The organism is Pseudomonas sp. GW821-FHT07F01, assembly GCF_059418825.1.
The window spans coordinates 1-55,646 of the sequence record NZ_JBWKQO010000010.1; the positions used below are offsets into that span (position 1 = coordinate 1).

General features: G+C 63.4%; 57 protein-coding genes (1 of these 57 running past the window's edge). 45 read left to right on the forward strand and 12 right to left on the reverse strand.

The genetic code is table 11. From position 1 onward, the window contains the following. Positions 1-196: 196 nt before the first annotated feature. Positions 197-829, reverse strand: coding sequence for a LysE family translocator (locus tag AC07R1_RS29980; RefSeq protein ID WP_015634690.1), 633 nt, complete (start codon positions 827-829; stop codon positions 197-199). Positions 830-870: 41 nt separating this feature from the next. After that, positions 871-1,497, reverse strand: a complete 627-nt coding sequence (locus AC07R1_RS29985) for an alanyl-tRNA editing protein (protein ID WP_015634691.1) — start codon at positions 1,495-1,497, stop codon at positions 871-873. A gap of 89 nt (positions 1,498-1,586) precedes the next feature. On the opposite strand from AC07R1_RS29985, the gene AC07R1_RS29990 reads away from it, so the two are divergent. Beyond that, entirely contained in the window at positions 1,587-2,540 is a 954-nt protein-coding gene (locus AC07R1_RS29990; protein WP_495111225.1) for a LysR family transcriptional regulator, read from the forward strand. Positions 2,541-2,646: 106 nt separating this feature from the next. On the opposite strand, the gene AC07R1_RS29995 is transcribed toward AC07R1_RS29990, so the two are convergent. Then, complete coding sequence (locus tag AC07R1_RS29995; RefSeq protein WP_011060092.1) at positions 2,647-3,054, reverse strand: PA2817 family protein; 408 nt, start codon at positions 3,052-3,054, stop codon at positions 2,647-2,649. Positions 3,055-3,140: 86 nt separating this feature from the next. After that, positions 3,141-5,588: an acyl-CoA dehydrogenase gene (locus AC07R1_RS30000; RefSeq protein WP_495111226.1), complete on the reverse strand. Its 2,448-nt coding sequence runs from the start codon at positions 5,586-5,588 to the stop codon at positions 3,141-3,143. 214 nt (positions 5,589-5,802) lie between these two features. Between AC07R1_RS30000 and AC07R1_RS30005 the strand changes: the two genes are divergently transcribed. The 4 genes from AC07R1_RS30005 to AC07R1_RS30020 all read left to right on the forward strand — a co-directional run bounded on the left by AC07R1_RS30005 (position 5,803) and on the right by AC07R1_RS30020 (position 8,969). Next, positions 5,803-6,462 (forward strand): transglutaminase-like domain-containing protein, encoded by a 660-nt coding sequence (locus AC07R1_RS30005; protein ID WP_011060094.1) that lies wholly within the window; start codon positions 5,803-5,805, stop codon positions 6,460-6,462. A 42-nt stretch (positions 6,463-6,504) separates the two neighbouring features. After that, a complete protein-coding gene (locus AC07R1_RS30010) occupies positions 6,505-7,128 on the forward strand; it encodes a glutathione S-transferase family protein (RefSeq protein WP_011060095.1) in 624 nt (207 codons plus the stop codon). A 132-nt stretch (positions 7,129-7,260) separates the two neighbouring features. Continuing rightward, positions 7,261-8,193: an ABC transporter ATP-binding protein gene (locus AC07R1_RS30015; protein ID WP_011060096.1), complete on the forward strand. Its 933-nt coding sequence runs from the start codon at positions 7,261-7,263 to the stop codon at positions 8,191-8,193. After that, positions 8,190-8,969 (forward strand): ABC transporter permease, encoded by a 780-nt coding sequence (locus tag AC07R1_RS30020; protein ID WP_011060097.1) that lies wholly within the window; start codon positions 8,190-8,192, stop codon positions 8,967-8,969. The genes AC07R1_RS30015 and AC07R1_RS30020 overlap by 4 nt, the downstream gene beginning before the upstream one ends. A 53-nt stretch (positions 8,970-9,022) precedes the next feature. On the opposite strand, the gene AC07R1_RS30025 is transcribed toward AC07R1_RS30020, so the two are convergent. Beyond that, positions 9,023-9,538: a DUF2062 domain-containing protein gene (locus AC07R1_RS30025; RefSeq protein WP_015634695.1), complete on the reverse strand. Its 516-nt coding sequence runs from the start codon at positions 9,536-9,538 to the stop codon at positions 9,023-9,025. Between the two features lie 139 nt (positions 9,539-9,677). On the opposite strand from AC07R1_RS30025, the gene AC07R1_RS30030 reads away from it, so the two are divergent. From AC07R1_RS30030 to AC07R1_RS30085, 12 genes are all read left to right on the forward strand, one after another. Continuing rightward, positions 9,678-11,909, forward strand: coding sequence for a DNA internalization-related competence protein ComEC/Rec2 (locus tag AC07R1_RS30030; protein ID WP_495111227.1), 2,232 nt, complete (start codon positions 9,678-9,680; stop codon positions 11,907-11,909). Between the two features lie 102 nt (positions 11,910-12,011). Beyond that, complete coding sequence (locus AC07R1_RS30035; RefSeq protein ID WP_011060100.1) at positions 12,012-12,647, forward strand: MotA/TolQ/ExbB proton channel family protein; 636 nt, start codon at positions 12,012-12,014, stop codon at positions 12,645-12,647. Next, the gene (locus AC07R1_RS30040) at positions 12,644-13,072 is read left to right on the forward strand and encodes an ExbD/TolR family protein (RefSeq protein ID WP_495111228.1); all 429 of its coding nucleotides are present in this window, start codon (positions 12,644-12,646) and stop codon (positions 13,070-13,072) included. Before AC07R1_RS30035 ends, AC07R1_RS30040 begins: the two co-directional genes overlap by 4 nt. Then, positions 13,072-14,082: a tetraacyldisaccharide 4'-kinase gene (lpxK, locus tag AC07R1_RS30045; protein WP_495111229.1), complete on the forward strand. Its 1,011-nt coding sequence runs from the start codon at positions 13,072-13,074 to the stop codon at positions 14,080-14,082. Before AC07R1_RS30040 ends, lpxK begins: the two co-directional genes overlap by 1 nt. A gap of 24 nt (positions 14,083-14,106) precedes the next feature. Continuing rightward, a complete protein-coding gene (locus tag AC07R1_RS30050) occupies positions 14,107-14,292 on the forward strand; it encodes a Trm112 family protein (RefSeq protein WP_011060103.1) in 186 nt (61 codons plus the stop codon). Then, complete coding sequence (gene kdsB, locus AC07R1_RS30055; protein WP_011060104.1) at positions 14,289-15,053, forward strand: 3-deoxy-manno-octulosonate cytidylyltransferase; 765 nt, start codon at positions 14,289-14,291, stop codon at positions 15,051-15,053. The genes AC07R1_RS30050 and kdsB overlap by 4 nt, the downstream gene beginning before the upstream one ends. Next, the gene (locus AC07R1_RS30060) at positions 15,053-15,517 is read left to right on the forward strand and encodes a low molecular weight protein-tyrosine-phosphatase (protein WP_041116777.1); all 465 of its coding nucleotides are present in this window, start codon (positions 15,053-15,055) and stop codon (positions 15,515-15,517) included. The genes kdsB and AC07R1_RS30060 overlap by 1 nt, the downstream gene beginning before the upstream one ends. Further along, positions 15,514-16,533: a UDP-N-acetylmuramate dehydrogenase gene (gene murB, locus AC07R1_RS30065; protein ID WP_404674015.1), complete on the forward strand. Its 1,020-nt coding sequence runs from the start codon at positions 15,514-15,516 to the stop codon at positions 16,531-16,533. The genes AC07R1_RS30060 and murB overlap by 4 nt, the downstream gene beginning before the upstream one ends. A gap of 242 nt (positions 16,534-16,775) precedes the next feature. Beyond that, positions 16,776-17,246 carry a (2Fe-2S)-binding protein gene (locus AC07R1_RS30070; RefSeq protein WP_011060107.1) on the forward strand — a complete coding sequence of 157 codons (471 nt, stop codon included), beginning with the start codon at positions 16,776-16,778 and terminating at the stop codon, positions 17,244-17,246. Then, positions 17,243-19,558 carry a xanthine dehydrogenase family protein molybdopterin-binding subunit gene (locus AC07R1_RS30075; protein WP_072451642.1) on the forward strand — a complete coding sequence of 772 codons (2,316 nt, stop codon included), beginning with the start codon at positions 17,243-17,245 and terminating at the stop codon, positions 19,556-19,558. Before AC07R1_RS30070 ends, AC07R1_RS30075 begins: the two co-directional genes overlap by 4 nt. Beyond that, complete coding sequence (locus AC07R1_RS30080; protein WP_019092974.1) at positions 19,558-20,553, forward strand: XdhC family protein; 996 nt, start codon at positions 19,558-19,560, stop codon at positions 20,551-20,553. Before AC07R1_RS30075 ends, AC07R1_RS30080 begins: the two co-directional genes overlap by 1 nt. After that, on the forward strand, positions 20,550-21,161 hold the full coding sequence (locus AC07R1_RS30085) for a nucleotidyltransferase family protein (protein WP_065363417.1): 612 nt from the start codon (positions 20,550-20,552) through the stop codon (positions 21,159-21,161). The genes AC07R1_RS30080 and AC07R1_RS30085 overlap by 4 nt, the downstream gene beginning before the upstream one ends. Positions 21,162-21,211: 50 nt before the next feature. Here AC07R1_RS30085 and rne read toward each other — a convergent pair whose 3' ends face one another. Continuing rightward, positions 21,212-24,430: a ribonuclease E gene (gene rne / locus AC07R1_RS30090; RefSeq protein WP_495111230.1), complete on the reverse strand. Its 3,219-nt coding sequence runs from the start codon at positions 24,428-24,430 to the stop codon at positions 21,212-21,214. Positions 24,431-25,144: 714 nt separating this feature from the next. On the opposite strand from rne, the gene rluC reads away from it, so the two are divergent. Genes rluC through sppA form a run of 3 tightly spaced genes read left to right on the forward strand, consistent with a single transcriptional unit; the run spans position 25,145 to position 27,764 of the window. Next, positions 25,145-26,101 (forward strand): 23S rRNA pseudouridine(955/2504/2580) synthase RluC, encoded by a 957-nt coding sequence (gene rluC / locus AC07R1_RS30095; protein WP_011060111.1) that lies wholly within the window; start codon positions 25,145-25,147, stop codon positions 26,099-26,101. Then, on the forward strand, positions 26,091-26,753 hold the full coding sequence (locus AC07R1_RS30100; RefSeq protein WP_047284721.1) for an HAD-IA family hydrolase: 663 nt from the start codon (positions 26,091-26,093) through the stop codon (positions 26,751-26,753). The genes rluC and AC07R1_RS30100 overlap by 11 nt, the downstream gene beginning before the upstream one ends. 21 nt (positions 26,754-26,774) lie before the next feature. Further along, the gene (sppA, locus tag AC07R1_RS30105; protein WP_495111231.1) at positions 26,775-27,764 is read left to right on the forward strand and encodes a signal peptide peptidase SppA; all 990 of its coding nucleotides are present in this window, start codon (positions 26,775-26,777) and stop codon (positions 27,762-27,764) included. Between the two features lie 53 nt (positions 27,765-27,817). Here the strand turns inward: sppA and AC07R1_RS30110 are convergent, their stop codons facing one another. Continuing rightward, the gene (locus tag AC07R1_RS30110; RefSeq protein ID WP_220223915.1) at positions 27,818-28,396 is read right to left on the reverse strand and encodes a Maf family protein; all 579 of its coding nucleotides are present in this window, start codon (positions 28,394-28,396) and stop codon (positions 27,818-27,820) included. Positions 28,397-28,501: 105 nt separating this feature from the next. Between AC07R1_RS30110 and AC07R1_RS30115 the strand changes: the two genes are divergently transcribed. The 20 genes from AC07R1_RS30115 (at position 28,502) to AC07R1_RS30210 (ending at position 46,515) form a co-directional block, all read left to right on the forward strand. Further along, positions 28,502-29,029, forward strand: coding sequence for a YceD family protein (locus AC07R1_RS30115; protein ID WP_011060115.1), 528 nt, complete (start codon positions 28,502-28,504; stop codon positions 29,027-29,029). 13 nt (positions 29,030-29,042) lie between these two features. After that, positions 29,043-29,225 carry a 50S ribosomal protein L32 gene (rpmF, locus tag AC07R1_RS30120; protein WP_003179396.1) on the forward strand — a complete coding sequence of 61 codons (183 nt, stop codon included), beginning with the start codon at positions 29,043-29,045 and terminating at the stop codon, positions 29,223-29,225. A 3-nt stretch (positions 29,226-29,228) separates the two neighbouring features. Next, a complete protein-coding gene (gene plsX, locus AC07R1_RS30125; protein WP_495111232.1) occupies positions 29,229-30,239 on the forward strand; it encodes a phosphate acyltransferase PlsX in 1,011 nt (336 codons plus the stop codon). 126 nt (positions 30,240-30,365) lie between these two features. Then, positions 30,366-31,304, forward strand: coding sequence for an ACP S-malonyltransferase (gene fabD, locus AC07R1_RS30130; protein ID WP_011060117.1), 939 nt, complete (start codon positions 30,366-30,368; stop codon positions 31,302-31,304). 16 nt (positions 31,305-31,320) lie between these two features. Further along, positions 31,321-32,061: a 3-oxoacyl-ACP reductase FabG gene (fabG, locus tag AC07R1_RS30135; protein ID WP_011060118.1), complete on the forward strand. Its 741-nt coding sequence runs from the start codon at positions 31,321-31,323 to the stop codon at positions 32,059-32,061. Between the two features lie 196 nt (positions 32,062-32,257). Continuing rightward, positions 32,258-32,494, forward strand: coding sequence for an acyl carrier protein (acpP, locus tag AC07R1_RS30140; protein WP_003175607.1), 237 nt, complete (start codon positions 32,258-32,260; stop codon positions 32,492-32,494). Positions 32,495-32,604: 110 nt separating this feature from the next. After that, positions 32,605-33,849 carry a beta-ketoacyl-ACP synthase II gene (gene fabF, locus AC07R1_RS30145; protein ID WP_011060119.1) on the forward strand — a complete coding sequence of 415 codons (1,245 nt, stop codon included), beginning with the start codon at positions 32,605-32,607 and terminating at the stop codon, positions 33,847-33,849. Then, positions 33,849-34,664, forward strand: coding sequence for an aminodeoxychorismate lyase (gene pabC, locus AC07R1_RS30150; protein WP_019092971.1), 816 nt, complete (start codon positions 33,849-33,851; stop codon positions 34,662-34,664). Before fabF ends, pabC begins: the two co-directional genes overlap by 1 nt. A gap of 3 nt (positions 34,665-34,667) precedes the next feature. Further along, positions 34,668-35,867, forward strand: coding sequence for an endolytic transglycosylase MltG (gene mltG, locus AC07R1_RS30155; protein ID WP_495111233.1), 1,200 nt, complete (start codon positions 34,668-34,670; stop codon positions 35,865-35,867). A gap of 19 nt (positions 35,868-35,886) precedes the next feature. After that, positions 35,887-36,519: a dTMP kinase gene (gene tmk / locus AC07R1_RS30160; protein ID WP_011060122.1), complete on the forward strand. Its 633-nt coding sequence runs from the start codon at positions 35,887-35,889 to the stop codon at positions 36,517-36,519. Further along, positions 36,512-37,498 (forward strand): DNA polymerase III subunit delta', encoded by a 987-nt coding sequence (locus tag AC07R1_RS30165; RefSeq protein WP_495111234.1) that lies wholly within the window; start codon positions 36,512-36,514, stop codon positions 37,496-37,498. Before tmk ends, AC07R1_RS30165 begins: the two co-directional genes overlap by 8 nt. An 84-nt stretch (positions 37,499-37,582) precedes the next feature. Further along, entirely contained in the window at positions 37,583-38,368 is a 786-nt protein-coding gene (locus AC07R1_RS30170) for a TatD family hydrolase (protein ID WP_495111235.1), read from the forward strand. An 811-nt stretch (positions 38,369-39,179) separates the two neighbouring features. Further along, the gene (locus AC07R1_RS30175; protein ID WP_011060125.1) at positions 39,180-39,818 is read left to right on the forward strand and encodes a TetR/AcrR family transcriptional regulator; all 639 of its coding nucleotides are present in this window, start codon (positions 39,180-39,182) and stop codon (positions 39,816-39,818) included. Positions 39,819-39,957: 139 nt separating this feature from the next. Beyond that, a complete protein-coding gene (locus tag AC07R1_RS30180; protein ID WP_011060126.1) occupies positions 39,958-40,926 on the forward strand; it encodes a GTP 3',8-cyclase MoaA in 969 nt (322 codons plus the stop codon). 100 nt (positions 40,927-41,026) lie between these two features. Then, positions 41,027-41,629, forward strand: a complete 603-nt coding sequence (locus AC07R1_RS30185) for a DUF4823 domain-containing protein (protein WP_011060127.1) — start codon at positions 41,027-41,029, stop codon at positions 41,627-41,629. A gap of 22 nt (positions 41,630-41,651) precedes the next feature. Beyond that, a complete protein-coding gene (locus AC07R1_RS30190) occupies positions 41,652-42,215 on the forward strand; it encodes a DUF1285 domain-containing protein (RefSeq protein WP_495111236.1) in 564 nt (187 codons plus the stop codon). Positions 42,216-42,285: 70 nt separating this feature from the next. Then, the gene (locus AC07R1_RS30195; RefSeq protein WP_011060129.1) at positions 42,286-42,999 is read left to right on the forward strand and encodes a GntR family transcriptional regulator; all 714 of its coding nucleotides are present in this window, start codon (positions 42,286-42,288) and stop codon (positions 42,997-42,999) included. Continuing rightward, positions 42,996-43,994 carry an ADP-ribosylglycohydrolase family protein gene (locus AC07R1_RS30200; protein ID WP_011060130.1) on the forward strand — a complete coding sequence of 333 codons (999 nt, stop codon included), beginning with the start codon at positions 42,996-42,998 and terminating at the stop codon, positions 43,992-43,994. The genes AC07R1_RS30195 and AC07R1_RS30200 overlap by 4 nt, the downstream gene beginning before the upstream one ends. 141 nt (positions 43,995-44,135) lie before the next feature. Then, positions 44,136-45,602, forward strand: coding sequence for a purine-cytosine permease family protein (locus tag AC07R1_RS30205; RefSeq protein ID WP_041116809.1), 1,467 nt, complete (start codon positions 44,136-44,138; stop codon positions 45,600-45,602). Beyond that, complete coding sequence (locus AC07R1_RS30210; protein ID WP_015634716.1) at positions 45,595-46,515, forward strand: PfkB family carbohydrate kinase; 921 nt, start codon at positions 45,595-45,597, stop codon at positions 46,513-46,515. Before AC07R1_RS30205 ends, AC07R1_RS30210 begins: the two co-directional genes overlap by 8 nt. A gap of 26 nt (positions 46,516-46,541) precedes the next feature. On the opposite strand, the gene AC07R1_RS30215 is transcribed toward AC07R1_RS30210, so the two are convergent. The 3 genes from AC07R1_RS30215 to AC07R1_RS30225 form a co-directional block, all read right to left on the reverse strand. Further along, positions 46,542-46,922: a Rho termination factor N-terminal domain-containing protein gene (locus AC07R1_RS30215; RefSeq protein WP_019094643.1), complete on the reverse strand. Its 381-nt coding sequence runs from the start codon at positions 46,920-46,922 to the stop codon at positions 46,542-46,544. Between the two features lie 53 nt (positions 46,923-46,975). Then, positions 46,976-47,302, reverse strand: a complete 327-nt coding sequence (locus tag AC07R1_RS30220) for a hypothetical protein (RefSeq protein WP_495111237.1) — start codon at positions 47,300-47,302, stop codon at positions 46,976-46,978. An 84-nt stretch (positions 47,303-47,386) separates the two neighbouring features. Then, positions 47,387-48,604 carry an MFS transporter gene (locus AC07R1_RS30225; RefSeq protein ID WP_011060135.1) on the reverse strand — a complete coding sequence of 406 codons (1,218 nt, stop codon included), beginning with the start codon at positions 48,602-48,604 and terminating at the stop codon, positions 47,387-47,389. A 213-nt stretch (positions 48,605-48,817) separates the two neighbouring features. On the opposite strand from AC07R1_RS30225, the gene AC07R1_RS30230 reads away from it, so the two are divergent. Continuing rightward, on the forward strand, positions 48,818-49,297 hold the full coding sequence (locus AC07R1_RS30230; protein ID WP_011060136.1) for a GNAT family N-acetyltransferase: 480 nt from the start codon (positions 48,818-48,820) through the stop codon (positions 49,295-49,297). 92 nt (positions 49,298-49,389) lie between these two features. On the opposite strand, the gene AC07R1_RS30235 is transcribed toward AC07R1_RS30230, so the two are convergent. Continuing rightward, the gene (locus tag AC07R1_RS30235; RefSeq protein ID WP_495111238.1) at positions 49,390-50,442 is read right to left on the reverse strand and encodes an NAD(P)-dependent alcohol dehydrogenase; all 1,053 of its coding nucleotides are present in this window, start codon (positions 50,440-50,442) and stop codon (positions 49,390-49,392) included. Between the two features lie 180 nt (positions 50,443-50,622). Between AC07R1_RS30235 and AC07R1_RS30240 the strand changes: the two genes are divergently transcribed. Then, positions 50,623-51,513 (forward strand): AraC family transcriptional regulator, encoded by an 891-nt coding sequence (locus AC07R1_RS30240; protein ID WP_495111239.1) that lies wholly within the window; start codon positions 50,623-50,625, stop codon positions 51,511-51,513. A gap of 136 nt (positions 51,514-51,649) precedes the next feature. On the opposite strand, the gene AC07R1_RS30245 is transcribed toward AC07R1_RS30240, so the two are convergent. Next, positions 51,650-53,314: an electron transfer flavoprotein-ubiquinone oxidoreductase gene (locus AC07R1_RS30245; RefSeq protein ID WP_011060139.1), complete on the reverse strand. Its 1,665-nt coding sequence runs from the start codon at positions 53,312-53,314 to the stop codon at positions 51,650-51,652. Between the two features lie 548 nt (positions 53,315-53,862). Here AC07R1_RS30245 and AC07R1_RS30250 point away from each other — a divergent pair. The 3 genes from AC07R1_RS30250 to AC07R1_RS30260 form a co-directional block, all read left to right on the forward strand. Next, on the forward strand, positions 53,863-54,612 hold the full coding sequence (locus tag AC07R1_RS30250) for an electron transfer flavoprotein subunit beta/FixA family protein (RefSeq protein ID WP_015634720.1): 750 nt from the start codon (positions 53,863-53,865) through the stop codon (positions 54,610-54,612). A 2-nt stretch (positions 54,613-54,614) separates the two neighbouring features. Then, complete coding sequence (locus AC07R1_RS30255) at positions 54,615-55,544, forward strand: electron transfer flavoprotein subunit alpha/FixB family protein (protein WP_248766342.1); 930 nt, start codon at positions 54,615-54,617, stop codon at positions 55,542-55,544. An 81-nt stretch (positions 55,545-55,625) separates the two neighbouring features. Further along, positions 55,626-55,646 carry the 5' end (the start) of a substrate-binding periplasmic protein gene (locus tag AC07R1_RS30260; RefSeq protein WP_011060142.1) on the forward strand. It continues 804 nt past the right edge of the window, so 21 of the gene's 825 nt are visible here — the first part of the coding sequence; its start codon is at positions 55,626-55,628; its stop codon lies off the right edge, out of view.

The window sequence follows — 55,646 nt, forward strand, 5'->3', positions numbered from 1 at the left end:
CGGGAATAGCTCAGTTGGTAGAGCACGACCTTGCCAAGGTCGGGGTCGCGAGTTCGAGTCTCGTTTCCCGCTCCAAATTCACAAGAACGCCGCTCATTGAGCGGCGTTTTTGTTTGCCTGCGATTCAACACTGCAGCCAGTGCCCAGAAAAAAGGCCCGCCAGTACACCTGCGCGGGCCTTTGTCGTTTGCCTTGCCTACAGCGACAGCAGCAACCGCCCGGCGAACAGCAGCAGGATCAGCCCCATGCAGCGCTCGAACCAGTGCCCCAGGCGCATGAACAGCAAGCGCACCCGAGAGCTGGAGAAGAACAGCGCGACGATCACGAACCACAGCGCATTCACCAGGCACATCCAGGCGCCATATAGGGCCTGGATGCTCAGTGGGGTGGTGGCGCTGACCAGGGTGGTGAAGATCGCCAGGAAAAACAGGGTCGCCTTGGGGTTGGTGGCATTGGTCAGAAACCCCGTGGTAAAGGCTCGCAGCAAGGTCTGTTGGGGCTCATCGGTGGGCGCCTCGCCGGGAAGGCTGGTCTTGGCCTTGCTGCGCAGCAAACTGATACCCAAGTACAGAATGTAGGCGCCGCCCAGCAGCTTGGCCGCGCTCAGCAACCAGGGCGTAGCGTGCATCAGGGCGCCCACCCCCAGCAGGGTGTAGAGCACGTGCACCGAGATGCCGGCGCCGATGCCTAGGGCGGTACAGACCCCTGTCATGCGGCCAAAGCGCACGCTCTGGCGGATGGTCACGGCAAAATCCGGCCCGGGAGCGACCACCGCGAGAAAGTGAACCAGGGCCAGGGCGAGGAACTCGCCAAGATAGTTGGACAGCATGCGGACTCCGCAAAGCAGGATGATTGAGTGGCAGGCCGTTTTCAGTCGAGGCTGTAGCTGACCGAAAGGGTGCCTTTCTTGAGTGAGACCGCGGTGATGAGCACCGCGCCCAGTTGCTGCAGGTGGCTGACGTGGGTGCCGCCGCAACCATAGGCCGGCAGTTGGCCAAAGCTGATCTGGCGCGAACCGTCCGCCATTGTGCTATGCCGTTCCAGGTCGGCCTCTATCCACTGCGCAATCGCGTCCTGCACGCTGGCGCCGTCGATCTCCCGGGGCTGCTCTGCCGGTTTGAACGACACCCGGCCTTCACCTGGCCAGTGATGGGCCTTGATCGGTATCCAGCCCTGGCTTTGCACGAAGTGGCCGATCAGGTGCCCGGCGGAGTGCATGCGGCTGTTGAACAGGCGCGCGGCCTCATCGACCCGGGCCTCGAAAATGCCCGGCTCCAGCGGCTGGTCCAGGTAATGCACGATCTGCTCGCCTTCCTGGGCCACCCGCAGAACGGCGGCCTGGCCGATCCAGCCGGTATCGCTGGGCTGGCCGCCACCCTGGGGGTGGAAGGGCGTGGCGTTGAGGGTGACCGCGAATTGCTGTTCGTGGGGGATGCAGCTCAGGACCTCGACGGAGGTCAGTAACTGGTCATTGTCGTAATACAGGCGCCGCGTCATTTCTCTAACCCTGGAATTCAGTGTTTTTTTATTATGCTGCCTGGGCGATTGCGTGATAATCCGTTCGAAACTCAATGGACTATTGCGTCATGAGCATAAATCTACCCCTGCCTTTGCTGGCAGAAATGGCCATTTTCGTCAGGGTCGTGGAGACCGGCAGCTTCTCCGAGGCGGCACGCCAGCTGGGCTCCTCGCCTTCGGCGGTCAGCCGCAGCATCTCGCGCCTGGAAAAGGCCCTGGCCACCCGGTTGTTGCAGCGCACCACACGCAAGTTGCGCTTGAGCGACGGTGGCGAAGAGGTGTTCAAGCGTTGCAGTGAAATGGTCAGTGCGGCCCGTTCGGTGATGGAGGTCAGCGGCCAGTTCACCCACGAAGCCGAAGGCGTGGTGCGGGTCAGCGTGCCCAAGGCGGTGGGGCGTTTCGTGGTGCACCCGCACATGCCGGAGTTTCTGCGGCGCTATCCCCAGGTCGATGTGGAACTGCTGCATGAGGACCGCGATGTCGACCTGATCGACGACAACGTCGACCTGGCGATCCGCATCACCGATCGCCCGCCGCCCGGGTTGATCGGTCGCCAGCTGTTGCGCATCGATCACCTGCTCTGCGCCACCTCGCAGTACCTGGCCGAGCACGGTACGCCGGCCCATCCCCAGGACCTGCGCCAGCACAGTTGCATCTACCTGGGCGAGACCCCCAGCGATGCGCGCTGGAAGTTCACCCAGGGCAGCAAGGCGGTCACGGTGGGGGTGCGCGGGCGCTATGCGGCCAACCACACCGGGGTGCGCCTGGATGCGGTGCTGCAACACCTGGGGATCGGCAGCCTGCCGTACTTCACCGCGCGCCATGCCCTGGAGCAGGGGCTGATCGTCCAGGTGCTGCCGGAGTGGACCTTCCTGGCCTCCTACCACGGCGGTGCCTGGCTGCTGCATTCACCGACCCGTTACCTGCCGCCCAAGTTGCGGGTTTTCATCGACTACCTGGTGGAGTGCCTGGCCAAGGAGCCGACCCTCAACCGCCCGGGCAAAGCGGAACGCCCGCTGTAGGAGCTGGCTTGCCAGCGAATTCTCTGACAGGCCGGCGCTAAAAGGCGCCCATGAAAAAGGCCCGCCGGGCGAACCGTGCGGGCCTTGGCTGCGCCGGGTGCAGTGATCAGTGCTTGCTGTCCTGGGCAGAAAGCGCCAGCAGCTGCTTTTCCTGGTTCCAGTCGAAGGGCTCGTCGTTCTGCTCGGCTTCGAAACGGCGCTCTTCCAGGGCCTGGTACAGGTCGATTTCTTCATCGGGCATGTAGTGCAGGCAGTCACCGGCGAAGAACCACAGCAGGTCACGAGGCACCAGGTGGGCGATCTGCGGGTAGCGCTGCATGATCTGGCACAGCAGGTCCTGGCCCAAGTACTGGCTTTCGATCGGGTCGATCGGCAGCGAGGCGCGCAGTTCGTCGAAGCGCTCGAGGAACAGCGCGTGGCTTTCCTCGGGCACCTGTTCGGCTTCACCTACGGCGACCAGGATGCTGCGCAGGTGGTCCAGCAGGACGAGATGATCGGCGACGATGTTGGACATGACAGGGTCCTCAAGAGCAAAACGGGCGCGGGAGTATATAGCTCCCGCGCCCGGTTTCATAATCGACCTGCCCCGAAGGCGGCCGTCTAGCGGGTCTTGCCTTCGCTCAGGGTCAGCTCCTCCTTGGCAAAATCATCCACATCGATGACCTTGCGCCGCGCCGCCTCGGCCTCGTGCAGGCTCTGGGCCTCGGCGGCCTGCAGCACGCCGGCTTCCAGCGCCGCGTCGATGGCCGATTCGCCGGCAGCCGGTTTGACCTGGCCGCTTTTCAGCGCTTCGTGGAGCTTCTTGTGCAACGGGTGCACGGCGCTCAGCAGGGTGCTGGCATGTTGCAGGGCGCCCACCGGGTCGTCCTTGGATTGCGGGCGGTAGCAGCCGGCAAGCACCGCTTCCAGGGCCGGATCGCCCTGGGCACGACCGATGATCGCCGCCACTTCGGCATCCAGCTGGTCCGATGGCCCGGTATGGCGACGGCCGAAGGGGAACACCAGCACCCGCAGCACGCAACCGAACACCCGGTTGGGGAAGTTGCTGAGCAACTCGTCCAGGGCCCGTTCGGAATGCCCGAGGCTCTCTTCCATGGCCCAGGCGAGCAGGGGGCGCAGGTATTCCGGGGAGTCCAGGTCGTGGTAGCGCTTGAGCGCTGCCGACGCCAGGTACAGGTGGCTGAGCACATCCCCCAGGCGGGCGGAAAGGCGCTCGCGGCGTTTGAGTTCGCCCCCCAGCAGCATCATCGAGAAGTCCGCCAGCAGGGCGAAGGCCGCGGCCTGGCGGTTCAGGGCACGGAAATAGCCCTGGCTGACCTTGTCTCCCGGAACGTGTTCGAAGTGGCCCAGGCCGAGGTTCAGCACCAGGGTGCTGGCGGCGTTGCTCACGGCGAAACCTATGTGCTTGAGCAGCATGGCGTCGAACTCCTGCAGCGCCTGGTCGTGGTCTTCGCGACCGGCCAGGGCCATTTCCTTGAGCACGAACGGATGGCAGCGGATTGCCCCCTGGCCGAAGATCATCAGGTTGCGCGAAAGGATGTTGGCGCCTTCCACGGTGATGAAGATCGGCGCTCCTTGCCAGCTGCGGCCCAGGTAGTTGTTGGGGCCCATGATGATGCCCTTGCCGCCGTGCACGTCCATGGCGTGGCTGATGCACTCGCGGCCGCGCTCGGTGAGGTGGTACTTGAGGATCGCCGACAGCACCGAGGGTTTTTCCCCCAGGTCCACGGCGTTGGCAGTGAGCATGCGTGCACTGTCCATCAGCCAGGCATTGCCGCCGAGGCGGGCCAGAGCCTCCTGGATGCCCTCGAAGGCGGCGAGGGGCACGTTGAACTGCTCCCGCACCTGGGCGTACTGGCCGGTCACCAGGCTGGTGAATTTGGCGGCGCCGGTGCCCACCGCGGGCAGGGAGATCGAACGGCCCACGGACAGGCAATTCATCAGCATCATCCAGCCCTTGCCGAGCATTTCCTGGCCGCCGATGAGGAAGTCCAGGGGAATGAACACGTCCTTGCCGGAGTTTGGGCCGTTCATGAAGGCCGCGCCCAGGGGCAGGTGGCGGCGGCCGATATCCACCCCGGGGGTGTCGGTGGGGATCAGTGCCAGGCTGATGCCCAGGTCTTCCTGGTCGCCCAGCAGGTGGTCCGGGTCGTGGGCCTTGAAGGCCAGGCCCAGCAGGGTGGCCACCGGGCCCAGGGTGATGTAGCGCTTTTCCCAGTTCAGGCGCAGGCCCAGGGTTTCTTCACCCTGCCATTGGCCTTTGCAGATGATCCCGGTGTCGGGCATGGCCCCTGCATCGGAGCCGGCCAGGGGGCCGGTGAGGGCGAAGCAGGGAATGTCGTCGCCCCGGGCCAGCCGCGGCAGGTAGTGATTGCGCTGTTCGTCGGTGCCGTAGTGCAGCAGCAGTTCGGCCGGGCCCAGGGAGTTGGGCACCATCACGGTGGAGGCCAGGTCGCCGCTGCGGGTGGCCAGCTTCATGGCCACCTGGGAGTGGGCGTAGGCCGAGAAGCCCTTGCCGCCGAACTCCTTGGGAATGATCAGGGCAAAGAAACCGTGCTCCTTGATGTGGGCCCAGGCTTCGGCCGGCAGGTCCATGTGCTGGCCGATCTGCCAGTCGCTGACCATGGCGCACAGCTCCTCGGTCGGGCCGTCGATGAACGCCTGCTCTTCTTCGGTCAACTGGGCCTTGGGGTAGGCCAGCAAGGTATTCCAGTCGGGGCGGCCACTGAACAGCTCGCCGTCCCACCAGACGGTGCCGGCATCGATGGCATCGCGCTCGGTCTGGGACATCGGCGGCAGAACCTTCTGGAACCAGCTGAACAGCGGCGCACTGAAATACTTGCGCCGCAGATCGGGCAGCAGCAGAGGGGCGGCGACCGCTGCCAGCAGCACCCAGAAAATCAGCAGCAGCCAGCCGGGGGCGCGGCTAAAGGCGCCCATGGCCAAGAGGTAGATGGCGACCACGCCCAGGGCGGGCAGGGGGGCGGTACGGCGATGGGCCAGGTAGGCCACTGCGAGCACCAGAACCAGTATCCACAACAACAGCATATTCAATCCTCCGTGAAACCAGGGGTGAAATCACCCTCAGAGCGTAGTCGGCCTTCGACAGCGCGGGTGAGCAGGGCAGTGCGGGTGCAGCGCAAGTCTGTATCTTGCGGGCCGGGCCCGGTTGATCGTGGGGGCCATGATCTTTGGCCGATACGTCGTTATCACTGGGGCGGACGCCTCGATAGACTCAGGCTTCCTCTCGGAGGTCATGCCCATGCACGAGTACCTGCGTCCCAGCCGCTTCATCGATAGTGACCACCCGGCGGTGGTGGAGTTCGCCGAAACTCATCGCGGTGCCAGCCGCGATCCCCGACAGCAGGCCGTCAGCCTCTATTACGCGGTGCGCGAGGCCGTACGCTACAACTTCTACAGTTTCAGCCGTGATCCCCAGACCTTGCGCGGCAGCCATGCCCTGGCCACCGGCGAGAGCTATTGCGTGCCCAAGGCCACCTTGCTCGCCGGTTGTGCCCGGCATTGCGGGATACCGGCGCGCATCGGCCTGGCCGATGTGCGCAATCACCTGTCCACACCCAGGCTGCTGGAGCTGCTGCGCAGCGATGTGTTCGCCATGCACGGCTACACCGAGTTCTATCTGCAGGGTCGTTGGGTCAAGGCCACGCCGGCGTTCAACCGGCAATTGTGTGAAATGTTCGATGTGGCGCCGCTGGATTTCGACGGCCTGGAGGACAGCGTTTTCCAGCCTTTCAATCGCCAGGGCGAACAGTCGATGGAGTACCTGGTGGACCACGGGCAGTTTGCCGACGTGCCGCAGGAGCTGTTTTTCGGCCACCTGGAAAAATGCTACCCGCACCTGTTCGACGCGCAGCAGCCGCAAGTGCTGGCAGACCTGCGCGGCGATTTGAGTCGCGGCTGATCAGGCGTAGACTGCCCCGGCATTCATTACTGAGGGATGGTCATGCTGAAGATCTGGGGTCGCAAGAACTCGTCGAATGTCAGGAAGGCACTCTGGTGCGCGCAGGAACTGGGGCTCGCCTATGAGTCCCTGGACGCCGGCGGCGCCTTTGGGGTGGTGGACACCCCGGCGTACCGGGCGCTGAACCCCAATGGCCGGATTCCACTGATTGAAGACGGCGACTTCGTGCTCTGGGAGTCCAATACCATCGTGCGCTACCTGGCTGCGCGCTACGCCGCCGATAGCCACTGGTACCCGGCCGACGTGCAACTGCGGGCCAGCGCCGAGAAGTGGATGGACTGGACCACCTCGACCTTCGCTGAACCCTTCCGGCATCTGTTCTGGGGCGTATTGCGCACCCCGGCCGAGCAGCAGGACTGGGCGCAGATCAACGCCGCCAAGGCCACGTGTGCCGAGCTGCTGGCGCGGGTCGATCAGGCCCTGGGCGAGCAGCCTTACCTGTCCGGGCAGGAGATCGGCGTGGGCGACATTCCTCTCGGCAGTTTCATCTACGCTTGGTTCGAGATGCCCATCGAGCGTCCTTCCATGCCCCATCTGCAAGCCTGGTATGAGCGCTTGAAACAGCGCCCGGCCTATCGCCAGGCCGTGATGACCGCGTTGACTTAATACCCACTATCGATACGGGTGACTGTACTTGCACGACGCAGGCACGCAACATGGCGGGCGTCCGGCGTCGTTGCAATCGGCTCGGGCCGCCCTTACTTATAAAATTCCCCCTTCTTGGTGCATGAATCCGATATGAGTTCCGCTCTGTCCATCCGGCAGCTAACCAAAACCTACGGCAACGGTTTCCAGGCCCTGAGTGGTATCGATCTGGATGTCGCCGAAGGTGACTTTTTCGCCCTGCTCGGCCCTAACGGGGCCGGCAAATCCACCACCATCGGCATTCTCTCGACCCTGGTGAACAAGACCAGCGGTACGGTGAGCGTCTTCGGCCACGACCTGGATCGTGAGCCGGCGGCGCTCAAGCGTTGCATCGGCGTGGTGCCGCAGGAATTCAACTTCAACCAGTTCGAGAAAACCTTCGACATCGTCGTGACCCAGGCCGGCTACTACGGCATTCCGGCGAAGATCGCCAAGCAGCGCGCCGAGCAGTACCTGACCCAGCTCGGCCTGTGGGACAAGCGCGATGTGCCTTCGCGTTCCCTGTCCGGTGGCATGAAGCGGCGCCTGATGATCGCCCGCGCGCTGGTGCATGAACCGCGCCTGTTGATCCTTGACGAACCTACCGCCGGGGTCGATATCGAGCTGCGCCGTTCCATGTGGAGCTTTCTTACCGAGCTCAACCAGAAAGGCATCACCATCATCCTCACCACCCACTACCTGGAAGAGGCTGAGCAGCTGTGCCGCAACATCGGCATCATCGACCACGGCACCATCGTCGAGAACACCAGCATGCGCCAGTTGCTCAGCCAGCTGCATGTGGAGACTTTCCTCCTCGACCTGAAGAACGACCTGAGCGTGGCGCCGCAACTGGCCGGCTATCCGACCCGGCTGGTGGACAGCCATACCCTGGAGGTCCAGGTGGACAAGGCCGTGGGCATCACCGCGCTGTTCGGCCAACTGGCCCTGCAGAACATCGAGGTGCTGAGCCTGCGTAACAAAACCAACCGTCTTGAGGAGTTGTTCGTGTCCCTGGTGGAGAAGAATCTGTCGAAGGTGGCGGTATGAGTTCGGAGTTCAAACCCAACCTGGTGGCGCTCAACACCATTGTCTATCGCGAAGTCCGGCGCTTCACCCGGATCTGGCCGCAGACCCTGCTGCCCCCGGCCATCACCATGGTCCTGTACTTCGTCATCTTCGGTAACCTGATCGGCCGGCAGATCGGCGACATGGGTGGTTTCACCTACATGGAGTACATCGTCCCGGGGCTGATCATGATGTCGGTGATCACCAACTCCTACGGCAACGTGGTATCGAGCTTCTTCGGCAGCAAGTTCCAGCGCTCCATCGAGGAGTTGATGGTCTCGCCGTTGTCGCCCCATACCATTCTCATCGGCTACACCTTGGGCGGGGTGCTGCGGGGGCTGATGGTGGGGGTCATCGTGACGCTGCTGTCGCTGTTCTTCACCACGCTGCAGGTGCACCACCTGGGCATCACGGTGCTGGTGGTAGTGCTGACCGCGACCATCTTCTCGCTGCTGGGCTTCATCAACGCAGTCTTTGCACGCAACTTCGACGATATCTCGATCATCCCGACCTTCGTGCTGACGCCCCTGACCTACCTGGGCGGGGTGTTCTACTCGATCAACCTGCTGCCGCCGTTCTGGCAGACGGTGTCCCTGGCCAACCCGGTGCTGCACATGGTCAACGCCTTCCGTTTCGGCATCCTCGGGGTGTCGGACATCAAGATCAGCATCGCCATTACCTTCATGCTGGTGGCCACCCTGGTGCTGTATATCGGTTGCGCACGGCTGCTGGTGAGCGGGCGCGGCATGCGTCAGTAAATGCCTTTAGTGCGTCATGCAAGCGGCCTCCCTCGGGAGGCCGTTTTCGTTGGTCACTGCCGTTGCTGCTTGCGCCTGGACCATTGGCGCGCGACCCACCAGCGCCAATAGAGCATGGTCAGGCAATAGGCAGTGGCCCCCAGCACCAGCCCGGCCACCACCGAGCCGAGGAGGAAGGGTTGCCACAGGGTTGCCAGCTGGCTGCTGATCCACTCCCAGGTCAGCTCGTCGGGCAGGGTGCGCGGCGGCACGTTCATCAGCCAGGCCCCCAGTTGGTAGGTGCAGAAGAACACCGGCGGCATGGTGATGGGGTTGGTCAACCAGACCAGGCTGACACTGATGGGCATATTGCCGCGCAGCCAGATGGCCAGTACCGCAGCCAGCAACATCTGCATTGGAATGGGAATAAAGGCGGCGAACAGGCCCACGGCCATGGCCCGGGCCACCGAGTGTCGATTGAGGTGCCAGAGGTTGGCGTCATGCAGCAGGGTGCCGAGAAAGCGTAAGGACTTGTGTTCCCGGATGCTGGTCGGATCTGGCATGTAACGTTTGAATAAGCGCCGGGGCATAAGGCTTCTCGGTCGGGTCAGGCGACGATTATGACCGGATTCTAGTCGGCGAAAATTCAGACATTGTGACAAATGATAAAGCCGCGCTGCCCATCCTCGACTAAGCCAAGAGTATGAACTCCCAAGGAGGGGCGGGCGGATGCGTAGCGCAATGCTGGCGCTGGCTGCGGGGCTGCTGGCGCTGGGTTTCATGCCGGCCTTGCCCCCAGGCTGGCTGCTGCTGTGTATGGCGATACTGGCCTTGATGCTGTTGCCGTTTCGTACACATCCAGTGGCATTTTTCCTGTTCGGTTTCACCTGGGCCTGTGTCTCCGCGCAGTCGGCCCTTGATGATCGCCTGGCGCCGCGCCTGGAGTCACAGACCCGCTGGCTGGAGGGGCGGGTGAGCGGCCTGCCGGAGCAGGCGGGCGGCGTGGTGCGTTTCGAGCTGGAAGATGCCCAGGCCCGCCGTGAGCGGCTGCCCCGGCGCATGCGGCTGGCCTGGCGTGAGGGCCCGGCGCTCAAGAGTGGCGAGCGCTGGCGGCTGGCGGTCAAGCTTCGCCAGCCGATGGGATTGTTGAATCCCCAGGGCTTCGATTACCAGGCCTGGCTGCTGGCGCGCCGTATCGGCGCCACCGGCACGGTCAAGGCCGGGCAGTTACTGGCACCGGCCCCGAAGGCCTGGCGGCAAGGATTGCGCCAGCGCTTGCTAGAGGTCGAGGCACAGGGGCGCGGTGCGGGGCTGGCGGCGCTGGTGATGGGCGACGGTTCCGGCCTGACGCGGCAAGACTGGCAGCTGTTGCAGGACACCGGCACCGTCCACCTGATGGTGATTTCCGGGCAGCACATCAGCCTGCTGGCTGGGGTGATCTATTTCGCGGTGGCCGGGCTGGCCCGCCATGGTCTCTGGCCCGAGCGCTTGCCGTGGTTGCCCTGGGCCTGTGCCCTGGCCTGGCTCGGCGCCCTGGGCTACGGCCTGCTGGCGGGGTTCGATGTGCCAGTGCAGCGCGCCTGTGTGATGGTCGCCCTGGTACTGCTCTGGCGCATGCGCTTTCGCCATCTGCGGGCCGGCTGGCCCCTGCTGCTGGCGTTGAATGCGGTGTTGCTGGCCGAGCCGCTGGCCAGCTTGCAGGCGGGGTTCTGGCTGTCCTTTGCCGCAGTGGCAATCCTGATCTTGATCTTTGCCGGGCGCCTGGGGGCGTGGAGCTGGTGGCAGGGCTGGACCCGGGCCCAATGGTTGATCGCCATTGGCCTGCTGCCGCCGTTGCTGGCTCTGGGGCTGCCTATCAGCCTCAGCGGGCCGCTGGCCAATTTGCTGGCGGTGCCCTGGATCAGCTTTCTGGTGTTGCCGCCGGCTTTGCTCGGCAGCCTGCTGCTGCCGGTGCCTCATGTGGGTGAGGGCCTGTTGTGGCTGGTCGGTGGATTGCTGGACGGGTTGTTCCGCTTGCTCGGATTGATTGCCGGTGGGTGGCCGGCCTGGGTGCCGCCGCAGATCCCTCTGTGGCTATGGGGCATGAATGCTCTGGGCTGCCTGTTGCTGCTGTTGCCCAGGGGCGTGCCCATGCGGGTTCTGGGTTGGCCGCTGTTGCTCCTGGCGGTCTGGCCACCCCTGGCGCGCGTGCCCGAAGGTGAGGTGGAGGTCTGGCAGCTGGATGTGGGGCAGGGCCTGTCATTCATCCTGCGTACCCGTGATCACGCCCTGCTGTATGACGCTGGCGCGCGGGTCGCCGAATTCGACCTGGGAGAGCGAGTGGTAGTGCCGACCCTGCACAGGCTCGGCATCCGGCGGCTGGACCTGATGCTGCTCAGCCATGCCGACAACGACCATGCCGGTGGCGCCCAGGCGGTGCAGCGCGCAATGCCCGTGGGCGAGGTCCGCGGAGGCCAGCCCGAAGCCTTGCCCGCGGGCCTGCAGGCAAGGCCTTGCGACAGTGGGCTGAGCTGGGTGTGGAATGGCGTGCGCTTTCGCCAGTGGCAATGGGCGGCGGCGACCGACGGCAATCAGGCTTCGTGCGTGCTCCAGGTCGAGGCTGCCGGCGAGCGCCTGCTGCTCACCGGGGACATCGACGCCCGTGCCGAGCGAGCCTTGCTCGACAGCCCGCTGGCGGTGCGGACCCACTGGCTGCAGGCACCCCATCACGGCAGCCGCACCTCTTCATCCATGGCCTTGCTGCAACGGCTGGCCCCCGACGCGGTGCTGATTTCCCGTGGGCGGGGCAATGCCTTCGGCCACCCCCATCCTCAAGTGCTGGCACGCTATCGGCGCCTGGACATGGCAATTTATGACAGTGCCGAACAGGGCGCTCTGAGGCTGCAACTGGGGGCCTTCGGGGCGGCGCATGGGCTTCGCGAGCAGCGGCGATTCTGGCGTGAGCCGCCCGCAATGCCTTAAATAACCGTGGGTTATTAAAGCCTGTGAGCATGCGACATCACGGTCTTCGGTGCGTCCGGCCCCTATGTTAGAGTGGCGCACTTTTTCGAGGGGGCTGTCACTGTGTGGGAATTGGTCAAATCCGGCGGCTGGATGATGTTGCCGATCATTCTGAGTTCCATTGCTGCCGTGGGCATCATTGCCGAGCGTCTGTGGACCCTGCGGGCCAGCCGTGTCACCCCGCCCCACCTGCTGGGGCAGGTCTGGCGCTGGATCAAGGACAAGCAGCTGAACAAGGAAAAGCTTAAGGAACTGCGCGCCGATTCGCCCCTGGGCGAGATTCTGGCGGCGGGCCTGGCCAACTCCAAGCATGGCCGCGAGATCATGAAGGAATGCATCGAAGAGGCTGCCGCCCGGGTCATCCATGAGCTGGAACGCTACCTCAACGCCCTCGGCACCATTGCCGCCATGGCACCGCTGCTGGGGCTGCTGGGCACCGTGCTGGGCATGATCGACATCTTCAGTTCGTTCATGGGCTCGGGCATGACCACCAACGCGCACATCCTCGCAGGCGGTATTTCCAAAGCCCTGATCACCACCGCCGCCGGCCTGATGGTGGGCATTCCCTCGGTGTTCTTCCACCGCTTCCTGCAACGCCGGGTCGATGAACTGGTGGTGGGCATGGAGCAGGAAGCGATCAAGCTGGTGGAAGTGATCCAGGGCGACCGCGATGTCGACCTGGCTGAGGGCAAAGCGTGAAATTCCGTCGCAAACCCCGGGAAACCGTGGACATCAATCTCGCGTCGTTGATCGACGTGGTGTTCATCCTGCTGCTGTTTTTCGTCGTCACCACCACCTTTACCCGGGAGACCCAACTGCGGGTCGATCTGCCGGAAGCGGTCAGCGGCTCGCCGGCCGAAGACCAGCAGGTCAAGCAAGTGGATATCGCCATCAGCGCCGACGGCGTGTTTTCGGTGAACAACCAGGTCTTGCCCAAAAATGACCTGGAGACCTTGATCGAGGCCCTGCAGAAGGAGTCGGCGGGCGACACCAACCTGCCGCTGTCCATCAGCGCCGACGGCAAGACCCAGCATCAAGCGGTGATCACTGCCATGGATGCAGCCGGCAAGCTCGGTTTCAGCCACCTGCGCATGACCACCGTCGAGGCGGACCCGGCACCCTGATGGCACTTTCCGATCGCCTGCTCAATGCCTGGTACAACGGCCACCCCGCGCTGAAACTGCTGCGCCCCCTGGAATGCCTGTATCGCCGAGTGGTGACGGGCAAGCGCCAGCGCTTTCTTGCCGGTGAGGGGGCGATCTATCAACCACCTGTGCCGCTGATCGTGGTGGGCAACATCACCGTCGGCGGCACCGGCAAGACGCCGTTGATCCTGTGGCTGGTGGAGCACTGCCAGCGCCTCGGGTTGCGGGTCGGGGTGGTCAGCCGCGGCTACGGGGCCAAGCCGGCGCAACTGCCCTGGCGCGTCAGCGCCGAAGATTGCGCCGCGGTGGCCGGTGATGAGCCGCTGCTGATCGTCCAGCGCTGCGGCGTGCCGCTGATGATCGACCCGGATCGCGGCCGCGCGGTACAGGCCCTGCTGGCCGCCGAGCCGCTGGACCTGATCCTCTCCGACGACGGCCTGCAGCACTACCGCCTGGCCCGTGACCTGGAGCTGGTACTGATCGATGCCGCCCGCGGCCTGGGCAACCGCCGCTGTCTGCCTGCCGGGCCGCTGCGCGAGCCGGCGGAGCGTTTGCAGAGCGTCGACGCGGTGCTCTACAACGGCGCAGTTGATGACCGTGACGAGGGGTTCGCCTTTCATCTCAAGCCCTCGATGCTGGTCAACCTGCGCAGTGGCGAGCGCCGTGCGCTGGAGCATTTCGCCCCCGGCCAGGCGCTGCATGCGGTGGCGGGCATCGGCAATCCCCAGCGTTTCTTCAACACCCTTGAAACGCTACACTGGCGGCCTGTTCCCCATGCATTTGCCGATCACGCTCAATACAGTGCGCAGGCCTTGACCTTCACCCCGTCATTGCCGCTGGTCATGACCGAGAAAGATGCGGTCAAGTGCCGGGCTTTCGCGGCAGACGACTGGTGGTACCTGGCGGTCGATGCCCAGCCTTCGCCGGCCTTCGTCGCCTGGTTCGACACCCAGTTGATGCGCCTGCTGCCTGATCGTCTGCTGCCTTAATTCGCTTTTATCCAGGGAATCCTCATGGACACCAAACTGCTCGACATCCTCGCCTGCCCGATCTGCAAAGGCCCCCTCAAACTCAGCGCCGACAAGACCGAGCTGATCAGCAAGGGCGCGGGCCTTGCCTATCCGATTCGCGATGGCATCCCGGTGATGCTGGAAAGCGAGGCGCGCACCCTGACCACCGAAGAGCGCCTGGACAAATGAGCAGCGCCTTCACCGTTGTCATCCCGGCGCGCTACGCCTCCACTCGCCTGCCAGGCAAGCCGCTGCAACTGATCGCCGGCAAGCCGATGATCCAGTGGGTCTGGGAACAGGCGCGCAAGAGCAGCGCCGAGCGGGTCGTGGTGGCCACCGATGATCAGCGCATCGTCGAGGCCTGCCAGGGCTTTGGCGCCGAGGCGCTGCTGACTCGGGAAGATCACAACTCCGGCACCGACCGGCTGGCGGAAGTCGCCGCCCAGCTGGGCCTGGCCGCGGATGCGATCGTGGTCAACGTACAAGGCGACGAGCCGTTGATCCCGCCGTCGGTGATCGATCAGGTAGCGGCCAACCTGGCAGCCCACACCGAAGCGCGCATGGCCACCCTGGCCGAGCCGATCGAGGACGTGCAGACCCTGTTCAACCCCAATGTGGTCAAGGTGGTCAGCGACCTCAACGGCCTGGCCCTGACCTTCAGTCGCGCCACCTTGCCCTGGGCCCGGGATGCCTTTGCCCAGAGTCGTGAGCAACTGCCCGAAGGCGTGCCTTATCGCCGTCACATCGGCATCTATGCCTACCGCGCCGGCTTTCTTCACGACTTCGTCAGTTGGGGCCCGTGCTGGCTGGAAAACACCGAATCCCTGGAGCAACTGCGTGCCCTGTGGCATGGCGTGCGGATCCACGTGGCCGACGCCCTGGAAGCACCGCCTACCGGCGTCGATACCGCCGAAGACCTTGAGCGCGTTCGGCGCCTGCTGGAGGCCTGATGCGGGTTCTGTTCGTCTGCCTGGGCAATATCTGCCGCTCGCCCACCGCCGAAGGCGTGCTGCGCCGCAAGTTGCACGAGGCCGGCCTGGGTGACCAGGTGCAGGTCGCCTCTGCGGGCACCAGCGACTGGCACATCGGCAAGGCCCCGGACAAGCGCAGCCAGCAGGCTGCCTTGCGGCGCGGCTACGACCTGTCGGCACAACGGGCGCAGCAGGTCGGCAGCGCCGATTTCGCTGCCTATGACCTGATCTTCGCCATGGACCAGAGCAACCTGCGCAACCTCAAGGCCCTGCAACCGGCCCGGGGCAAGGCCGAGCTGGACCTGTTCCTGCGTCGCTACGAGGGGGCGCTGGATGAAGTGCCGGATCCGTACTACGACGGCGAGCAGGGTTTCGAGCAGGTGCTGGACCTGATCGAGGATGCCTGCGACCGGCTAGTGGTCGAATTGAAGGGGCGGCTATGACCCTGGACATTCAGGCCGATGTGTCCCTCAAGCCGTTCAACAGCTTCGGGGTCGAGGTCAAGGCGAAGTGGTTTGCCCAGGCCCATAGCGACGACGAGGTACGCGAGGCCCTGGCCTATTGCGCTACCCACCAGTTGCCGCTGCTGGTGATCGGCGGCGGCAGCAACCTGCTGCTGACGGCGGATATCCAGGCCCTGGTGCTGCGCATGGCAACTCGTGGCATTCGCCTGCTCAGCGATGACGGGCAGCGGGTGGTGGTCGAGGCCGAGGCCGGGGAAACCTGGCATCCCTTTGTCCAGTGGACCCTGGAGCAGGGCCTGTCCGGGCTGGAGAACCTGAGCCTGATTCCCGGCACCGTCGGCGCCGCACCGATGCAGAACATCGGCGCCTATGGGGTGGAGATCAAGGACGTGTTCGCCGGCCTGACCGCCCTCGATCGGCAGACCGGCGAGCTGCGGGAATTCGACCTGGCGCAGTGTCAGTTCGCGTACCGCGACAGCCTGTTCAAGCATCAGGCCGGTCGCTGGTTGATCCTGCGGGTGCGCTTTGCCCTGAACCGTGTCGATCACCTGCACCTGGAATACGGTCCGGTGCGCCAGCGCCTGAGCGAGCAGGGCATCGAACAGCCGACGGCCAGCGATGTCAGCCGGGCGATCTGCAGCATCCGCAGCGAGAAGCTCCCGGACCCTGCCGTGCTGGGCAATGCCGGCAGCTTCTTCAAGAACCCGGTGGTGCCGGCGGCACTGGCGGCGCAGATCAAGCAGTCGTATCCGGGGCTGGTGGGTTACCCCCAGGCCGATGGGCAGGTGAAGCTGGCGGCCGGTTGGCTGATCGAACAGGCGGGCTGGAAGGGCTTTCGCGAGGCGGATGCCGGGGTCCATCGCTTGCAATCGCTGGTGCTGGTCAACTATGGCGGCGCCAGCGGCCTGCAGTTGCTGGAACTGGCGCGGCGGATCCAGCGCGATATCGCCGAGCGTTTCAGTGTCGAGCTGGAGATGGAGCCCAACCTCTATTAGCGAGAGCCGGCTTGCGGTGGATAGCAAAAAGCCTTGCCTGGCTGACGTTCGGGCAAGGCTTTTTTGTTAATTGCGGCTTAACTTAGCAGGCTAAGAATCAGCTTTCTGCTGTTCCCAAAGGCCCGGTGAAGCCTGTCTTCACAAGAGAGCCCGATTAGCCTGAGCCGATCTGCGTGCACCGCAGCCGCGGTACTGCACGGCGGATGACTCGACCCCATCACTCAGAAAATGCGGGCGTGCCCATGATTACCCTGAAGCTCAACGGTCAAGATCATCAACTGGACGTCACCGAGGACATGCCGCTGCTGTGGGCTATCCGCGACGTGGCGGGCTACAACGGCACCAAGTTCGGCTGCGGCATGGGCCTGTGCGGCGCCTGTACGATTCATATCGACGGCGACCCGGCGCGCAGTTGCATCACGCCGATAGGCTCGGTGCAGGGCAAGAACGTCAGCACCATCGACAACCTGCATACCGACCCGGTAGGGCAGGTGGTGCAGCAGGCCTGGCTGGATACGGCGGTGGCCCAGTGCGGTTACTGCCAGGGCGGGCAGATCATGTCGGCCACTGCCTTGCTCAAGGTCCACCCCAACCCCAGCGACGAGCAGATCGAAGAGGCGATGCTCGGCAATATCTGCCGCTGCGGTACTTACAACCGGATCAAGACCGCGATCCGACAGGCTTCCAGCCATCTGCAGGAGGCCAAGGCATGAACCGCCTACCGCAGGATTTTGCCCTGAGCAACCTCAGCCGCCGGGGCTTTCTCAAAGGTGTGGGGGCCACCGGGGCCCTGGTGCTGGCTGCGAGCTGGGGCTGGCAGGAGGCCTTTGCCGAGGACAAGAAATTCGGTGCCGACGGCATGCCCCACGGCTGGGTCGATGACCCCAAGGTCTACGTGAGCATTGCCAGCGACGGCAGCGTCACGGTGATCTGCAATCGCTCGGAGATGGGCCAGGGCGTGCGCACCAGCCTGAGCATGGTGGTGGCCGATGAACTGGACGCCGACTGGGCGCAGGTCAAGGTTCGCCAGGCACCGGGTGACGAGGTGCGTTTCGGCAACCAGGACACCGACGGCTCGCGCAGCATGCGTCATTGGTACGAGCCCATGCGCCGCTGTGGCGCGGCTGCGCGGACCATGCTGGAACAGGCCGCCGCTGCGCAGTGGCAGGTGCCATTGGCGCAGTGTCGGGCGCAGTTGCACAAGGTGGTTCACCAGCCCACCGGGCGTGAGCTGGGCTATGGCGCCCTGGCCGCTGCGGCAGGCGCCCTGGCGGTGCCTGCCCGGGATAGCCTGCGCCTGAAGCAGCCCGGGGAGTTCCGCTACATCGGCAAGGAGGCCACCCGGGCCATCGATGGCCAGGACATCGTCAACGGCCGTGCGGTGTACGGCGCCGATGTGCATTTCGACGGCATGCTGTTCGCGGCGGTGGCGCGGCCCCGGGTGTATGGCGGCAAGGTCAAGTCGGTGGATGACAGCGCAGCCTTGAAGGTACCGGGGGTGATCAAGGTCGTGCCCATCGACAGCCGCCCCTTGCCTTCGGAGTTCCAGCCCCTGGGCGGCGTGGCTGTGGTGGCGAGCAACACCTGGGCGGCGATCAAGGGCCGCGATGCCTTGAGGATCGAGTGGGAGGATGGTGCCAACGCTGGCTACGACTCCATCCAATACCGCAAGCAACTGGAGGCGGCGGCGCGGCAACCGGGCAAGGTGGTGCGCAGTACCGGCAACCTGGATGAGGCCCTGAAGGGCGCCGAGAGCAGCCTGGAGGCCAGCTATTACCTGCCGCACCTGGCCCAGGCGCCGATGGAGCCGATGGTGGCCGTGGCGCGATTCCAGGACGGTCGCTGCGAGGCGTGGGCACCGAGCCAGGCGCCACAGGTGACCCGCGAGCGAATCGCCGAACGCCTGGGGATCGGCTTCGAGCAGGTCACGGTGAACGTCACGCTGCTGGGCGGCGGCTTCGGGCGCAAGTCCAAGCCCGACTTCATCCTGGAGGCGGCGATCCTGGCCAAGGCCTTTCCCGGCAAGGCGGTGCGGGTGCAGTGGACCCGCGAGGACGATATCCACAACTCCTACTTCCATACCGTGTCGGCGGAATACCTCAAGGCCGGGCTGAACAAGGACGGCCTGCCGGCGGCCTGGCTGCACCGCACCGTGGCGCCGAGCATCACCGCGCTGTTCGCCCCGGGGATGAATCACGAAGGCGCCTTCGAGCTGGGCATGGGCTTTACCAACATGGCCTACGCGATTCCCAACGTGCGCCTGGAAAACCCCGAGGCCGCGGCCCATACCCGGGTCGGCTGGTACCGTTCGGTGTCGAACATTCCCCATGGCTTCGCGATCCAGAGTTTTGTCGACGAACTGGCCCACAAGGCCGGCCAGGATCCGCTGCAGTACCAGCTCAAGCTGCTGGGGCCGGATCGTCAGATCGACCCCCGAACCCTGAGCGAGGAGTGGAACTACGGCGAATCCCCCGAGCGCTACCCCATTGATACCGGGCGCCTGCGCACGGTGCTGGAAACCGCAGCCAAGGCGGCCGGCTGGGGGCGCTCGCTGCCCAAGGGGCGCGGTCTAGGGCTGGCCGTGCACTACAGCTTCGTGACCTATGTGGCGGCGGTGATCGAGGTGGAGGTGAAGGACGATGGCACGCTGATCGTGCATCAGGCCGATATCGCCGTGGATTGCGGCCCGCAGATCAACCCCGAGCGTATCCGCTCGCAATTCGAAGGGGCCTGCGTCATGGGCCTGGGCAATGCGGTGCTGGGGGAGATCAGCTTCAAGGAGGGCAAGGTCCAGCAGGACAATTTCCATATGTACGAAGTGGCGCGCATGTCCCTGGCGCCGAAACAGGTGCAGGTGCACCTGGTGACGCCGCCGGGGGACGTGCCCCTGGGCGGGGTGGGAGAGCCCGGTGTGCCGCCGATTGCGCCGGCCCTGTGCAACGCGATCTTCGCCGCCACCGGCAAGCGCATACGCAACCTGCCGGTGCGCTACCAGTTGCAGGGCTGGCAGCAGGCGAGCGCCTGATGGACAGCGTCGACCTGAATGTCCTGCGCAGTGTCCTGGAATGGCGGCGCGCCGGGCGCGGCGTGCTGCTGTACAGCGTGGTGCAGACCTGGGGCAGCGCGCCGCGGCCACCCGGCGCCATGCTGGCCTTGCGCGACGACGGGGTGGTGATCGGCTCGGTGTCCGGAGGCTGTATCGAGGATGACCTGATCAGCCGCCAGGGCGATGGGCGCCTGTCTCGCCACGGGCCGCCGGTGCAACTGGTGACCTACGGCGTGACCCTGGAGGAAGCGGCGCGATTCGGCCTGCCCTGTGGCGGCACCTTGCGCCTCACCGAAGAGCGGGTTGGCGACCCGGCCTGGGTCGCCGAATTGCTCCAGCGCTGCGAGGCACACCAGATCGTGGCCCGGGAGCTGAACCTGGGCACCGGCCAGGTGCTGCTCAAGACGGCGAACCGCGGCGATGAATTGGCGTTTGACGGGGTCACCCTGCGGGCGATCTACGGACCGCGCTGGCGCTTGCTGCTGATCGGCGCCGGGCAGTTGTCGCGCTATGTGGCGCAGATGGCCCGCTTGCTGGATTTCGAAGTGCTGATCTGCGATCCGCGCCAGGAGTTCGTGCATGGCTGGGAGGGGCAGGATGGACGTTTTGTCGCCGGGATGCCCGACGATGCGGTGCTGAGCATCGAGCCCGACGAGCGCACGGCGGTGGTGGCCCTGACCCATGATCCGCGCCTGGATGACATGGCGCTGCTGACGGCGCTCGACTCCCGGGCATTTTACGTCGGCGCCCTGGGTTCCCGGGCCAACAGCCAGAAACGCAGGGACAATCTGGCGCTGCTGGGTCTTTCGGCGCAGGCCATCGAGCGCTTGCACGGGCCGGTCGGATTGCCCATCGGCAGCCATACGCCGGCGGAGATTGCCTTGTCGTTGCTGGCGGAAATCGTCGCGCTGAAAAATGGCGTCGAACCGCTGCAGAAGAAGCTCCCGGTGCGAGTGGCGGAGACGGTGAGGTGAGCCGCAAGCCTTGCGCGATCATCCTGGCGGCGGGGCAGGGCAGGCGTTTTCGCCAGGTGGCCGGGGCCGGGCAGGACAAGCTGTTGGCGCCCTGCCGCGGGCGTGACGGGGTGCAGCGGCCGGTGCTGGAGCAGGTGCTGGTGAGCCTGCCGGTGGACGTTGCCCAGCGAGTACTGGTGACCACGGCGGATCGACCCCAGGTGGTGGATCTGGCGCGTGCCTACGGTTGTCAGGTACTGGTGCTGGAGTCCGTGGGCATGGGGCATAGCCTGGCCGCGGCAGTGGCTGCCTGCGCCGATGCTCATGGCTGGATGGTCTGGCTGGGGGACATGCCCTTTATCCTGCCCGCCACCGCCAGTCGGGTGATGGAGGCAATGACCGAGGAGGGCATCAGCGTGCCGCGGCTGGGGGATGAGTTGGGTCATCCGGTGGGCTTTGGCCGGTCTTATGGCGCAGCGTTGCAGGGCCTGTCTGGTGATCGGGGAGCCCGGCCGCTGTTCGCTTCGGGGCGGGTGGTGGAAGTTCCGGTGACGGATCCGGGGGTGACCTGGGATGTGGACGTTCCGCAGGCGTTGCTGTTTCCGGATTGTCAGGTGCTCCAGGTATAAAAAAGCCCCGCCCGGTTACCCGGGCGGGGCTTTTTCATGGGCTGCTGGAATCAGACGAGAGGTTTAGGCTCGTGCTGTTCTTCCTCGGCATGCACAGCGTGCTCGACAGCGCGCGGTGCTTGCTCAGCCACAGGGGCCGATTCTTCCACTGCAGGTTCGGCCACTGGCGCCGGTGCAGTCTCTTTGGCTGGCGCAGGGGCGGCCTCGACCACCTCTGGCGCTTCTACCGGAGCCGGCTCGGCGGTCACCACGGCTTCAGCCGGAGCAGCAGCGGCAGCCAGCTCGGCTTCCTTCTGCAGGCGCTCGGCTTCACGCTTGCGGCGACGCACTTCGCGTGGGTCGTTCGGTGCACGGCCATTGCTGGTCAGGGTGCTGACCGGCGCGGCTTCAGCTTCGACAGCGGGTGCGGGCTCTTCGGCCACCACCGGTGCTGCAACCGGAGCCGGCTCTTCAACCTGGGCAGGCTGCTGGGCCGCTACAGGCTCTTCAACCACCACTGCTGGCTCGGCAACCGGGGCTGGCGCAGGGGCTTCCTGAACCGGCTCGATGGCCTTTTCTTCAACCACTGGCGCATGGGCTACAGGTTCTGCTGCCGGTTGTTCGGCAACCACAGGCTGGGCTTCGACAACCACGGCCGGTTCGGCAGCCACTTCAACCTGAGCCTGCTCTTCAGCCACTGGAGCCACTTCCACTGCAGGAACCACTGGGGCTTCTACCGGCGTGGTGGCTTCAACCACTGGGGCTTCCGGAGCCTTGTCTTCTACAGCGGCAGTCGCACGTTCGGCTTGCTGGTGAGCTTCGGCTTCAGCGTTGGCGCTGATGGCGGTGCTGGCAACCGCGGCAGTTACCGCAAGGCCGGCAGCCAGATCGGCGCTGCTTGGCTCTTCGGCGTTTTCTTCCGAGCCTTCGATCACATTGCCGTTGGCATCACGTTGACGCTCGCGACGGTTGCTGCGACGACGCTGGCCGCGGGAGCGACGACGTGGACGTTCGCCTTCGGCGTTGTCCTGGCCGTCTTCCTGCAGTTGCTCTTCGTTCGGCAGCGCTTCTTCTTCGCTGGCGGCAGCGGCTTGAGCCTGTTCGGCACGTGGTTGGCGCTCTTCACGTGGCGCACGTGGCTGGCGCTCTTCGCGAGGCTGGCGCGCCGGACGTTCTTCGGCAACAACGGCGGCGGTAGCAGCGGCTGCAGCTGGAGCGGCGTCCAGAGGCTCACGCAGTTCACGCACGCGTTCTTCACGCTCGCCACGTGGCTTGCGCTCTTCACGCGGGGCGCGTGGCTGGCGTTCTTCACGCGGTGCACGGGGTGCGCGTTCTTCGCGGGCTACCGCTTGAACTTCTTCACGGGCTTCGCGAACTTCGCGTGGCTGACGCTCTTCCCGTGGTGCGCGTTCTTCACGCGGAGCACGTTCTTCGCGCGGCTTGCGCTCTTCATCGCGACGACCGTTACGGTTGCGGCTCTGCTGGCGGCCATTGCGACGCTGTTCTTCGTTGCTGCGAGCAGGGCGCTCGGTCACTGGCTTCTCGACCACGACCGGTGCGGCTGGCTCTTCCTTGGTAGCGAACAGGCTGACCAGGGACTTCACCAGGCCTTTGAACAGGCTTGGTTCGGCCACTGGAGCCGGTGCAGCTACAGGGGCAGCGACGACTTCGGTCGGAACCGGAGCGTTGGCGCGGGCCGGGGCCGTCTTCACTGCCGCTTCCTGGCGAACCAGGGTGCGGGTGGCGGCGGTTGGCTGGACTTCTTCGGCTTCGGCGGCGGCCGCTGCGATTTCGTAGCTGGACTGGTTGGTGTTGGCTTCCGGGCTGTCATCACGCAGGCGCTGAACTTCGAAGTGTGGCGTTTCGAGGTGATCGTTCGGCAGGATGACGATGCGGGCACGGGTGCGCAGTTCGATCTTGGTGATCGAGTTGCGTTTTTCGTTGAGCAGGAAAGCGGCGACCGGAATCGGCACTTGGGCGCGCACTTCGGCGGTGCGGTCTTTCAGGGCTTCTTCTTCGATCAGGCGCAGGATCGCCAGGGACAGCGACTCGACGTCACGGATGATGCCGGTGCCGTTGCAGCGCGGGCAGACGATGCCGCTGCTTTCGCCCAGGGATGGACGCAGGCGCTGACGGGACATTTCCAGCAGGCCGAAGCGCGAGATGCGGCCGATCTGCACGCGGGCGCGGTCGGCTTCCAGGCATTCGCGGACTTTTTCTTCCACGGCACGCTGGTTCTTGGCCGGGGTCATGTCGATGAAGTCGATGACGATCAGGCCGCCGATGTCACGCAGGCGCAGTTGGCGAGCGATTTCTTCCGCTGCTTCCAGGTTGGTCTGCAGGGCGGTTTCTTCGATGTCGCTGCCTTTGGTGGCGCGGGCCGAGTTGATGTCGATGGACACCAGGGCTTCGGTCGGATCGATGACGATGGAGCCGCCGGAAGGCAGTTCGACCACGCGCTGGAAAGCGGTCTCGATCTGGCTTTCGATCTGGAAACGATTGAACAGCGGCACGCTGTCTTCGTACAGCTTGATCTTGCTGGCGTACTGCGGCATCACCTGGCGGATGAAGGTCAGGGCTTCGTCCTGGGCTTCAACGCTGTCGATCAGCACTTCGCCGATGTCCTGGCGCAGGTAGTCGCGGATCGCGCGGATGATCACGTTGCTTTCCTGGTAGATCAGGAATGGCGCGGAACGATCCAGGGACGCTTCCTTGATGGCGGTCCAGAGTTGCAGCAGGTAGTCGAGGTCCCACTGCATCTCTTCGCTGCTGCGGCCCAGGCCGGCAGTGCGCACGATCAGGCCCATGTCGGCGGGTGCCACCAGGCCGTTCAGCGCTTCACGCAGTTCGTTGCGCTCTTCGCCTTCGATGCGGCGGGAGATACCGCCGGCACGCGGGTTGTTCGGCATCAGTACCAGGTAACGACCGGCGAGGCTGATGAAGGTGGTCAGGGCGGCGCCCTTGTTGCCACGCTCTTCTTTCTCGACCTGGACGATGACTTCCTGGCCTTCGCTCAGGACGTCCTTGATGTTGACGCGGCCTTCGGGGGCTTTCTTGAAGTATTCGCGGGAGATTTCTTTGAGGGGCAGGAAGCCGTGGCGCTCAGAGCCGAAATCGACAAAGGCAGCCTCGAGGCTTGGTTCGATGCGAGTGATGCGGCCTTTATAGATGTTGGCCTTTTTCTGCTCGCGGGCTCCGGACTCGATGTCCAGGTCGTAGAGGCGCTGGCCGTCTACCAGAGCAACACGCAACTCTTCGGGTTGAGTTGCGTTAATCAGCATTCTTTTCATGTAGTACCGTCGGTTTCCGGGCTGCCGGAAACGGCGTTCGGCACACACGACTTCTCACGGTCGGTGTCAGGTGCGTCAGGAGTGGTTGACCACTCGAGTGTCTAGCGAGGTTCGTCCGGGTAACTAAGAACGAAGTCGCGACTTACGCGTCCTGCTTGCTGTGGTGACTAAGGCACCGCTTAAGCAAAAGTCTGTCAGGAGGAGGAATCAACCGGCGACTGTGGACGAGATGAAGCGTCTTGATAAAGCCTAATGCTACACAGTCCGACGGTTGTGCATCTCCACCCTACACGTATCCCTGATAATTCGGGTGCTGCCGCGCGCAGAATCCGCAGCGGGTTGGCATTTACCGTGAACTCCGAAAGGGGAGGTCACGCATCATGGCTAAAGGCGTTGTTTCCGCAACTTTCGCTCGGGATCGTTTGTCGCTGACTGCACTTTGTGAACTGGCCGTTAATCGCTGCGTAAAAGGCGAGTAGTCACTCTGCTTTCTACGGGTTTCAGGCCTCATGTCACCTGCGCTTGTTACAACGCCGAACTCTTCCGTTAGATAGTGAAAACTGCGTAGGACGGCCTTGCGTCCTTATGAATTGCGTTGGTCAGGGCCGGCTGTTTACCGCTGTTCCTCTGCCCAGCCGCTTTTGGCGGCGTTCGCGACTATAGCAGCAATCATTAAGTGCTTCAAATCCATAAAAAATTGTTATCATTCGCGCCATGACGACTACTGCCCCCTCGACTCCAGGCGTTCAATTGCTTGAGGTCTCGCCGGAATATGCCGGCCAACGTATTGATAACTTCCTTCTCGCCCGGCTCAAAGGCGTGCCCAAGACCTTGATTTACCGCATTTTGCGTAAAGGCGAAGTGCGAGTGAACAAGGGGCGGATCAAGCCCGAGTACAAGCTGCAAGCGGGTGATGTGGTGCGCGTGCCTCCCGTGCGTGTGCCCGAGCGCGATGAGCCGGTGCCGCTGGCTCAAGGGTTGCTGCAGCGCCTGGAAGCCTCGATCGTCTTCGAAGACAAGGCCCTGATTGTGATCAACAAGCCTGCCGGGATTGCCGTGCATGGCGGCAGCGGCTTGAATTTCGGGGTGATCGAAGCCTTTCGTCAGTTGCGCCCGGACGCCAAGGAGCTGGAGCTGGTGCATCGCCTCGATCGGGACACCTCCGGCCTGCTGATGATCGCGAAAAAACGCAGCATGCTGCGTCATCTGCATGCCGCGCTGCGGGGCGATGGCGTGGACAAGCGCTACATGGCGCTGGTCCGTGGCCATTGGGCCACGGCGGTGAAGCAGGTGCGTGCGCCGCTGCTCAAGAGCAACCTGCGCTCCGGCGAGCGCATGGTGGAGGTCAACGAAGAGGGCAAGGAGGCCTTGACCGTGTTCAAGGTGCTGCGCCGCTTCGGTGATTTCGCCACCATGGTCGAGGCCAAGCCGGTGACCGGGCGTACTCACCAGATTCGTGTGCACACCCTGCATGCCGGGCACTGCATTGCCGGTGACAGCAAGTACGGCGATGACGATTTCACTCGCGAGATCCGTGAGCTGGGCGGCAAGCGCCTGTTTCTCCATGCCTATATGTTGACGGTGCCGCTGCCCGATGGCGGCGAGCTGAAATTGCAGGCCCCGGTGGATGAGATGTGGGCCAAGACCGTGGAGCGCCTGAGTGCACCCTGATTACAAACTGCTGATCTTCGACTGGGACGGCACTCTGGCCGATTCCATTGGTCGGATTGTCGAGTCGATGCATGCATCTGCTGATCGTTCCGGCTTTCCTCGCCGCGATGACTACGCCGTCAAGGGCATTATCGGTCTGGGATTGCCAGAGGCGATTCGCACACTGTATCCGGAAATAGATGATGGGCAGTTGGTAGCCTTTCGTCAGCATTATGCGGATCACTACATTGCCCTCGAGGCCGAGCCTTCGCCTCTGTTTGCTGGTGTGGTGCAGTCTCTCGACGCCTTTCGGGATGAGGGATATCAGCTGGCTGTCGCCACCGGCAAGGCCCGGCGAGGGCTGGATCGAGTGTTGAAGGCCCATGGTTGGGAAGGGTATTTCGATATCACCCGGGCGGCCGACGAAACCGCCAGCAAGCCTCATCCGTTGATGCTGGAGGAAATCCTTGCTCATTGCGGGGTTGGGCCGCGGCAGGCTTTGATGGTTGGCGATTCGTCCTTTGATCTGTTGATGGCGCGCAATGCCGGAATGGATTCGGTGGCCGTGAGCTACGGTGCTCAGTCCATCGAGGCCTTGCAGGCATTCGAGCCGCGCTTGTCCATCGACCGTTTTCCTCAATTGCACGCCTGGCTGAGCCAGGGTGCCGATTAAGTTTTTGCTGGGGTAGCAGGCATGACCGACGAATGGAAGGCGCCGAGCAAGGCGGGCGCTGAAGGTGGTGATGATAAAAGCTGGAAACTGCTGGAGAAGACGCTGTTGGCCAGTGTCCAGGAGCAGCGTCGCTCGCGGCGCTGGGGCATTTTCTTCAAGCTGTTGACCTTTGTTTACCTGTTCGCGGCGCTGGCGTTGTTCACGCCGCTGATGACCATGGAAAAGAATGCCACTCGTGGCGGTAGCTACACCGCGGTGATCGATGTCACGGGGGTGATTGCCGACAAGGAATCGGCCAGTGCTGACAATATTGTCGGCAGCCTGCGTACTGCGTTCGATGATCCCAAGGTCAAGGGCATTGTGCTGCGTATCAACAGCCCTGGCGGCAGCCCGGTGCAGTCCGGCTACGTCTATGACGAGATCCGTCGTCTGCGGGCTTTGCACAAGGACACCAAGGTCTACGCGGTGATCTCGGATCTCGGGGCGTCGGGTGCTTACTACATCGCCAGCGCTGCTGACGAGATCTATGCGGACAAGGCGAGCCTGGTGGGTTCCATTGGTGTGACGGCGGCCGGCTACGGCTTTGTCGGCACCATGGAGAAGCTGGGGGTTGAGCGTCGCACCTATACCTCGGGCGAGCACAAGTCGTTCCTGGATCCGTTCCAGCCGCAAAAGCCTGAAGAGACCCAGTTCTGGCAGGGCGTGCTGGACACCACTCATCGCCAGTTCATTGCCAGCGTCAAGCAGGGCCGTGGCGATCGCCTGAAGGACAAGGAGCATCCGGAGCTGTTCTCCGGCCTGGTGTGGTCGGGCGAGCAGGCGCTGCAATTGGGGTTGATCGATGGCCTGGGCAATACCAGTTCGGTGGCGCGGGATGTGATTGGCGAGAAAGAGGTGGTGGACTTTACCGTCCAGGAGTCGCCATTTGATCGCTTCTCGAAGAAGCTCGGTGCCAGCGTGGCAGAGCAGATCACCATGTGGATGGGCTTTCAGGGCCCAACCTTGCGCTGATCGGGTGTTGCTCAATAAAAAGCCGGCTTGAGTGCCGGCTTTTTTATGGCGGCTCAGGGTGTCTCTACGCCCTCGGCCAGCAGCATGTCCACGAGGCGGATCAGTGGCAGGCCTATAAGGCTGGTGGCGTCGCTGCCGGCGGTGCTCTGGAACAGGCTGACCCCCAGGCCTTCGGCCTTGAAGCTGCCGGCGCAATCATAGGGCTGTTCGGCGTGCAGGTAGCGTTCGATGCGGGTGCTGTCCAGGGTGCGCATGTTGACCTTGAACGGGACGCAGTCGACCTGGCAGTGGCCGGTCTGGCTGTTGAGCAGGGCCAGGCCGGTGAGGAAGGTCACGCTGGCGCCGCTGGCGTCCAGCAGTTGCTGGCGGGCTTTTTCGAAGGTATGGGGTTTGCCGATGATGCGCTCGCCGAGCACCGCGACCTGGTCGGAACCGATGATCAGGTGTGCTGGATGGCTGCTTGCCAGGGCGCGGGCCTTTTCCTCGGCCAGGCGTTTCACCAGGGCCGTGGCAGACTCTCCGGGACGATGGCTTTCGTCGATGTCAGGAGAGCTGCAGGTGAAGGGCAGGCGCAGGCGGGACAGCAATTCCCGGCGGTAGGCCGAGCTTGAGGCAAGTAATAAAGGCAGCATGTGCGTCTCCTGAGGCAGGCCGGGAATTCTAGCGAGGCTTGCAAGTGACGGACAGGGCTGAATTTCCTTTGACATGGCCTGGGGCATCCCTATAATGCTGCGCCTATGTTGAATGACCCGATTCCACCTCACGTTGACCCGCGCAAATTGGCTGACCGTGGCACCACCCTTCAAGGTGAACTGCTGCTGGCCGATTTGGAGAGACTCTGCGACCCGCTTTCCGACAATGTCGGTACGGTGCAGGCTAAATTCGTTTTCGAGCGTGACGAGCGTAAAGCTGTAGTTATCCACAGCTCCATCGACGTCGAAGTCAAAATGGTTTGCCAGCGTTGTCTTGAGCTGGTCACCCTGCCGATCCACAGTGAGTGCAGTTACGCTGTGGTGAAGGAGGGTGCGAATACCCAGTCGTTGCCGAAAGGTTATGACGTGCTGGAACTGGGCGAAGATCCTTTGGATCTGCAGGCGTTGGTCGAGGAAGAGCTTTTGCTTGCCTTGCCAATCGTGCCTGCTCATCATCCGGAAGAATGCCAGCAGCCGGCGGGGCTCGATGAGCCCGAACCGAGCGAGGACGAGGTAACGCGGTCCAACCCGTTCAGTGTATTGGCGCAGTTAAAGCGTGACCCAAACGTTTAGGAGTTAATCAATTATGGCTGTTCAGCAGAACAAAAAATCCCGCTCTGCCCGTGACATGCGTCGTTCCCACGATGCTCTCGAGGCTAGCACCCTGTCCGTAGAAAAGACCACCGGTGAAGTTCACCTGCGTCACCACGTATCGCCAGAAGGCGTATACCGTGGTCGTAAAGTGATCGACAAGGGCGCTGACGAGTAATCCTTGTCCGCTCAAGTCATCGCGATTGACGCAATGGGCGGGGACTTCGGTCCCCGCAGCATTGTTCAGGCGAGTATTGCTTGTCTGTCTGCTACCCCCTCGCTGCATCTGACCCTGGTTGGTCAACCCTCCCTTCTTGAAGAACTGATTTCCGGTCAAACGGCTGTGGATCGCGCGCGCCTGACGATTACCCCCGCAAGCGAGGTGATCACCATGGACGAAAAGCCTTCCCAGGCCCTGCGGGGCAAGCCGGACTCTTCGATGCGGGTGGCCCTTGAGCTGTTGCGCGATGAGAAGGTCCAGGCCTGCGTCAGTGCCGGTAATACCGGTGCGCTGATGGCGCTGTCGCGTTATGTGCTGAAAACCCTGCCCGGAATCGATCGGCCGGCGATGGTGGCTGCCATCCCGACTCAGTGTGGCTATTGCCAATTGCTGGATCTGGGAGCCAACGTCGATTGCAGTGCCGAGCACCTGTTGCAGTTCGCCATCATGGGCTCGGTTGCGGCGGAAACCCTGGGCATCGTGCGGCCGCGGGTGGCCTTGCTGAATATCGGCACCGAGGACATCAAGGGCAACCAGCAGGTCAAGCTGGCGGCGAGCTTGCTGCAGCAGGCCCGCGGCCTCAACTACATCGGTTTCGTCGAGGGCGATGGGTTGTATCGGGGCGAGGCGGACGTGGTGGTGTGCGACGGTTTTGTCGGCAACATCCTGCTCAAGTCCAGCGAGGGGCTGGCGACCATGATCGCCGCGCGTATAGAAGCCTTGTTCAGGCAGAATCTGCTGTCCCGGGCTGTTGGGGCGCTGGCCTTGCCGCTGATGCGCAGGCTGCAGGCGGATCTGGCGCCGGCGCGGCACAACGGTGCGAGTTTCCTCGGCTTGCAGGGGATCGTGGTGAAAAGCCATGGTTCTGCAGGCGTTCAAGGTTTCCAGAGTGCCATTCAGCGGGCGTTGATCGAGATCCAGGAAGACCTGCCGCGCCGCTTGCATGGGCGTCTTGAAGACTTGTTGCTTTAGGCGTTTTCCCTGTGGAGTGCTTAAATGTGACCGCTCAGTTCAATTGGCCATCCAACTGTCAGTTTCTTGCGTCCACCACGGTGTGACGTCAATTCTCCGACGACAAGATCATTAGGGGCTTGTTACATGTCTGCATCCCTCGCATTCGTCTTTCCAGGACAGGGCTCGCAGTCCCTCGGCATGTTGGCCGAGCTGGGCGCGCAGTACCCACTGATCCTCGATACGTTCAAAGAAGCCTCCGATGCTCTGGGCTACGACCTCTGGGCTCTGACCCAGGAAGGTCCTGCAGAGCTGCTCAATCAAACCGACAAGACCCAGCCGGCCATCCTCACCGCGTCCATCGCCCTGTGGCGTGTATGGCTGGCCGAAGGTGGCGCGCGCCCGGCTTTCGTCGCTGGTCACAGCCTGGGTGAATACAGTGCCCTGGTCGCCGCTGGCAGCCTGACCCTGGGGGAAGCGGCCAAGCTGGTCGAGCGTCGTGGCCAGTTGATGCAGGAAGCCGTGCCGGCAGGGCAGGGCGGCATGGCTGCAATTCTCGGCCTGGAAGATGCCGATGTGGTCGCCGCCTGTGCTGAAGCCGCGCAGGGCGAGGTGGTCAGCGCCGTGAACTACAACTCCCCTGGCCAGGTGGTGATCGCCGGGGCCAAGGCGGCTGTGGATCGCGCCATCGAGGGCTGCAAGGCGCGGGGCGCCAAGCGCGCCATGCCGCTGCCGGTCAGCGTGCCTTCCCACTGTGAGCTGATGCGCCCGGCCGCCGAGCGCTTTGCCGAGTCGATCGCTGCGATCAACTGGCAGGCACCGCAGATTCCATTGGTACAGAACGTCAGTGCCGCTGTGGCCGCCGACCTGGACACCCTCAAGCGCGACCTGCTGGAGCAGTTGTACAAGCCGGTGCGTTGGGTCGAGTCGGTCCAGACTCTGGCAGCCAATGGCGCCACCGAGCTGGTCGAGTGCGGCCCGGGCAAGGTCCTGGCCGGCCTCAACAAGCGCTGCGCCGAAGGCGTGTCGACCTCTAACCTGAACACCCCAGATGCTTTCGCTGCCGCCCGTGCAGCGTTGGCCTGAACTAGGAGAAGCTTGCATGAGTCTGCAAGGTAAAGTTGCACTGGTGACCGGCGCCAGCCGTGGTATCGGCCAGGCCATCGCGCTTGAGCTGGGGCGTATGGGCGCCACCGTGGTGGGTACCGCCACGTCCGCTTCGGGTGCCGAGCGCATTGCTGCCACCCTCAAGGAAAATGGCATCCAGGGCACCGGCCTTGAGCTGAACGTTACCAGTGACGAGTCCGTGGCTGCAGTCCTGGCCAGCATCACCGAGCAGTTCGGTGCGCCGGCGATCCTGGTGAACAACGCCGGCATCACTCGCGACAACCTGATGATGCGCATGAAAGATGACGAATGGTACGACGTGGTCGATACCAACCTGAACAGCCTGTATCGCCTGTCCAAGGGCGTTCTGCGTGGCATGACCAAGGCTCGTTGGGGTCGAATTATCAGTATTGGCTCGGTTGTGGGTGCCATGGGCAACGCAGGCCAAGTAAACTACGCGGCCGCCAAGGCCGGTCTCGAAGGTTTCAGCCGTGCCCTGGCCCGTGAAGTGGGTTCGCGGTCGATCACGGTGAACTCGGTTGCTCCAGGTTTTATCGACACCGATATGACCCGCGAACTGCCGGAAGCGCAGCGTGAAGCACTGCTGACGCAAATTCCGCTGGGTCGTCTGGGCCAGGCTCAAGAGATCGCGCAAGTGGTCGCTTTTCTGGCATCCGACGGTGCGGCATACGTTACTGGGGCTACAATCCCGGTCAACGGCGGGATGTATATGTGAGTCAAATGTGACGGATTGCTTCAAAAAAATGTCATACGAGCTGTCTAAAATCCGTTATAAAGCTGCAATCAATTTATAGGCAGATGGCCAAAGGGTTTGAGGGACAAAGCTTTCAGTTGAAAAGCTGAAAAGCCTTTCTATACACTTACCCACTGGCCAGCTGCCTGAATTTGTCCATTAGGAGTGAAAACAAGGTATGAGCACCATCGAAGAGCGCGTCAAGAAAATCGTTGCTGAGCAACTGGGCGTTAAAGAAGAAGAAGTTGTTAACACCGCTTCCTTCGTTGAAGACCTGGGTGCCGACTCCCTTGACACCGTTGAGCTGGTGATGGCTCTGGAAGAGGAATTCGAGACCGAAATCCCTGACGAAGAAGCTGAAAAGATCACTACCGTTCAAGCAGCTATCGACTACGTTACCAGCCACCAGGCTTAATCGTTTGTAGTCGTCTTTTGCTGTCATGGAAAAACCGCACTGCCGTTACGGCGTGCGGTTTTTTCTTTAGGCCTGATACAAAGTGTCGTCATTAGAAAAAGGAGAGTGCTGTGTCGCGTAGACGCGTCGTAGTCACCGGTATGGGTATGTTGTCGCCACTGGGTACGGATGTGCCAAGCAGCTGGCAGGGCATTCTGGCTGGCCAAAGTGGCATCGGTCTGATCGAACACACCGACCTTTCTGCCTATTCCACCCGTTTTGGCGGCTCGGTAAAGGGCTTCAATGTCGAGGAATACCTGTCGGTCAAAGAGGCCCGCAAACTCGACCTGTTCATTCAATACGGCCTGGCAGCCGGTTTCCAGGCGGTACGCAACGCCGGTCTGGAAGTCACCGATGCCAACCGTGAACGCATCGGCGTGGCCATGGGCTCGGGTATTGGCGGTTTGACCAATATCGAGGAAACCAGCCGCATCCTGCACGATTCCGGCCCACGACGGATTTCTCCGTTCTTCGTGCCTGGCTCGATCATCAACATGATTTCCGGTTTCCTGTCCATCCACTTGGGTGCCCAGGGGCCGAACTACGCCATTTCCACTGCGTGCACCACCGGTACCCACTGCATCGGCATGGCTGCGCGCAACATCGCCTACGGCGAAGCCGACGTGATGATCGCGGGCGGTGCTGAAATGGCTGCCTGTGGCCTGGGCATGGGCGGCTTCGGCGCGTCCCGTGCACTGTCGACCCGCAACGACGAGCCGACCCGCGCCAGCCGTCCCTGGGACAAGGGGCGTGATGGCTTCGTCCTGTCCGACGGCGCCGGCGCCCTGGTTCTGGAAGAGCTGGAGCACGCCAAGGCTCGTGGGGCCACCATCTATGCGGAGCTGATCGGCTTCGGCATGAGCGGTGACGCCTATCACATGACGTCGCCTCCCGCCGATGGTGCCGGTGCTGCGCGCTGCATCGCCAATGCCCTGCGCGACGCCAAGCTCAACGTGGACCAGGTGCAGTACATCAACGCCCATGGTACTTCGACCCCGGCCGGCGACCTGGCCGAGGCCGAAGCGATCAAGAGCGTGTTCGGCGATCACGCCTACAAGCTGGCGGTCAGTTCCACCAAGTCCATGACGGGTCACCTGCTGGGTGCCGCGGGGGCGATCGAGGCGATCTTCAGTGTGCTGGCAATCAACAGCCAGGCCGCGCCGCCCACCATCAACCTGGATGAGCCGGATGAAGGCTGTGACCTCGATTTCGTGCCGCACACCGCGCGCAGCATGGACATCGACGTAGTGCTGTCCAACTCCTTCGGTTTTGGTGGCACCAACGGCTCCCTGGTGTTCCGCCGGTTCTCCGAGTGATGCACAGCTGGGTCGACGGTCAGCCGGCTGACGCACTGTCGCTCAAGGACCGCGGCCTGGCTTACGGTGATGGTCTGTTCGAGACCATTGCCGTCAAATCCGGGCGCCCGCAGCTGCTGGAGCGGCATCTGCAGCGTCTGGCCGAAGGATGTCGGCGCCTGGCGCTGACGGCGGATCAAGCCCTGATCCGCAGTGAGCTGCAGGCCTATGCGGCGGCTTTGGGGGAGGGTGTGCTCAAGCTGATCCTGACCCGGGGCGACAGCCAGCGCGGCTATGCCGCCGATCCTGCAACCGCTGCACGGCGGATTCTCCAGGGCTCCGCATTGCCGGTGTATCCCCTGGCCCATGCCGAGCAAGGCATTCGTCTGTTTCCCTGTACCACGCGCCTGGCCGAGCAGCCGCTGCTGGCCGGTCTCAAGCACCTCAATCGTCTGGAGCAGGTTCTGGCTCGTGCCGAGTGGCGTGATGCCGAGCATGCCGAAGGCTTGATGCGAGATACCTCTGGGCGAGTTATCGAAGGCGTGTTCAGCAACCTGTTCCTGGTCAGCCAGGGGCGGCTGCTGACGGCTGACCTGGGTCGCTGCGGCGTGGCCGGGGTGATGCGCGCTGAAATATTGTTTCAGGCCGAGTCATTGGGCATCCCCGCGCAAGTCGGGGATATCAGTCTCGATCAACTGCAACAGGCTGATGAAGTCTTTGTCTGCAACAGTGTCTATGGCGTCTGGCCAGTGCTTGGCTGTGCCGGGATGAGCTGGTCGGCGGGTGCGCTCACCCGTAAACTGCAGGGCATTACCCGCGCACTACTGGATGCTTGATTCGTGAGACGTAAATTACTGCTCCTGCTGGAAACCGGACTGGTCCTGGCAGGACTGCTGTTGGGTGCGAGTGCCTGGAAACTGCACTTGGCCCTGGAACAACCGCTTAACCTGAGCCAGGAACAGTTGCTCGATGTTCCCGCCGGCTCGACGCCCACCGGCACCTTCAATCGTCTGCAAGCCGAGGGTGTGCTCGATGATGCCTTCTGGCTGCGCCTGTACTGGCGCTTCAATATGGCGGGCCAGCCTCTGCACAGCGGCGAGTACCGCATGACCCCAGGCATGACCGCCGAAGGCCTGATCGGCCTCTGGCAGCGCGGTGAGGTGGTGCAGTACAGCCTGACCCTGGTGGAAGGCTGGAATTTCCGCCAGGTACGCAGCGCCCTGGCCAAGAGCGAAAAATTGCAGCAGACCCTGACGGGGCTTAGCGACAGTCAGGTGATGGAAAAGCTCGGGCATCCCGGGGTTTTCCCTGAAGGGCGTTTCTTCCCTGACACCTATCGTTTCGTTCGGGGCATGACCGACGCCGAGCTCCTGGAAAAAGCCTACGACCGCCTGGACGATGTGCTGGCCAAGGAGTGGAGCAAGCGTGCCGACGATGCGCCTTACAGCGATCCTTATCAGGCGCTGATCATGGCCTCGCTGGTGGAGAAGGAAACCGGCGTACCCCAGGAGCGTGGGCAGATCGCAGGCGTGTTCGTGCGTCGCATGCAGATTGGCATGCTGCTGCAGACCGATCCTACGGTGATCTACGGCCTCGGTGAGCGTTACGCCGGCAAGTTGACCCGGGCTCATCTCAAGGAAGCCACGCCCTATAACACCTACGTGATTGCCGGCCTGCCGCCGACGCCGATCGCCATGGTCGGACGCGAGGCGATCCACGCCGCCCTCAACCCGGTGCCCGGCAAGAGCCTGTATTTTGTCGCGCGGGGCGACGGCAGCCATGTGTTCTCCGATGACCTGGATGCCCACAACAGCGCGGTGCGCGAGTTTCAGCTCAAGCGTCGCGCCGACTACCGTTCCAGCCCGGCCCCAGCCGCCACGCCAGCGGTTCCCGAAGCGGCAGGTCCGGCGCCGGAGACGCCTGCAGCCCCTGGCCCGGAGACGGCTCCGGCAAGCGCCCCGCAAGCTGCGCCCGAGCCGCCTGCGACTCCGGCTCCTGCCGAGCCTGTGCCCGAGCCCGCGGCGAAAAGCCCGCAATGACATTGATTAAGGACTGCCCGTGACTGGCTTGTTTATTACCCTGGAAGGCCCGGAAGGCGCGGGCAAAAGCACCAATCGCGAGTACCTCGCCGAGCGCCTGCGCGCTGCGGGGATCGAGGTGCTGTTGACCCGTGAGCCTGGTGGCACGCCGCTGGCCGAGCGGATTCGCGATGTACTGCTGACCCCGGTGGAAGAGGTCATGAATGCCGATACCGAGCTGTTGCTGGTGTTCGCCGCGCGTGCCCAGCACCTGGCAACGGTGATTCGCCCGGCCCTGGAGCGCGGTGCGGTGGTGCTGTGCGACCGTTTCACCGACTCCACCTACGCCTACCAGGGCGCGGGCCGCGGCCTGAGCCTTGCGCGCATTGCTGCGCTGGAGGATTTCGTCCAGGGCGAGTTGCGCCCCGACCTGACCCTGGTCTTCGACCTGCCGGTGGATGTCGGCCTGGCGCGAGCCAGTGCCCGTGGCCGGCTGGATCGCTTCGAGCAGGAAGGCCAGGCCTTCTTCCAGAAGGTTCGCGAAGCCTTCCTGGCCCGCGCCGCAGCGGCGCCGCAGCGTTATGTGCTGGTGGATGCGGCGCAGCCCCTGGCCCAGGTCCAGCAGTCCCTGGACAGCTTGTTGCCGCAGTTGCTGGAGCGCGCCCGTGGCTGAAGTCTTCCCCTGGCAGGACAGCCTCTGGCAGCAATTGGCGGGGCGTACCCAGCATGCCCATGCCTACCTGTTGCATGGCCCAGCGGGTATCGGCAAGCGGGCCCTGGCCGAGCGGCTGATGGCGCGCTTGCTGTGCCAGCGCCCGGAAGGCCTGGACGCCTGTGGCCAATGCAAGTCCTGCCTGTTGCTGCTGGCCGGCAGCCACCCGGACAACTACGTGCTGGAGCCGGAGGAAGCGGACAAGGCGATCAAGGTCGACCAGGTCCGCGAACTGGTGAGCTTCGTGGTCCAGACCGCCCAGTTGGGGGGGCGCAAGGTGGTGCTGATCGAGCCGGTGGAGTCGATGAATATCAACGCCGCCAACGCCCTGCTCAAGAGTCTCGAGGAGCCTTCCGGCAACACTGTGCTGTTGCTGGTAAGCCACCAGCCCAGCCGGTTGTTGCCCACGATCAAGAGCCGTTGCGTGCAGCAGGCCTGCCCGCTGCCCAGCGAGGCCATGAGCCTTGAGTGGCTGGCCCAGGCCCTGCCTGATTGCTCCGGGGAGGAGCGGGTGGAGCTCTTGACCCTGGCTGCCGGTTCGCCGCTGGCAGCGGTCAGCCTGCAGGCCCAGGGTGTTCGCGAGCAGCGGGCGCAAGTGGTGGAAGGGGTGAAGAAGCTGCTGAAACAGCAGCAGTCGCCCACGCAACTGGCCGAATCCTGGAGTGCCATTCCCTTGTTGCTGCTGTTCGACTGGTTCTGCGACTGGTCGAACCTGGTCCTGCGCTATCAACTGACCCAGGATGAGCAGGGACTGGGCCTGCAAGACATGCGCAAGGTGCTGCAATACCTGGCGCAGAAGTCCGCCCAGGCCAAGGTGCTGAACATCCAGGACTGGATCCTGGCCCAGCGCCAGAAGGTCCTGAGCAAGGCCAACCTCAACCGCGTGCTGTTGCTGGAAGCCTTGCTGGTGCAGTGGGCGGCCCTGCCTACCCAGAATTGACCCGCGGCGCCTAGACTCAGCGTTGTTTCCGCCCGGGCGCCACAACCCGGGCCTTTCATTGATCGGATGTAGTTGTAGCCTCCTATGCTCGTAGATTCCCATTGCCACCTTGACCGCCTCGATCTCGCCGCTCATGACGGCTCCCTGGATGCCGCGCTGGCTGCTGCCCGCCAGCGGGGGGTAGGGCACTTCCTGTGCATCGGTGTCAGCGCCGACAACGCGGCGGACGTCAAGGCCCTGGCCGATCGCTATGACGATGTCGACTGCTCGGTGGGCGTGCATCCGCTGGATGTGCAGCCCGGCGCAGCGCTGGCCCTGGACTGGCTGCTGGATGAACTGAACCACCCCCGGGTAGTGGCCATTGGCGAGACTGGCCTGGACTATCACTACGAGCCGGAAGCCGCCGAGCTGCAGCAGGAATCCTTCCGCCTGCACCTGCAGGCCGCCCAGCAGACCGGCAAACCGGTGGTGGTGCACACCCGCGGCGCCCGCGCCGACACCCTGGCACTGCTGCGCGAGGCGGCATTGCCCAATGCCGGTGTGCTGCATTGCTTCACCGAAGACTGGGAAATGGCCAAGGCGGCCCTGGACCTGGGTTTCTATATTTCCCTCTCGGGGATTGTCACCTTCCGCAATGCCGATGCCCTGCGGGACGTGGCCCGACAGGTGCCGGCCGACCGCCTGCTGGTGGAGACCGATTCGCCTTACCTGGCGCCGATCCCCTATCGCGGCAAGCCCAACCTGCCGCAGTACGTGCGCGAGGTGGCGGAGTTCCTGGCGATGCTGCGGGGCGAAAGCTATGAAGCCTTTGCCCAGCAGACCACGGCCAACTTCAAGCGCCTGTTCCCCTTGGCGCGGGTCAAGGGCTGAGCCTGGGTCGCACGGTGCACTGGCGCTGAATGGCGGGCAAAAAAAACCCGGGTTCTGGGGGGTGAATCCGGGTTAAGACCATTAGGAGTAAAACTAAGGCACGCGGTCCTTCGGTACCTTGATCGGCGTTTCACTTGGGGGAGATGTCCCGCCGACAGTTGAAGTATTGATCACTATTGCATTCAGTCCAGTTGCCCCTGCTCGTTTTTTAAACAAATTTGGAATACGCGCGCTTCGCTTGAGTTCTCATTTGGGTTGCCTGTATCGCAGTTTTCGACGCGATCGCTGAATATCACCTGATTTTTAGCCGTTAAGACTAAAAATAGCCGCATTTTCCTGAAAGTTGCCTACATAATCTGTTGCAGTTTGCTGTACCTGCCCGGCTGGCAGTTATCAACGCCATCGATACTTTCGGATTATTCTTCCGCTCTTCTAGGGCTTCTCTGATGCTGTGGGACGGCAGTTGCATTGGCCCCCACTGAGCGACGAATCAGCCGGGCAATGATGGAATTGCGACTTATCGAGGTCTTTGCGTCGCACGCAGGGCGTGGGGCAATCCAGGGTGCTGGTTGCGGGAAAAACCAGACTTCGCGGTCTGATCCGGAGCTTGGCGGCTGTGGAAGTTTGCTATTTGAACCCTGGCCCGGCCCCGTATTCACGGGATTTCCCTGGCTTTCGGCGCCTGTCTGGAAGGTTCTGACGGGGCGGCTTTTGCGCCAGAAACACCAGCAACGATGGATGATCCGTGCATTTTGGCGCAAGTTAGGCATAATACGCGGCTTCGATTTTGACCCCGAACAGACCTTTTCTTATGCAGAAAGAACCTCGTAAGGTCCGTGAGTTTCGTCGCCGCGAGCAAGAAATTCTCGATACCGCGCTCAAGCTGTTCCTCGAACAAGGTGAAGACAGTGTCACCGTCGAGATGATTGCGGATGCCGTGGGTATCGGCAAAGGGACCATCTATAAGCATTTCAAGTCCAAGGCGGAGATCTACCTGCGCCTGATGCTCGACTACGAGCGCGACCTGAACGAGCTGCTGCACTCGGCCGACGTCGACAAGGACAAGGAAGCCCTGTCCCGGGCCTACTTCGAATTCCGCATGCGTGACCCGCAGCGCTATCGGTTGTTCGACCGCCTGGAAGAGAAGGTGGTCAAGGGCAACCAGGTGCCGGAGATGGTCGAGGAACTGCACAAGATCCGCGCGTCCAACTTCGAGCGCCTGACCCTGCTGATCAAGGGTCGGATCAGTGAAGGCAAGCTTGAAGACGTGCCGCCGTACTTCCACTACTGTGCCTCGTGGGCGCTGGTGCATGGTGCGGTTGCGCTGTACCACTCGCCGTTCTGGAGCAATGTGCTGGAAGATCAGGAAGGCTTCTTCCAGTTCCTGATGGACATCGGTGTGCGCATGGGCAACAAGCGCAAGCGCGACCCCGACACCTCGAACAGCTAAGGCATTCAGCCGCTGTATTGCGCCATCGACAAACTGTATGGCGCAGTGTCCGAGGAATATACTCAGGCATGGGACTTGCCAAAACCTGATTTTTGGGTCAGGTTTTGCCCGGTTCTCCCTTCCTACGCCGGAGTCATCCATGATCGTTGATCGTCAAGGCAGGCGCTTTCGCAACTTGCGGATCAGTCTGACGTCTGCCTGCAACTACGCCTGTACCTACTGCGTGCCCAACGGCAAGCGGCTGGTGGCTGCCCAGGACGAGTTGTCGGCCGAGGCAATGGCTCGCGGCGTGGCGTACCTGATGGAAGCGGCGGGCATCGAGCGCTTGCGCATCACCGGTGGCGAACCCCTGGTCAGTCCCAAGCTGGAAGCCTTCATGGGCGCGGTGGGGCGCATGGGGCTGGACGACATCAGCCTGACCACCAATGGCCAATTGCTTGCGCGCAAGCTGCCGTTGCTGGTGGAGGCCGGTATCCGCCGGATCAACGTTTCCCTCGATACCCTGGATGCGACGGCTTTTCGCAGCATTGCCCGTGGCGGCGACCTGGCCACGGTGCTCGATGGCATGCAGCAAGCCCGCAGTGCCGGTTTGAAGATCAAGGTCAACATGGTGCCGTTGCGCGGGCAGAACCTGGATCAGGTGATGCCGTTGCTGGATTACTGTCTGGAACGGGGTTACGAGCTGCGTTTCATCGAGCTGATGCGCATGGGCCACCTGGCCAATGATGGCAACGCTTTCCTGCAGCAGTTTGTCAGCCTGCAACAGTTGCTGGACCTGATCGGCCAGCGCTACGAATACCTTCAGGCCGATGCGCCGGTGGATGCTACCGCGGTGCGCTACGCCATTCCCGGGCACGGTCATTTCGGCGTGATCGCCAACGAAAGCGTGCCGTTCTGCCGCACCTGCTCGCGTTTGCGGCTGTCCTCCACGGGCTGGCTGCACGGCTGCCTTTCTTCGAGCAATCGTCACTATGTCGGCGACCTGCTGGACAAGCCGCGCCATCAGGCTCTGCCGGCCTTGCAGCGGCTGCTGGTCAAGGCCTTGGGGGACAAGCAGGAGCTGGCCTTTTCCGGTGGAGCCACGGTGATGAAGATCATTGGCGGCTGAGGCGCTTTGCCGACGAATTCCCTTCCTTGGCGGAGCTGGCGCGGAAGCTGCATCCCGTGGCCATTCGCCGGTTTTCCGTCACCGGATTTTGGAGGGTAGGATGCGTAGCCTGGTTTTGCTGCTGGCCTTTTTGGCACTCGGCGGCTGCATGAATGTCAGTGATATGGGCGAAGGGGTGCGCTATCACCTGAGTGATGCGGGGGTGCTCGATCACAGTGATACACGCCGCACCAGCTCGTTCCGCATTCAGCCGGATTCGTTCATTTTCATTGCCCAGGGGCATTTCGTACCGCCGGGTGGCGCTTATCCGCGGCCCAACGTGGTAGCCGAGGAAGCCTTCAACGGCTTTGTCGAGTATTTCCCCATGGTGCGTCGGGCCAAGGCGCCCGAGGGCCTGAATGAAGCCATGGCCGAAGCCCGGGAAGCGGGGGCGCACTATCTGCTCTACGCCCGTTTCGCCAAGGCCGATGACCGTATCGGTAACTCTGACGAGTGGCTGGATCAGGAAGCCGTGGACCGCCTGGGGGTGGATACCAGTACCATCCAGATCATGTTGATCGAAACCAGTACCCAGTACCTGATCGATTCCGCGCGGATTCGCAGCCGTGGCGGTTTACTGACGTTCCACGACAACAAGCCACAGGATCTGCTTGGTCCGCCGTTGCAGCAATACGCGCGCGGCCTGCTGGGCCTGAGCGACTGATTGATTGAGGGAGGAGAGCGGTATGAGTGGTCCAGGCAAGGCCAACGACCTGTTGGCGCAGATTCCCAAGGCTGAAAAAGGCTTGCCGCCGGTCCACCTGTGGAACCCCGACTTCTGCGGCGATATCGACATGCGCATCGCCCGCGACGGCACCTGGTATTACCTGGGTACGCCGATCGGCCGCAAACCCATGGTCAAGCTGTTCTCCACCATCATTCGCCGCGATGGCGATGACTATTTCCTCATCACTCCGGTGGAGAAGGTCGGCATCAAGGTCGACGACGCACCCTTCGTCGCCGTGACCCTGGAGGTCGAAGGGCAGGGCGAGGCTCAGGTGCTGCGCTTTTCTACCAACGTCGAGGAGCAGGTGGTCGCCAATGACGAGCACCCGCTGCGAGTGGTGATCGACCCCCTGACCCAGGAACCGGCGCCTTACCTCCTGGTTCGACACAATCTTGAAGCGCTGATCCATCGCAACGTCTTCTACCAACTGGTGGAGCTGGCGCAGACCCGCCAGATCGACGGCCAGAATTGGCTGGGGGTGTGGAGTTGCGAGGTGTTCTTTCCCATTGGTCTTGAACCCTGACGGGCGTTTCAGACGGCTGTAAGAAGATATTTCTTGCTCTGGCTCGGGCCTTTCATGTATCAAGCCGGACATGATCAAACATGTCCGATTCGATAAGAAAACAAGGGTGGTCGACGAGTTGATCCGGCGTATTGAAAGCGGCCTGTTGGAGGACGGCTTTCAACTGCCGGGCGAGCATCAGTTGGCCGAAGAATTCGGTGTCAGCCGTGGCACCTTGCGCGAGGCCCTGGCCGAGCTCAAGCGGCGCAACTACATCGCCACGCAAAGCGGCGTAGGCTCCATCGTCACCTTCGACGGTGTTGCCCTGGATCAGCATCATGGCTGGGCCCAGGCCCTGGCCGACAGCGGTGCGCTGGTCAACACCGAGGTGCTGCGCCTGGAAGCGATCCAGCGCCCGGACCTCAAGCATCGCCTGGGCACCGACCAGTTCATCGCCCTCGATCGCCGGCGCCGCAGCACCGATGGCCGGGTGCTGTCCCTGGAGCGCTCTCTGATCCCGGCTTCCGGCGAGCTGGAAGGCCTGCCTAGGGTCGGCCTGATCGATGATTCCCTGACCATTACCCTGGCCGCCTACGGCTATATCGGCGAGCGCGGCGATCAGTGGATCGGCGCCGAGCCCTTGAATGCTGAAGATGCCCAATTGCTCGGACGTGCGCCGGGCGAAGTCTTCCTCAAGGCCCTGCGTACCACCTACGACCGCCAGGGGCGCTTTATGGAGCAGGTCGAAAGCCTGCTGGACCCGCAGCATTTTCGCATGCACCTGCAGTTCGGAGAGCCGCGGTGAATGCATTGCAGCGCGCCCTGGGCGCCTTCTACGGGCTGGCCCTGGGCGATGCGCTGGGCATGCCGACCCAATCCTTGAGCCGGGAACAGATCCAGCAGCGCTTCGGCGTCATCCGCACCCTGGAGGACGCCGGCCCGGACCAGCCGATTGCCGCGAACATGCCCCGGGGCTCCATTACCGACGATACCGAGCAGGCGATCCTGGTGGCTCGCCTGTTGGTCCGGGGGCAGGGCCGGATCGCTCCGGCGGCCCTGGCCCAGAGCCTGATCGAGTGGGAGGCGCAGATGCAGGCCAAGGGTTCCCAGGATCTGCTGGGGCCTTCCACCAAACGCGCCATTGAAATGATCCTCGCCGGGGAGTCCGTTGAAGAGGCGGGCCGCTATGGCACCACCAATGGCGCCGCCATGCGCATCACGCCGGTGGGCATCGCCGCCGATGTGGCTCGGCCCGAGACCTTTCTGCAGGCGGTGGTCGAGGCCTGCCAGGTGACGCACAACACCAGCCTGGGCATTGCCAGCGCGGCGGCGGTGGCGGCGGTGGTGTCCGCCGGAATCAACGGCCAGCCTCTGGCCGAAGCCTTGGCACTTGGTGTGCAGGTCGCCCGGCAGGCCCAGGCCCAGGGGCACTGGGTAGCGGGTGCCACCATCGGTGCTCGCTTGGACTGGACCAGCACCCTGCGTGTCGACGGCGATCGGGAAGGCTTTGCGCGGATGCTCTACGAGCTGATCGGCACCTCGGTGGCTTCCCAGGAATCGGTGGTGGTGAGTTTCGCCCTGGCCCGACAAGTGGCCCTGGGGCAATTGCCGGCCTTCGAGGCACTGTGCATGGCCGCCGGTCTTGGGGGCGACACCGACACTATCGCGGCGATTCTCGGTGCCATGCTCGGCGCTTGCCTGGGGATGGAGATCTGGCCTGGCGAACTGATCGGGCAGGTGCGAAAGGTCAATGAGCTGGACCTGCAGCCTCTGGTGGAACAGCTGCTGGCGCTGCGTTGAGCCGCCTTTAAGGTACAGGCAGCGGTGTGCGGCCATGTTGCCGATCGCTATGGAAAGCTATGACACGGCCAGGAATGCCGGGATGTTCTGTGACTTCCGAAATTGCCCAATACCCCTAACAACGGCAACAGGAGTTTTATCATGAGTTCATCCACGGCCGGATCAGGCGCCGGGCAATTGGAAACCCGCGGTATCGAGCCGGTTCCCGAGGCAGAGTGCGACGGGCACCCGCTGCAGCTGTTCTGGGTCTGGTTCGCGGCCAACATCAGTATTCTCGGCCTGCCCCTGGGGGCGACTCTGGTGGCGTTTCGCGGTTTGTCGATCTGGCAGGTGCTGCTGGTGGCCATCCTGGGGTCGGTGGGGTCGTTCGCCGTGGTCGGCCTGATCTCGGTAGCCGGCCGGCGCGGGCGGGCGCCGAGCCTGACCCTGTCCCGGGCAATCTTCGGGGTGCGGGGCAATATCGGCCCGACCCTGGTGTCGATGCTTTCACGGGTTGGCTGGGAGACGGTCAATACCACCACGGCGGCCTTCGTCCTGCTGTCCCTGAGCTCGATCCTGTTCCAGACCCCGGCCTCGGCCAAGGATGCGCCGCTGCTGACCCTGCTGTTCATCGGCATCTTCGTGCTGATGACCCTGAGCGTCTCCGGCCTGGGCCACGCCACCTTGCTGGTCATCCAGAAGTGGGCCACCTACGGCTTTGGTGCCCTGAACGTGCTGGTGGGCGGTTTCCTCTGCGCCACCATCGACTGGGCGGCGGTCTTCAATGCCGCGCCGGCCCCCATGAGTGCGATGATCATCGGCGTCGGCACCATGGCCGCCGGGACCGGGATTGGCTGGGCCAGTTCCGGGGCCGATATGTCGCGTTATCAGCACCGTTCGGTAACGGCCGGGCGCCTGGTGGCCTCGGCGGCGTTTGGCGCCGGCATTCCGCTGGTGTTGCTGATTACCCTGGGCGGATTGCTGTCGGTGGGCAACGACCACCTGGCCTCGGCAGTGGACCCGATCATCGCGATCCGCGACATGCTGCCGACCTGGATGGCGGTGCCCTACCTGGTCGCGGCCTTTGGCGGCCTGCTGCTGTCCAACAACCTCTCTGTGTATTCCGCCGGCCTCACCGCGCTGACCCTGGGCCTCAAGGTCAAGCGGGTCTATGCGGTGCTGGTGGATATCGTGGCGATCTTCCTCGGCTCGATCTATTTCATGCTGATTGCCGACAGCTTCTATGGCCCTTTCATCAGCTTCATCTCCCTGCTGGCGGTGCCGATCACCGCCTGGGTAGGGATCTTCGTGGTGGACCTGATCCATCGTCATCACTACAGCGCCGATGATCTGCTCAACGTCGGCCCGAGCAGCGCCTACTGGTACCGGGGCGGCATCGAATGGCGAGCCTTTGGCGCCTGGGTGCTGGCGATTGTGCTGGGCTTCTGTTTCACCACCATCGGCACCACTGCCGAAGACGTCTGGTTCACCGGGCCCCTGGCAGATTCCTGGCTGGGGCATAACGGCCTGGGCTGGATCGTCACCTTCCTGGTGGCCGGCGGCGGTTACGCTCTACTGGGCGGTGCCCGGGACCGGCGCGCGGCCTTTGTCGAGAACGCCAATGCCTAGGTTGCTGCACACCGGCCAGGTGATAGTCGACCTGGTGATGGCGGTAGAGCGCCTGCCGGCCTCCGGAGGCGATGTGCTCGCGCAATCTGCGGGCTTCGAGGCCGGTGGCGGCTTCAACGTGATGGCCGCCGCGGCGCGCAACGGGTTGCCGGTGGTCTACCTCGGGCGCCACGGGCAGGGGCGCTTTGGCGACCTGGCGCGGGCGGCGATGCAGGGCGAAGGCATACAGATGAGCCTGGAGCCCGGCAGGGGGGCTGATACCGGTCTGTGCGTGGCCCTGACCGAAGCCTCTGCTGAACGCACCTTCATTTCCCATATCGGCGCCGAGGGCGAATTGTCGGCCGAGGATCTGGCCCGGGTCCGGGTGGAGGCGGGGGATTACCTCTATGTCAGCGGCTACAGCCTGTTGCAGGAGTGCAAGGCACGGGCCCTGCTGGACTGGTTGCTGGCGCTGCCTCGTTCGATCCCATTGATGTTCGACCCGGGGCCGTTGGCCGGTTCGGCAGATTCACCCTTGATGGCGGCGCTGTTGCCACGGATCGACATCTGGAGCAGCAACCGCGCCGAGGCATTGCAATTGACCGGTACTTCGCAGATTGCCCAGGCGCTGGCGCAGCTCGAAAGCTGGTTGTCACCTGCGGCGTTGCTGGTGCTGCGTGATGGCCCCCGCGGCTGTTGGGTCAGCCGCCAGGGGCAGGCGGTGCAGGTGCCGGGGTTCAAGGTGGAGGCGGTGGACAGCAACGGTGCCGGTGATGCCCACGCCGGGGTCTTGGTCGCCGGGCTCGCAGCGGGCCTTGAGCCGCTGATGGCGGCTCGTCGGGCGAACGCCGCGGCGGCGATTGCCGTCACCCGGCGTGGCCCGGCCACCGCTCCGGGCAGTGCCGAAGTGGATGCCTTGCTGGCGCGCGGCTGAGTCAGCGGCGAGCAGTTGGCCGCCGGTCAGCCGGCCTTGCTCAAGGCTTCGATCAGCTCCTGCTTGCGCATGCGCGAGCGTCCCGGAATCTTCTTCGCCCGAGCTTCGCGCATCAGGCTGTCCTTGCTCTGGGTGCCCAGGGACGCCGCGCTGTTGCGGGCATGCCCGTGGCGTGTGGCCACCGCGCGCCGGGCCGACTCGCTGCGGGCCCGGGCCTTGTCTGCCGGGCTTTTGTCCCGACCGGAGCCACCCGCCCGTTCACCGCCGCCGGACTGCTTGTTCACCGTGGCCCAGGCCCGTGCTTCGGCCTGCTCCGGCGAGAGCCCGCGTTCTTCGTAGCTGGCTTCGATGGCCGCGGCCTTGCGGCGCTGGGCCAGGGTGTATTTGGCTTTGCTTCCTCGAGTCATGACATCTCTCCTCAAGGCCCTGGCGCACAGGGCCTGCTGGATTGAACCGGCGGTTACTGGCTGCTGCCTTCAGAACCTGAGCCGCCGGTGGTGGTTTTCGAGCCGGTACCGGTCTTGCCACTGTCGGGTGTGCTGGAGTCCATGGTGCCGACACCGCCCTGGCGGCCGTTGTCGTTGCCCTGAATGCGCGGGTCGGTCCCGGTCGCCGGTGGCAATGAGCCTTCGTCCATGGCCGGTGGGTTGATGTTGATCTTCGGCGTGCCCTGGGTGGCCGGGGATTTCGGGCCTTCAACCGGGTTGGTCGGGCCGGTGGCGCCGGCCAGGGCAGCAGTGGACAGCAGCCCGGCCAGGGCCAGGGTGCAGAGTTGGACCTTGATCATGGTGTCGCCTCCATTCGTTAGAGTCGTTACCTGATATTGGTCCGCTGCCGGGGCCGGTTGGTGCCTGATGATCGACGAACGGTGTTATGCACCGGCTGCCATACGCCAGTGGCCCAGGCGCCGCCAGCCCAGGCGGCCAAGGCTGATCAGCCAGTTCAGCAACGCTACGCCGAGCACCGTGAACAGCAGCGCCTGGATGCCGGCTTCGACGATGATCCGCCCGGCCAGCCAGGGAAAACCGAAGACCCCGATGAAGTACGACAGGCTGAACAGCAGCAGCGCCTGGGAGGTGCAGCCGGCTGGCGCTTCGTTGGCCGCCAGGCCGTTGATCACCGAGTAGGTCAGGCCATAGCCCACCCCCAGGGTCACGGCAGCCAGCAGGTAGCTGGCGCTGCTGTCGACAGCAAATAAAAAGAGCAGGATCGACACCAGCATCAGCCCCGAGAGGAGGCAGGCGGCACGATAGGGATCGCGCTTGACCACGATCCCGGCGATCAGCAGGCGGCTGGCGATGGCGGCGCTCATGAAGCCGAGGAAGAACAGCGAGTAGTCGACGCCGCGGGAGGGGCCGTAGCTGGTCTGGAAGCTCGACAGGCCGCCGAATACGCAACCTCCCAGGCCCACCATGAGAATCGGCCAGACGGCGCGGGAGGACAGCACCTGCGCGGTGCCAGCCCAGGTGATGCCAGCCGCCGAGGTGCCCAGGTGGTTGGCCTGCTGGCGCAGCCGGCCGCCCAGCCGCCAGAAGATCAGCACACCCAGCAGGCTGGCGCCGGCGGCGATCAGAAAGGCGCTGGTCAGTGGGTAGCCCAGGGCACTGGCCAGGCGCCCCAGCAAGGGGCCGGAGCCGATACCGGTCATCATGCTGCCCGACAGCAGTGCGAAATAGCGGGCCCGTTGCGCGGGCTCCACCAGCATCGCCACGATGATCGGTCCCAGGGTATAGAACACCCCCCAGCCCAGGCCCAGGGTCAGGCCGAAGAACAGCAGGCCGGGGCCGACCCCCGGGGTCAGGGCAAAGCCCAGGCTGGCCACCGCCAGCAGGCAGCCGAACACTGCCACCGAGCGCGCGGCGCCGAGGCGGTCCGAGAGGTGCCCGGAGCCGATCACCGCAACAAAGGTGCTGAGCATGGCTGTGGAAATCACCGTGCCGGCATCGTGTTCATTGCCGCCACGGCTGCCGATCAGCAGCGACAGGAGAAAGGTCGAGCCGTAGGACAGCGACAGCAGGTAGCTGCCCAGGCAGAACAGGCCGAATAACGGGGCCGAGACCCGGGACTGCTGCGGGGTGCACGCCGACATGAAAGTGCCTCTTTATGCTTGAAGTCATGTCGGGCTTTCTAACATGGCGCCTCCCGGTGTTTGTTGTGTTCCTGCAGGCCTCAGGGTTACTCGGCAGCGGAGTAAGTGCCGTGCGCAAGGAACGGGGCCGGGGGGGGCTTGGCATAAATGGTCGTGCATGTATTTCTGCTGCCGTTCTAATATGGCCGCCTGATTCCAACAAGAGAGCCGTCGATGACCGTAGAAATCCGTCCTGCACTGCCCAGCGATGCCCCGCAGATTCTTGCGTTCATCACCGAACTTGCCGATTACGAGCGGGCCCGCCATGAAGTGATCGCCAGCGTCGCCGATATCGAACGCAGCCTGTTCAGCGAGGGGGCCACGGCCCATGGCCTGATCTGCCTGCGCGAAGGCGTGCCGATCGGCTTTGCGGTGTTCTTCTTCAGTTATTCCACTTGGCTGGGCAGCAACTGCCTGTACCTGGAGGACCTTTACATCACTCCGGAACAACGGGGCGGCGGGGCGGGCAAGCAACTGCTGCGGCATCTGGCGCAGATCGCCTGTGACAATGATTGCGGGCGCTTCGAATGGAGCGTGCTGGAGTGGAACGAGCCGGCGATCCAGTTCTACAAGTCCCTGGGCGCCCAGCCTCAGGAGGAATGGGTCAAGTACCGCATGGATGGCGAAGTGCTGCGCGCCTTTGCTCGCGGCTGACCTCCGCTGGCTCGTGGAGGAGCCGGCGTGCCGGCGAAGGCGCACGCCATCGGCGCCCCCGGCGACAAGCCATGCTTTGACGGTGTCGAGAATCAGCCTTTCAAGGTCGCCATGTCGATCACGAAGCGGTACTTCACATCACCCTTGATCATGCGCTCGTAGGCTTGATTGATCTGGCGGATGTCGAGCATTTCGATATCGCAGGTGATGCCGTGCTCGGCGCAGAAGTCCAGCACTTCCTGGGTCTCGGCAATGCCGCCGATCAGCGAACCGGCCAGCACCCGGCGGCTCATCACCAGCTTGCCGGCATGCAGCGCCGTGTCCACCGGTTCGATCAGGCCCACCAGGATATGCACGCCATCGAAGCGCAGGGTGTCGAGGTAGGGGTTGAGGTCGTGGGGCACCGGGATGGTGTCCAGGAGAAAGTCGAAGTGCCCGGCCACCGACTGCATCTGCGCCACGTCGGTGGATACGATCACATGGTCGGCACCCTGGCGGCGGGCTTCTTCGGCCTTGCTCGCGGAGCGGGTGAACAGGGTCACTTCGGCGCCCAGGGCCTTGGCGAACTTGATGCCCATGTGGCCCAGGCCGCCCATGCCGAGAATCCCCACCTTGTCACCGGGCTTGACCCCGTAATGCTTGAGTGGCGAGTAGGTGGTGATGCCGGCGCAGAGGATTGGCGCGGCGCTGGCCAAGTCGAGTTTCTCCGGAATGCGCACCACAAAGTGCTCGCTGACCACGATGCTGTCGGAGTAGCCGCCCATGGTGTTGCTGCCATCGACCCGGTCCGGGGTGGCGTAGGTCATGGTCGGGCCTTGCAGGCAGTATTGCTCCAGGTCGGCGGCGCAGGCCTCGCAGTGGCGGCAGGAATCCACCATGCAACCGACGCCCACCAGGTCGCCGACCTTGTGCTTGCTGACGTTGGCGCCGACGGCTGTGACCTTGCCGACGATCTCGTGGCCCGGCATCAGCGGGTACACGGCGATGCCCCATTCGTTGCGGGCCTGGTGGATATCGGAGTGGCAGACGCCGCAGTAGAGGATCTCGATGGCGACGTCGTCCGCACGCGGACTGCGGCGCTGGAAGCTCATGGGGGCGAGGGGAGTGGTGGCCGATTGGGCGGCATAACCGATGGCGGTGTACATGGTGGACCTCGCAAAAGCATTGACGATTGAGGCGTGGCATTCTCGGCGTCGGGCCCTGGGCCAACCATGGCGATTCCTCGGCATGTCATGCCTATTCCTCCGGCATTGGCGGTTTTCACGCGGCATTGGCGTACAGACCTGCGATGATGTTTTCGTCCCTTTTTCCGTGAAGTTTTCCCCATGCTGCTGACCCGCCATCTGGACGCCAACGCCACCCTGGTCTCGCTGATCCAGCCCCTTGCCAGCCGTGACGGTTTCGTTGCCACCGCCTTGCCCGGGGTCCAGGTGCTGCGGGCCAGTTGCGACGTGGCGCGGGGCCCGCAGATCTATGAGCCGAGCCTGATGATCATTGTCCAGGGCAGCAAGCTGGCCTACCTGGGCACGCGGACCCTGGAGTACGGTGCCGGGCATTACCTGATCCAGGCCCTGTCGGTGCCCTTCGAGTGCGAAACCTTCGCCTTGCCCGATGCGCCGCTGCTGGGGGTTTCCATCGCCATCGACCGGGCGGTGTTGAGCGAGCTGGTGCTGGCCATGGGCGTCACCGAAGGCCGGGCGGCTTCGGCGCAGACCCTGGAGTCGATGACCTCGGCTGTGCTCGACGACGCCATGCGTGGTTGCGTGGAACGCCTGTTGCGCTGCCTGCACGATCCTCTGGAGTGCAAGGTCATGGGCCCTTCACGGGTGCGCGAGTTGCTCTTTGCCGCTTTGCGCGGGCCCCAGGCCGATGCGCTGCGGGCGCTGGTGGAGCAGCAGGGGCAGTTCGCCCGGGTTGCGGCTTCGCTCAATCACCTGCACGAGCACTACACCGAGCCGTTGAACGTCGAGACCCTGGCCCGCTGCGCCAACATGAGCACCTCGACCTTCCACGAGCATTTCAAGCGCAGCACCCTGCTGTCGCCGGTGCAGTACCTCAAGCGCCTGCGCCTGCTCAAGGCCCAGCAGTTGCTGCTGGGAGAGGGGCTGGGCGTGGCCCAGGTGGCTCATCGGGTGGGGTATCAAAGCACTTCGCAGTTCAGCCGCGAGTACAAGCGCTACTTCGAACGCAACCCGGGCGAAGAACGCGCCGCCTGAAAACACCGCGCCCTTGGGCCGGAGCAAGGCTTGGGCGGCTCTTCGCCGGCAAGCCGGCTCCTACAGGTGGCGGTGTCGCTGAATCTCGGGCATGAAAAAGGCCCCCATAAAGGGGGCCTTCTTTTATCGCACCGGCTTACATGTTCGGGTAAGTCGGGCCGCCGGCGCCTTCCGGAGTGACCCAGGTAATGTTCTGGGCCGGGTCCTTGATGTCGCAAGTCTTGCAGTGCACGCAGTTCTGCGCGTTGATCTGGAAGCGCTTCTCGCCATCTTCCTGGGTGATCACCTCATACACGCCGGCCGGGCAGTAACGCTGGGCAGGTTCGTCGTACAGCGGCAGGTTGCGGCTCAGCGGGATGCTCGGGTCGGTCAGCTTCAGGTGGCAAGGCTGTTCTTCTTCATGGTTGGTGCCGGAGATGAACACCGAGCTCAACTTGTCGAAGCTGAGTTTGCCGTCGGGTTTCGGATAGTCGATCTTCACGCAGTCCTTGGCCAGCTTCAGGCAGGCGTAGTCCGGCTTGGTGTCGTGCAGGGTGAACGGCAGTTTGCCGCCGAAGATATTCTGGTCCATCCAGTTGAAGCCCGCGCCGATGATCGGGCCGAACTTGTGCATGGCCGGGCCGAAGTTACGGCTGGCGAACAGCTCTTCATACAGCCAGCTGGCCTTGAACGAATCGACGTAGCTCTTGAGTTCGTCGGCGCCTTCGGAGCCGGCGAACAGCGAGTCGGCTACCGCATCGGCGGCCAGCATGCCGGACTTCATGGCGGTGTGGCTGCCCTTGATCTTGGCGAAGTTCAGGGTGCCCAGGTCGCAGCCGATCAGCGCACCACCCTTGAACACCATCTTCGGCAGCGAGTTCAGGCCGCCCTTGCAGATGGCGCGGGCGCCGTAGCTGACGCGCTTGCCGCCTTCCAGGTACTGCTTGAGCACCGGGTGATGCTTGAGGCGCTGGAACTCGTCGAACGGCGACAGGTAAGTGTTGGCGTAGGACAGGTCGACGATCAGGCCCACTACTACCTGGTTGTTTTCCAGGTGATAGAGGAAGGAGCCGCCAGTGTTCTCGTTGCTCATGATATCCAGCGGCCAGCCGGCGGTGTGCACCACCAGGCCAGGCTGGTGCTTGGCCGGGTCGATTTCCCAGATTTCCTTGAGGCCGATGCCGTAGTGCTGGGCGTCGGCGTCGCTGTCCAGGTTGAACTGCTTGATCAGTTGCTTGCCGATATGGCCACGGCAGCCTTCGGCGAACAGGGTGTATTTGCCGCGCAGTTCCATGCCGGGGGTGTACATGCCCTCTTTCGGCTGGCCTTCACGGTCGACACCCATGTCGCCGGTAAGAATCCCGCGGACTACGCCGTTTTCGTCGATCAGGGCTTCCTGGGCGGCAAAGCCCGGGTAGATTTCCACGCCCAGGTTCTCGGCCTGCTGGGCCAGCCAGCGGCACAGATTGCCCAGGGAAATGATGTAGTTGCCTTCGTTGTGCATGGTCTTAGGCACAAAGAAGTCTGGAACCTTGGTGGAGGTTTCGCCGCTGCGCAGGACATAGATGTCGTCGCGGGTGACCGGGGTGTTGAGCGGGGCGCCCAGTTCCTTCCAGTCCGGGAACAATTCATTCAGGGCCCGTGGTTCGAACACGGCACCGGAAAGGATGTGAGCACCGACTTCGGAGCCTTTTTCAACCACGCAGACGCTGATTTCCTTCCCGGCTTCAGCGGCCTTCTGCTTAAGGCGGCAAGCGGCGGACAAGCCTGCGGGGCCGGCACCGACGATGACCACGTCGAATTCCATGTATTCGCGTTCCACTAGGCTATCTCCTACTCAAGGCTCAACGGTTTTTTCTAATTGGAGGTTTGGCGTTGCATCCCCGCTTTCTCCCATCGCGCATGGGGGGAGAAGGGGAGGACGGCCGACCTTTCTCTCTGGGCGGCGCATTATATCTACACCACTCTCAGCGTCCAATACAAACGTTTGTTTGAATTTGCCGCAGCCCAGATAAATCAAAGAAGCGCGGCTTATAAACGGCTATTTTGCCGTATTGACCGGAAAAGGCGTTCCGGTCAAGATACGGTCGGTTTTGCGCTCGCCGTAGGCTGACTGTTGGTTTCAAGAGCACCTCTAAAGACAGGGCAAAGGCAGTAAAGGTGACGCGCGCGCAACTTGAAAGTGCGCAGTCTACACGCCGCGATAATGAATGACTCGTCGGTCACCACTGACGAACGGTCATCACCCCGTGAGCAAGGTCAACCTTTTTGTGCGCCAGCGTTTTTGGAGGTGCCCTTGTGCCGATGAGCATCAACCGCCAGGTTCTCGCCTAGGCGACTTTCTTTTCACCGGAGAGTAACGAGGAATCCATGAAGGTTCTTGTAGCTGTCAAACGAGTGGTCGACTATAACGTCAAGGTTCGCGTCAAAGCGGACAACTCCGGCGTCGACCTCGCCAACGTCAAGATGTCGATGAACCCTTTCTGCGAAATCGCAGTGGAAGAAGCCGTACGCCTGAAAGAGAAAGGTGTAGCGACTGAAATCGTCGTCGTCTCCATCGGTCCTGCTACTGCTCAAGAGCAACTGCGTACCGCCCTGGCACTGGGTGCCGATCGCGCGATCCTCGTCGAGTCCGCTGAAGAGTTGAACTCCCTGGCCGTGGCCAAGCTGCTCAAGGCCGTGGTCGACAAGGAACAGCCACAGCTGGTGATCCTCGGCAAACAGGCCATCGATAGCGACAACAACCAGACCGGCCAGATGCTGGCAGCCCTGAGCGGCTACGCTCAAGGCACCTTCGCCTCCAAGGTCGAAGTGTCCGGCGACAAGGTCAACGTCACCCGTGAAATCGACGGCGGCCTGCAGACCGTTGCGCTGAACCTGCCAGCCATCGTCACCACCGACCTGCGTTTGAACGAGCCGCGCTACGCGTCTCTGCCAAACATCATGAAAGCCAAGAAGAAGCCGCTTGAAACGCTGACTCCTGATGCTTTGGGCGTTTCCACCGCCTCCACCAACAAGACCCTGAAAGTCGAAGCGCCGGCTGCGCGCAGCGCGGGCATCAAGGTCAAGTCGGTGGCTGAACTGGTCGAGAAACTGAAAAACGAAGCGAAGGTAATCTGATCATGACTATCTTGGTAATCGCCGAACACGATAACAAGGCGCTGGCTCCGGCCACCCTGAACACCGTTGCCGCCGCCGCCAAAATCGGTGGTGACGTGCATGTATTGGTAGCCGGCCAGGGCGTTGGCGCCGTGGCTGAAGCCGCGGCCAAGATCGCTGGCGTGGCCAAAGTGCTGGTGGCCGACAACGCCGCCTACGCTCACCAACTGCCGGAAAACGTTGCGCCGCTGGTGGCCGAACTGGGCGCTGGCTACAGCCACATCCTGGCTGCCGCTACTTCCAACGGCAAAAACATCCTGCCGCGGGTTGCCGCTCAGCTGGACGTCGACCAGATCTCCGAAATCATCTCGGTAGAAAGCGCTGATACCTTCAAGCGTCCGATCTATGCCGGTAACGCCATCGCTACCGTGCAGTCCTCGGCTGCCGTAAAAGTCATCACCGTACGTGCCACCGGTTTCGACGCCGTTGCCGCTGAAGGTGGTTCGGCTGCAGTCGAAACCGTCGGCGCCTCTCACGATGCCGGCAAGTCGAGCTTCGTTGGCGAAGAACTGGCCAAGTCCGATCGCCCTGAACTGACCGCAGCCAAGATCGTCGTTTCCGGCGGCCGCGGCATGCAGAACGGCGACAACTTCAAGCACCTGTATGCCCTGGCCGACAAGCTGGGCGCTGCTGTCGGCGCGTCCCGCGCTGCGGTGGACGCAGGTTTTGTGCCCAACGACATGCAGGTCGGCCAGACCGGCAAGATCGTTGCGCCACAGCTGTACATCGCCGTCGGTATCTCTGGCGCTATCCAGCACCTGGCGGGCATGAAGGACTCCAAAGTGATCGTCGCGATCAACAAGGACGAAGAAGCGCCAATCTTCCAGGTAGCCGACTACGGCCTGGTAGCGGACTTGTTCGAAGCCGTACCTGAGTTGGAGAAGCTGGTCTAATCCGGCGTCTTCACTTATAAAGAGCCCGGCCTTTTGGCCGGGTTTTTTTATGTGTGTTTTTTGCCGGGGGAGGGTTTCGCCATGGATCTGCGCCGCATGAGT

Coding starts and splice junctions, on each gene's coding strand:
- AC07R1_RS29990 (WP_495111225.1), top strand. CDS start 1,587: ATGAGCATAAATCTACCCCTGCCTTTGCTGGCAGAAATGGCCATTTTC.
- AC07R1_RS30230 (WP_011060136.1), top strand. CDS start 48,818: ATGACCGTAGAAATCCGTCCTGCACTGCCCAGCGATGCCCCGCAGATT.
- AC07R1_RS30115 (WP_011060115.1), top strand. CDS start 28,502: ATGTTGAATGACCCGATTCCACCTCACGTTGACCCGCGCAAATTGGCT.
- AC07R1_RS30015 (WP_011060096.1), top strand. CDS start 7,261: ATGAGTTCCGCTCTGTCCATCCGGCAGCTAACCAAAACCTACGGCAAC.
- AC07R1_RS30170 (WP_495111235.1), top strand. CDS start 37,583: ATGCTCGTAGATTCCCATTGCCACCTTGACCGCCTCGATCTCGCCGCT.
- AC07R1_RS30185 (WP_011060127.1), top strand. CDS start 41,027: ATGCGTAGCCTGGTTTTGCTGCTGGCCTTTTTGGCACTCGGCGGCTGC.
- acpP (WP_003175607.1), top strand. CDS start 32,258: ATGAGCACCATCGAAGAGCGCGTCAAGAAAATCGTTGCTGAGCAACTG.
- rluC (WP_011060111.1), top strand. CDS start 25,145: ATGACGACTACTGCCCCCTCGACTCCAGGCGTTCAATTGCTTGAGGTC.
- AC07R1_RS30010 (WP_011060095.1), top strand. CDS start 6,505: ATGCTGAAGATCTGGGGTCGCAAGAACTCGTCGAATGTCAGGAAGGCA.
- AC07R1_RS30060 (WP_041116777.1), top strand. CDS start 15,053: ATGCGGGTTCTGTTCGTCTGCCTGGGCAATATCTGCCGCTCGCCCACC.
- AC07R1_RS29995 (WP_011060092.1), bottom strand. CDS start 3,054: ATGTCCAACATCGTCGCCGATCATCTCGTCCTGCTGGACCACCTGCGC.
- AC07R1_RS30195 (WP_011060129.1), top strand. CDS start 42,286: ATGATCAAACATGTCCGATTCGATAAGAAAACAAGGGTGGTCGACGAG.
- AC07R1_RS30020 (WP_011060097.1), top strand. CDS start 8,190: ATGAGTTCGGAGTTCAAACCCAACCTGGTGGCGCTCAACACCATTGTC.
- AC07R1_RS30240 (WP_495111239.1), top strand. CDS start 50,623: ATGCTGCTGACCCGCCATCTGGACGCCAACGCCACCCTGGTCTCGCTG.
- AC07R1_RS30180 (WP_011060126.1), top strand. CDS start 39,958: ATGATCGTTGATCGTCAAGGCAGGCGCTTTCGCAACTTGCGGATCAGT.
- AC07R1_RS30080 (WP_019092974.1), top strand. CDS start 19,558: ATGGACAGCGTCGACCTGAATGTCCTGCGCAGTGTCCTGGAATGGCGG.
- murB (WP_404674015.1), top strand. CDS start 15,514: ATGACCCTGGACATTCAGGCCGATGTGTCCCTCAAGCCGTTCAACAGC.
- AC07R1_RS30030 (WP_495111227.1), top strand. CDS start 9,678: ATGCGTAGCGCAATGCTGGCGCTGGCTGCGGGGCTGCTGGCGCTGGGT.
- AC07R1_RS30070 (WP_011060107.1), top strand. CDS start 16,776: ATGATTACCCTGAAGCTCAACGGTCAAGATCATCAACTGGACGTCACC.
- rpmF (WP_003179396.1), top strand. CDS start 29,043: ATGGCTGTTCAGCAGAACAAAAAATCCCGCTCTGCCCGTGACATGCGT.
- AC07R1_RS30215 (WP_019094643.1), bottom strand. CDS start 46,922: ATGACTCGAGGAAGCAAAGCCAAATACACCCTGGCCCAGCGCCGCAAG.
- fabD (WP_011060117.1), top strand. CDS start 30,366: ATGTCTGCATCCCTCGCATTCGTCTTTCCAGGACAGGGCTCGCAGTCC.
- AC07R1_RS29985 (WP_015634691.1), bottom strand. CDS start 1,497: ATGACGCGGCGCCTGTATTACGACAATGACCAGTTACTGACCTCCGTC.
- AC07R1_RS30050 (WP_011060103.1), top strand. CDS start 14,107: ATGGACACCAAACTGCTCGACATCCTCGCCTGCCCGATCTGCAAAGGC.
- AC07R1_RS30005 (WP_011060094.1), top strand. CDS start 5,803: ATGCACGAGTACCTGCGTCCCAGCCGCTTCATCGATAGTGACCACCCG.
- AC07R1_RS30225 (WP_011060135.1), bottom strand. CDS start 48,604: ATGTCGGCGTGCACCCCGCAGCAGTCCCGGGTCTCGGCCCCGTTATTC.
- AC07R1_RS30110 (WP_220223915.1), bottom strand. CDS start 28,396: ATGCTGCCTTTATTACTTGCCTCAAGCTCGGCCTACCGCCGGGAATTG.
- AC07R1_RS30205 (WP_041116809.1), top strand. CDS start 44,136: ATGAGTTCATCCACGGCCGGATCAGGCGCCGGGCAATTGGAAACCCGC.
- rne (WP_495111230.1), bottom strand. CDS start 24,430: ATGAAAAGAATGCTGATTAACGCAACTCAACCCGAAGAGTTGCGTGTT.
- lpxK (WP_495111229.1), top strand. CDS start 13,072: ATGGCACTTTCCGATCGCCTGCTCAATGCCTGGTACAACGGCCACCCC.
- AC07R1_RS30235 (WP_495111238.1), bottom strand. CDS start 50,442: ATGTACACCGCCATCGGTTATGCCGCCCAATCGGCCACCACTCCCCTC.
- AC07R1_RS30075 (WP_072451642.1), top strand. CDS start 17,243: ATGAACCGCCTACCGCAGGATTTTGCCCTGAGCAACCTCAGCCGCCGG.
- AC07R1_RS30000 (WP_495111226.1), bottom strand. CDS start 5,588: ATGCTGTTGTTGTGGATACTGGTTCTGGTGCTCGCAGTGGCCTACCTG.
- sppA (WP_495111231.1), top strand. CDS start 26,775: ATGACCGACGAATGGAAGGCGCCGAGCAAGGCGGGCGCTGAAGGTGGT.
- AC07R1_RS30175 (WP_011060125.1), top strand. CDS start 39,180: ATGCAGAAAGAACCTCGTAAGGTCCGTGAGTTTCGTCGCCGCGAGCAA.
- AC07R1_RS29980 (WP_015634690.1), bottom strand. CDS start 829: ATGCTGTCCAACTATCTTGGCGAGTTCCTCGCCCTGGCCCTGGTTCAC.
- AC07R1_RS30255 (WP_248766342.1), top strand. CDS start 54,615: ATGACTATCTTGGTAATCGCCGAACACGATAACAAGGCGCTGGCTCCG.
- AC07R1_RS30210 (WP_015634716.1), top strand. CDS start 45,595: ATGCCTAGGTTGCTGCACACCGGCCAGGTGATAGTCGACCTGGTGATG.
- kdsB (WP_011060104.1), top strand. CDS start 14,289: ATGAGCAGCGCCTTCACCGTTGTCATCCCGGCGCGCTACGCCTCCACT.
- pabC (WP_019092971.1), top strand. CDS start 33,849: ATGCACAGCTGGGTCGACGGTCAGCCGGCTGACGCACTGTCGCTCAAG.
- fabG (WP_011060118.1), top strand. CDS start 31,321: ATGAGTCTGCAAGGTAAAGTTGCACTGGTGACCGGCGCCAGCCGTGGT.
- AC07R1_RS30220 (WP_495111237.1), bottom strand. CDS start 47,302: ATGATCAAGGTCCAACTCTGCACCCTGGCCCTGGCCGGGCTGCTGTCC.
- AC07R1_RS30025 (WP_015634695.1), bottom strand. CDS start 9,538: ATGCCCCGGCGCTTATTCAAACGTTACATGCCAGATCCGACCAGCATC.
- AC07R1_RS30190 (WP_495111236.1), top strand. CDS start 41,652: ATGAGTGGTCCAGGCAAGGCCAACGACCTGTTGGCGCAGATTCCCAAG.
- AC07R1_RS30250 (WP_015634720.1), top strand. CDS start 53,863: ATGAAGGTTCTTGTAGCTGTCAAACGAGTGGTCGACTATAACGTCAAG.